At 63.3% G+C, this 53893-nt stretch carries 63 protein-coding genes and 2 pseudogenes; 35 read left to right on the forward strand and 30 right to left on the reverse strand.

Annotated features, from left to right (window positions below):
• Window positions 1-375: 375 nt before the first annotated feature.
• From ACFFNA_RS09655 to ACFFNA_RS09695, 9 genes are all read right to left on the reverse strand, one after another.
• A complete protein-coding gene (locus ACFFNA_RS09655; RefSeq protein ID WP_111543206.1) occupies window positions 376-639 on the reverse strand; it encodes an exopolysaccharide production repressor protein in 264 nt (87 codons plus the stop codon).
• A gap of 535 nt (window positions 640-1174) precedes the next feature.
• The gene (locus tag ACFFNA_RS09660) at window positions 1175-2470 is read right to left on the reverse strand and encodes a mechanosensitive ion channel family protein (RefSeq protein ID WP_378917720.1); all 1296 of its coding nucleotides are present in this window, start codon (window positions 2468-2470) and stop codon (window positions 1175-1177) included.
• Between the two features lie 88 nt (window positions 2471-2558).
• Window positions 2559-2747, reverse strand: coding sequence for a DUF2934 domain-containing protein (locus ACFFNA_RS09665; protein WP_111543208.1), 189 nt, complete (start codon window positions 2745-2747; stop codon window positions 2559-2561).
• A 653-nt stretch (window positions 2748-3400) separates the two neighbouring features.
• Window positions 3401-4471, reverse strand: coding sequence for an adenylate/guanylate cyclase domain-containing protein (locus ACFFNA_RS09670; RefSeq protein ID WP_111543352.1), 1071 nt, complete (start codon window positions 4469-4471; stop codon window positions 3401-3403).
• A 3-nt stretch (window positions 4472-4474) separates the two neighbouring features.
• Window positions 4475-4969, reverse strand: a complete 495-nt coding sequence (locus ACFFNA_RS09675) for a Rab family GTPase (protein ID WP_378917723.1) — start codon at window positions 4967-4969, stop codon at window positions 4475-4477.
• Between the two features lie 13 nt (window positions 4970-4982).
• On the reverse strand, window positions 4983-7640 hold the full coding sequence (locus ACFFNA_RS09680; RefSeq protein ID WP_378917725.1) for an OmpA family protein: 2658 nt from the start codon (window positions 7638-7640) through the stop codon (window positions 4983-4985).
• Between the two features lie 7 nt (window positions 7641-7647).
• Window positions 7648-8313, reverse strand: coding sequence for a DUF3450 domain-containing protein (locus tag ACFFNA_RS09685; RefSeq protein ID WP_111543349.1), 666 nt, complete (start codon window positions 8311-8313; stop codon window positions 7648-7650).
• 343 nt (window positions 8314-8656) lie between these two features.
• On the reverse strand, window positions 8657-8824 hold the full coding sequence (locus tag ACFFNA_RS09690) for a hypothetical protein (RefSeq protein WP_167458383.1): 168 nt from the start codon (window positions 8822-8824) through the stop codon (window positions 8657-8659).
• A 175-nt stretch (window positions 8825-8999) separates the two neighbouring features.
• Window positions 9000-9473, reverse strand: coding sequence for a helix-turn-helix domain-containing protein (locus ACFFNA_RS09695; protein ID WP_378917727.1), 474 nt, complete (start codon window positions 9471-9473; stop codon window positions 9000-9002).
• 226 nt (window positions 9474-9699) lie between these two features.
• Between ACFFNA_RS09695 and ACFFNA_RS09700 the strand changes: the two genes are divergently transcribed.
• The gene (locus ACFFNA_RS09700) at window positions 9700-9843 is read left to right on the forward strand and encodes a hypothetical protein (RefSeq protein WP_378917729.1); all 144 of its coding nucleotides are present in this window, start codon (window positions 9700-9702) and stop codon (window positions 9841-9843) included.
• A gap of 108 nt (window positions 9844-9951) precedes the next feature.
• On the opposite strand, the gene ACFFNA_RS09705 is transcribed toward ACFFNA_RS09700, so the two are convergent.
• Entirely contained in the window at window positions 9952-10644 is a 693-nt protein-coding gene (locus ACFFNA_RS09705; RefSeq protein ID WP_378917731.1) for a DUF2270 domain-containing protein, read from the reverse strand.
• 54 nt (window positions 10645-10698) lie between these two features.
• Window positions 10699-11916 (reverse strand): MFS transporter, encoded by a 1218-nt coding sequence (locus tag ACFFNA_RS09710; protein ID WP_378917733.1) that lies wholly within the window; start codon window positions 11914-11916, stop codon window positions 10699-10701.
• Between the two features lie 127 nt (window positions 11917-12043).
• Between ACFFNA_RS09710 and ACFFNA_RS09715 the strand changes: the two genes are divergently transcribed.
• The 7 genes from ACFFNA_RS09715 (at window position 12044) to ACFFNA_RS09745 (ending at window position 17102) form a co-directional block, all read left to right on the forward strand.
• Entirely contained in the window at window positions 12044-12952 is a 909-nt protein-coding gene (locus tag ACFFNA_RS09715; RefSeq protein WP_378917735.1) for a LysR family transcriptional regulator, read from the forward strand.
• A gap of 450 nt (window positions 12953-13402) precedes the next feature.
• Window positions 13403-13921, forward strand: coding sequence for an Hsp20/alpha crystallin family protein (locus tag ACFFNA_RS09720; protein WP_111543223.1), 519 nt, complete (start codon window positions 13403-13405; stop codon window positions 13919-13921).
• 120 nt (window positions 13922-14041) lie between these two features.
• On the forward strand, window positions 14042-14773 hold the full coding sequence (locus ACFFNA_RS09725) for a gamma-glutamylcyclotransferase (protein ID WP_378917737.1): 732 nt from the start codon (window positions 14042-14044) through the stop codon (window positions 14771-14773).
• A gap of 87 nt (window positions 14774-14860) precedes the next feature.
• On the forward strand, window positions 14861-15229 hold the full coding sequence (locus tag ACFFNA_RS09730) for an ArsR/SmtB family transcription factor (RefSeq protein WP_378917739.1): 369 nt from the start codon (window positions 14861-14863) through the stop codon (window positions 15227-15229).
• A complete protein-coding gene (locus ACFFNA_RS09735; protein WP_378917741.1) occupies window positions 15226-15759 on the forward strand; it encodes an SRPBCC family protein in 534 nt (177 codons plus the stop codon). The genes ACFFNA_RS09730 and ACFFNA_RS09735 overlap by 4 nt, the downstream gene beginning before the upstream one ends.
• A 198-nt stretch (window positions 15760-15957) precedes the next feature.
• Entirely contained in the window at window positions 15958-16443 is a 486-nt protein-coding gene (locus ACFFNA_RS09740) for an SRPBCC family protein (protein WP_378917743.1), read from the forward strand.
• Window positions 16444-16529: 86 nt separating this feature from the next.
• Window positions 16530-17102 (forward strand): dihydrofolate reductase family protein, encoded by a 573-nt coding sequence (locus ACFFNA_RS09745; protein ID WP_378917745.1) that lies wholly within the window; start codon window positions 16530-16532, stop codon window positions 17100-17102.
• A gap of 36 nt (window positions 17103-17138) precedes the next feature.
• On the opposite strand, the gene ACFFNA_RS09750 is transcribed toward ACFFNA_RS09745, so the two are convergent.
• From ACFFNA_RS09750 to ACFFNA_RS09770, 5 genes are all read right to left on the reverse strand, one after another.
• The gene (locus tag ACFFNA_RS09750; protein WP_378917747.1) at window positions 17139-19118 is read right to left on the reverse strand and encodes a glycoside hydrolase family 127 protein; all 1980 of its coding nucleotides are present in this window, start codon (window positions 19116-19118) and stop codon (window positions 17139-17141) included.
• 22 nt (window positions 19119-19140) lie between these two features.
• A complete protein-coding gene (locus tag ACFFNA_RS09755) occupies window positions 19141-19998 on the reverse strand; it encodes a carbohydrate ABC transporter permease (protein WP_111543228.1) in 858 nt (285 codons plus the stop codon).
• On the reverse strand, window positions 19998-20927 hold the full coding sequence (locus tag ACFFNA_RS09760) for a carbohydrate ABC transporter permease (protein ID WP_378917749.1): 930 nt from the start codon (window positions 20925-20927) through the stop codon (window positions 19998-20000). The genes ACFFNA_RS09755 and ACFFNA_RS09760 overlap by 1 nt, the downstream gene beginning before the upstream one ends.
• Before the next feature lie 209 nt (window positions 20928-21136).
• A complete protein-coding gene (locus tag ACFFNA_RS09765) occupies window positions 21137-22384 on the reverse strand; it encodes an ABC transporter substrate-binding protein (protein ID WP_378917751.1) in 1248 nt (415 codons plus the stop codon).
• A gap of 63 nt (window positions 22385-22447) precedes the next feature.
• On the reverse strand, window positions 22448-23485 hold the full coding sequence (locus ACFFNA_RS09770; RefSeq protein WP_378917753.1) for a LacI family DNA-binding transcriptional regulator: 1038 nt from the start codon (window positions 23483-23485) through the stop codon (window positions 22448-22450).
• A gap of 276 nt (window positions 23486-23761) precedes the next feature.
• On the opposite strand from ACFFNA_RS09770, the gene ACFFNA_RS09775 reads away from it, so the two are divergent.
• The 4 genes from ACFFNA_RS09775 (at window position 23762) to ACFFNA_RS09790 (ending at window position 25694) form a co-directional block, all read left to right on the forward strand.
• Complete coding sequence (locus ACFFNA_RS09775; protein ID WP_378918050.1) at window positions 23762-24829, forward strand: diguanylate cyclase domain-containing protein; 1068 nt, start codon at window positions 23762-23764, stop codon at window positions 24827-24829.
• A gap of 167 nt (window positions 24830-24996) precedes the next feature.
• Window positions 24997-25203 carry a hypothetical protein gene (locus ACFFNA_RS09780; RefSeq protein WP_111543232.1) on the forward strand — a complete coding sequence of 69 codons (207 nt, stop codon included), beginning with the start codon at window positions 24997-24999 and terminating at the stop codon, window positions 25201-25203.
• 5 nt (window positions 25204-25208) lie between these two features.
• Window positions 25209-25400, forward strand: a complete 192-nt coding sequence (locus ACFFNA_RS09785; RefSeq protein WP_111543233.1) for a hypothetical protein — start codon at window positions 25209-25211, stop codon at window positions 25398-25400.
• Between the two features lie 72 nt (window positions 25401-25472).
• Window positions 25473-25694, forward strand: a complete 222-nt coding sequence (locus tag ACFFNA_RS09790; RefSeq protein WP_111543234.1) for a DUF6500 family protein — start codon at window positions 25473-25475, stop codon at window positions 25692-25694.
• 67 nt (window positions 25695-25761) lie between these two features.
• Here ACFFNA_RS09790 and ACFFNA_RS09795 read toward each other — a convergent pair whose 3' ends face one another.
• Together ACFFNA_RS09795 and ACFFNA_RS09800 are read right to left on the reverse strand one after the other, a co-directional pair.
• Window positions 25762-26028 carry a DUF1488 family protein gene (locus tag ACFFNA_RS09795; RefSeq protein ID WP_111543235.1) on the reverse strand — a complete coding sequence of 89 codons (267 nt, stop codon included), beginning with the start codon at window positions 26026-26028 and terminating at the stop codon, window positions 25762-25764.
• The gene (locus tag ACFFNA_RS09800; protein WP_111543236.1) at window positions 26025-26279 is read right to left on the reverse strand and encodes a hypothetical protein; all 255 of its coding nucleotides are present in this window, start codon (window positions 26277-26279) and stop codon (window positions 26025-26027) included. The genes ACFFNA_RS09795 and ACFFNA_RS09800 overlap by 4 nt, the downstream gene beginning before the upstream one ends.
• 249 nt (window positions 26280-26528) lie before the next feature.
• On the opposite strand from ACFFNA_RS09800, the gene ACFFNA_RS09805 reads away from it, so the two are divergent.
• From ACFFNA_RS09805 to msrC, 5 genes are all read left to right on the forward strand, one after another.
• Window positions 26529-26867, forward strand: a complete 339-nt coding sequence (locus ACFFNA_RS09805) for a co-chaperone GroES (RefSeq protein WP_111543237.1) — start codon at window positions 26529-26531, stop codon at window positions 26865-26867.
• Between the two features lie 92 nt (window positions 26868-26959).
• Complete coding sequence (groL, locus tag ACFFNA_RS09810; RefSeq protein WP_378917756.1) at window positions 26960-28594, forward strand: chaperonin GroEL; 1635 nt, start codon at window positions 26960-26962, stop codon at window positions 28592-28594.
• A 149-nt stretch (window positions 28595-28743) separates the two neighbouring features.
• The gene (locus tag ACFFNA_RS09815; protein ID WP_167458376.1) at window positions 28744-28902 is read left to right on the forward strand and encodes a hypothetical protein; all 159 of its coding nucleotides are present in this window, start codon (window positions 28744-28746) and stop codon (window positions 28900-28902) included.
• A gap of 289 nt (window positions 28903-29191) precedes the next feature.
• Window positions 29192-29506 (forward strand): GYD domain-containing protein, encoded by a 315-nt coding sequence (locus ACFFNA_RS09820; protein WP_378917758.1) that lies wholly within the window; start codon window positions 29192-29194, stop codon window positions 29504-29506.
• Window positions 29507-29687: 181 nt separating this feature from the next.
• Window positions 29688-30185, forward strand: a complete 498-nt coding sequence (gene msrC, locus ACFFNA_RS09825; RefSeq protein ID WP_378917760.1) for a free L-methionine (R)-S-oxide reductase MsrC — start codon at window positions 29688-29690, stop codon at window positions 30183-30185.
• Between the two features lie 60 nt (window positions 30186-30245).
• Here msrC and ACFFNA_RS09830 read toward each other — a convergent pair whose 3' ends face one another.
• The 3 genes from ACFFNA_RS09830 to ACFFNA_RS09840 form a co-directional block, all read right to left on the reverse strand.
• Complete coding sequence (locus tag ACFFNA_RS09830) at window positions 30246-31307, reverse strand: YeiH family protein (protein WP_378917762.1); 1062 nt, start codon at window positions 31305-31307, stop codon at window positions 30246-30248.
• A 147-nt stretch (window positions 31308-31454) separates the two neighbouring features.
• Window positions 31455-31841: an ester cyclase gene (locus ACFFNA_RS09835; protein WP_378917764.1), complete on the reverse strand. Its 387-nt coding sequence runs from the start codon at window positions 31839-31841 to the stop codon at window positions 31455-31457.
• A gap of 85 nt (window positions 31842-31926) precedes the next feature.
• Entirely contained in the window at window positions 31927-32820 is an 894-nt protein-coding gene (locus ACFFNA_RS09840; RefSeq protein WP_378917766.1) for a LysR family transcriptional regulator, read from the reverse strand.
• A gap of 168 nt (window positions 32821-32988) precedes the next feature.
• On the opposite strand from ACFFNA_RS09840, the gene ACFFNA_RS09845 reads away from it, so the two are divergent.
• The 16 genes and pseudogenes from ACFFNA_RS09845 (at window position 32989) to arsK (ending at window position 46467) form a co-directional block, all read left to right on the forward strand.
• The gene (locus ACFFNA_RS09845; RefSeq protein ID WP_378917768.1) at window positions 32989-33384 is read left to right on the forward strand and encodes a (R)-mandelonitrile lyase; all 396 of its coding nucleotides are present in this window, start codon (window positions 32989-32991) and stop codon (window positions 33382-33384) included.
• Window positions 33385-33403: 19 nt separating this feature from the next.
• On the forward strand, window positions 33404-34822 hold the full coding sequence (locus ACFFNA_RS09850) for an MFS transporter (RefSeq protein ID WP_378917770.1): 1419 nt from the start codon (window positions 33404-33406) through the stop codon (window positions 34820-34822).
• A gap of 48 nt (window positions 34823-34870) precedes the next feature.
• Window positions 34871-35762 (forward strand): annotated as a pseudogene (locus ACFFNA_RS09855) (aldo/keto reductase).
• Window positions 35763-35781: 19 nt separating this feature from the next.
• The gene (locus tag ACFFNA_RS09860) at window positions 35782-36771 is read left to right on the forward strand and encodes an aldo/keto reductase (protein WP_378917772.1); all 990 of its coding nucleotides are present in this window, start codon (window positions 35782-35784) and stop codon (window positions 36769-36771) included.
• Between the two features lie 23 nt (window positions 36772-36794).
• Window positions 36795-37391 (forward strand): flavodoxin, encoded by a 597-nt coding sequence (locus ACFFNA_RS09865; RefSeq protein WP_378917774.1) that lies wholly within the window; start codon window positions 36795-36797, stop codon window positions 37389-37391.
• Window positions 37392-37454: 63 nt separating this feature from the next.
• Window positions 37455-38195 (forward strand): SDR family oxidoreductase, encoded by a 741-nt coding sequence (locus ACFFNA_RS09870; RefSeq protein WP_378917776.1) that lies wholly within the window; start codon window positions 37455-37457, stop codon window positions 38193-38195.
• A gap of 222 nt (window positions 38196-38417) precedes the next feature.
• Window positions 38418-38888, forward strand: coding sequence for a GNAT family N-acetyltransferase (locus ACFFNA_RS09875; RefSeq protein WP_378917778.1), 471 nt, complete (start codon window positions 38418-38420; stop codon window positions 38886-38888).
• 153 nt (window positions 38889-39041) lie between these two features.
• Window positions 39042-40475 (forward strand): aldehyde dehydrogenase family protein, encoded by a 1434-nt coding sequence (locus ACFFNA_RS09880; protein ID WP_378917780.1) that lies wholly within the window; start codon window positions 39042-39044, stop codon window positions 40473-40475.
• Window positions 40476-40586: 111 nt separating this feature from the next.
• Window positions 40587-40997, forward strand: coding sequence for an antitoxin Xre/MbcA/ParS toxin-binding domain-containing protein (locus tag ACFFNA_RS09885; protein WP_378917782.1), 411 nt, complete (start codon window positions 40587-40589; stop codon window positions 40995-40997).
• Window positions 40991-41689, forward strand: coding sequence for an RES family NAD+ phosphorylase (locus ACFFNA_RS09890; RefSeq protein WP_378917784.1), 699 nt, complete (start codon window positions 40991-40993; stop codon window positions 41687-41689). The genes ACFFNA_RS09885 and ACFFNA_RS09890 overlap by 7 nt, the downstream gene beginning before the upstream one ends.
• A 173-nt stretch (window positions 41690-41862) precedes the next feature.
• The gene (locus ACFFNA_RS09895; protein ID WP_378917786.1) at window positions 41863-42195 is read left to right on the forward strand and encodes an ArsR/SmtB family transcription factor; all 333 of its coding nucleotides are present in this window, start codon (window positions 41863-41865) and stop codon (window positions 42193-42195) included.
• A 73-nt stretch (window positions 42196-42268) separates the two neighbouring features.
• A complete protein-coding gene (locus tag ACFFNA_RS09900; protein ID WP_378918052.1) occupies window positions 42269-42958 on the forward strand; it encodes an aquaporin in 690 nt (229 codons plus the stop codon).
• Window positions 42955-43377: an arsenate reductase (glutaredoxin) gene (gene arsC, locus ACFFNA_RS09905; RefSeq protein WP_378917788.1), complete on the forward strand. Its 423-nt coding sequence runs from the start codon at window positions 42955-42957 to the stop codon at window positions 43375-43377. The genes ACFFNA_RS09900 and arsC overlap by 4 nt, the downstream gene beginning before the upstream one ends.
• 63 nt (window positions 43378-43440) lie before the next feature.
• Window positions 43441-43761 (forward strand): ArsR/SmtB family transcription factor, encoded by a 321-nt coding sequence (locus ACFFNA_RS09910; RefSeq protein WP_378917790.1) that lies wholly within the window; start codon window positions 43441-43443, stop codon window positions 43759-43761.
• Window positions 43762-43805: 44 nt separating this feature from the next.
• Entirely contained in the window at window positions 43806-45233 is a 1428-nt protein-coding gene (locus ACFFNA_RS09915; protein WP_378917792.1) for an NAD(P)-binding domain-containing protein, read from the forward strand.
• On the forward strand, window positions 45226-46467 hold the full coding sequence (gene arsK / locus ACFFNA_RS09920) for an arsenite efflux MFS transporter ArsK (RefSeq protein WP_378917794.1): 1242 nt from the start codon (window positions 45226-45228) through the stop codon (window positions 46465-46467). Before ACFFNA_RS09915 ends, arsK begins: the two co-directional genes overlap by 8 nt.
• A 110-nt stretch (window positions 46468-46577) precedes the next feature.
• Here arsK and ACFFNA_RS09925 read toward each other — a convergent pair whose 3' ends face one another.
• The 7 genes from ACFFNA_RS09925 to ACFFNA_RS09955 all read right to left on the reverse strand — a co-directional run bounded on the left by ACFFNA_RS09925 (window position 46578) and on the right by ACFFNA_RS09955 (window position 52023).
• Entirely contained in the window at window positions 46578-47321 is a 744-nt protein-coding gene (locus tag ACFFNA_RS09925) for an amino acid ABC transporter ATP-binding protein (RefSeq protein WP_378917796.1), read from the reverse strand.
• A gap of 26 nt (window positions 47322-47347) precedes the next feature.
• Window positions 47348-48022 carry an amino acid ABC transporter permease gene (locus tag ACFFNA_RS09930; RefSeq protein ID WP_378917798.1) on the reverse strand — a complete coding sequence of 225 codons (675 nt, stop codon included), beginning with the start codon at window positions 48020-48022 and terminating at the stop codon, window positions 47348-47350.
• The gene (locus tag ACFFNA_RS09935; protein WP_378917800.1) at window positions 48019-48690 is read right to left on the reverse strand and encodes an amino acid ABC transporter permease; all 672 of its coding nucleotides are present in this window, start codon (window positions 48688-48690) and stop codon (window positions 48019-48021) included. The genes ACFFNA_RS09930 and ACFFNA_RS09935 overlap by 4 nt, the downstream gene beginning before the upstream one ends.
• 156 nt (window positions 48691-48846) lie before the next feature.
• Complete coding sequence (locus tag ACFFNA_RS09940; protein WP_111543261.1) at window positions 48847-49635, reverse strand: ABC transporter substrate-binding protein; 789 nt, start codon at window positions 49633-49635, stop codon at window positions 48847-48849.
• Between the two features lie 105 nt (window positions 49636-49740).
• Window positions 49741-50901 (reverse strand): saccharopine dehydrogenase family protein, encoded by a 1161-nt coding sequence (locus ACFFNA_RS09945; RefSeq protein WP_378917802.1) that lies wholly within the window; start codon window positions 50899-50901, stop codon window positions 49741-49743.
• The gene (locus tag ACFFNA_RS09950) at window positions 50898-51404 is read right to left on the reverse strand and encodes an Lrp/AsnC family transcriptional regulator (protein WP_378917804.1); all 507 of its coding nucleotides are present in this window, start codon (window positions 51402-51404) and stop codon (window positions 50898-50900) included. The genes ACFFNA_RS09945 and ACFFNA_RS09950 overlap by 4 nt, the downstream gene beginning before the upstream one ends.
• Window positions 51405-51561: 157 nt before the next feature.
• Entirely contained in the window at window positions 51562-52023 is a 462-nt protein-coding gene (locus ACFFNA_RS09955) for a LysR substrate-binding domain-containing protein (protein ID WP_378917806.1), read from the reverse strand.
• Between the two features lie 122 nt (window positions 52024-52145).
• On the opposite strand from ACFFNA_RS09955, the gene ACFFNA_RS09960 reads away from it, so the two are divergent.
• Window positions 52146-52448 (forward strand): hypothetical protein, encoded by a 303-nt coding sequence (locus ACFFNA_RS09960; RefSeq protein ID WP_378917808.1) that lies wholly within the window; start codon window positions 52146-52148, stop codon window positions 52446-52448.
• An 88-nt stretch (window positions 52449-52536) separates the two neighbouring features.
• Here the strand turns inward: ACFFNA_RS09960 and ACFFNA_RS09965 are convergent, their stop codons facing one another.
• Window positions 52537-52806, reverse strand: a complete 270-nt coding sequence (locus ACFFNA_RS09965; RefSeq protein WP_378917810.1) for a type II toxin-antitoxin system TacA family antitoxin — start codon at window positions 52804-52806, stop codon at window positions 52537-52539.
• 163 nt (window positions 52807-52969) lie between these two features.
• A pseudogene (locus ACFFNA_RS09970) lies at window positions 52970-53131 on the reverse strand (universal stress protein); the annotation flags it as partial.
• A 99-nt stretch (window positions 53132-53230) separates the two neighbouring features.
• Between ACFFNA_RS09970 and ACFFNA_RS09975 the strand changes: the two are divergent.
• On the forward strand, window positions 53231-53812 hold the full coding sequence (locus ACFFNA_RS09975) for a histidine phosphatase family protein (RefSeq protein ID WP_378917812.1): 582 nt from the start codon (window positions 53231-53233) through the stop codon (window positions 53810-53812).
• The last annotated feature ends 81 nt before the right edge of the window (window positions 53813-53893 follow it).

A 53893-nucleotide genomic window follows, 5' to 3' on the forward strand; every position in this document is an offset into this window, starting at 1 on the left:
GACATCCGCCGCAAATCGAAATCTCCATAGCCATCGACTGTGGCCCGCGGGTTCCTTCCTCGGGGACTTTCGTACGCCTGCCGGCGCCCGAAACTCTTCACGGATGTTGACGGTCTGCTTTGGTACTGACTTGTCAGAAAGCAGCCGTTACGCTGCCGACCTCAACCTCATCGTAGCCACCGCTCCAACCTGTCGAACGAGTGGAAGTCTGCGCTACTCTTGGTCCTGTCGTTCGGACACATCCGCTTTCACGTCACTGCGACAACGGATAAACCTCTCGAAGGTGGGGTGGCCGAGGCTCAGACTTCCCTAGTCTCGAAGAGCAAAAGCTCCACGCCGCCGTTAGGCCCGACACCACCAGACCATCACCGGCTCCTATTGGGCGCCCGGGGATGAAACACCACCATCTCGACGAAGCGGCTGGACAGGATTGACAGGCTCCGGGTTTACGTCGGTGCTTTTCGTCGAGCGCTTATAGAAAAGCCCTAATATCAGCAGGAAATATCCAACCTGCAATACAATCAGCGTGAGGACAGCCCAAGCGAGTGCCGTCCGGATGGAACCGGTTTCTATGCCAGCCCAGATCGCCATGATGAGCGACGTCCCGAACATGCCCACCAGAAATTGGGGAAAATACATAGTTGCAGCACCCAAAGTTTTGGCGATTTTGGGGGGCTTTTGAATTAGCGGTTAAAGAGCCCACCGCTCCATTTGCGAAGCGGTGGGGCCCCCCAAAGTTTACCCCCCGAATGCCGGGGTCGTCGACCCCGGCATTGCTGAGAGTGCAATTGCGGTGCCAGACTTATTGACCCATTACGGGACATCTATGCCGATGGCGCAAGACTGGATTTCCGAATAATATTAACTGTGGCTAATGTATCGCACTTGGCCGGAAGCGACCAAAGTGGAGAGGTTTCTGGCAGGCCACAAGTCGGCTGCTAAGGAGGCCGCCGGACGAGCAAGAAAATCAATTAGATTGCCCGCTCGGCTTGGTACGCGAGCCAGTGCTCAAAGACGTGTCCCGTGCCTTCGCCACGCATCGTTGCAGGATTTCTGGGACGAAGATTAGCGCACCGATTGTCGCGGCGGCGTAAGGATTCCAAGAAACTCTGCGAGTGATGCTGGATCGACAGGGCGTTTCCTTTGGGTCGAGATGTTCTTGGTCCGACTGAGCCTAGCGCCCGCTCGATCCACCAGCATCCTTCATGATAATCTCGCGGTGCGGATAGGGGATGCTAATGCCGTTTGCCTTGAATGTGTCCCACAGCGCCAGCAGTACCTTGCCGCGCACGTTGGTCAGGCCTTGCTGGGGATCGCGGATCCAGAAGCGCAAGACGAAATTCAGCGAGGAGTCGCCGAAGCCAGTGAGCCAGCAGACCGGGCGCCGATCGGCTTCGACCCGGCCGACACTGATCGCGGCTTCTATCGCCAGCTCGCTGACCTTGTGCGGGTCGGCGTCATAGGAGACGCCGAAATTCACGTCGAGCCGCACGAGGTTGTCGCTGAACGACCAGTTGATGACCCTTTGGGTGATGAAGTCTTCGTTGGGGATCAGAAATTCGCGACCGTCGCGCGTCACCACCGAGACGAAGCGCCCCCGCAATTCGCGGATCCAGCCGAAGGTGCCTTCGAGCGATATGGTGTCACCCGGCTTGATCGACTTGTCGAGCAGGATGATCACGCCGGAGACGAAATTTGAAACCACCTTTTGCAGCCCGAAAGCGAGACCGACGCCGATCGCGCCGGAAAACACCGTCAGCGCCGTGAGGTCGACGCCGACGGCGGAAATAGCGAAGGCGCCGGCCACCAGCACGAGACCGATCTTTGCCATTTTACCAACAAGGACGCGGATCGAGGGTGTCAGTTCCTCGGAGATGCGGACGCGCTCATCGATATAGTTGCCAATGACCACCGCAAGCCAGACCGTGGCGATCAGCAGCAGCGCCGCTTTCAGTAGCACAAGAACCGAAAGGCGAATCGCGCCCAAAGGGATTGCCAGGCTATCCAGGAAGGACGCGGCCTCGTCACTGATACCCAGGATGACAAGTGCTGCATAGATCCAGATCAGCCAGCCGAGAAGGCGGGCGACGAGGCGGTTGCGGATGATGCGCGACAGCACCGACGCGACGAGCCAGGCGAGGGACAGCGAAAGCACGATATGGAGAAGATGGGTGCGGCTTGGCCAGGTGACGGCGCGCATCAGGTTGAGCGCGGCAAGCAGGAAGAGCGTGAAGAGGATCCAGTCAGTGCGCCGCAACAGGGCAATCACGACCCTCAGCAGTCCGGGATGGCCCTTGATCTGGCGTGCCCGGTCCTCCACGAGCGGCTCGATCCGCCGCGCCGCGAGCTTGGCCGCGAGGAACAGCGTGACGATGATGGCGGCCTGATAAAGTATCCACGGCGTGGCGGCATAGCCGAACCATCCGCTAGCCCAAGCCAGCGCTCGACCGATGGCATCGCGAACGTCCATTGCCACACGACCATTATGGACCGGCTAACGAACCTCAACTCGTCTCGAGGTCCATTTCGGAGCTACGCATTCATCGTTCTGCGGGCAGCTATGCGCCGGCCGAACCCGTGCCGGCAGGTTGCCGTTTGTCGGACGAATCCTTTTGTTGATCCTCTTCGTCGATCTCGTCCATCGCCTTTTCCCAAAAGCGCAAGTCGGCGCCGTCCGGCTTGCCTTCCTTTTCCCAAAGCTCATAGGCACGCTGGCGGATGCGATCTTCTCGACTCTGGTCGGCCATCGTTTCCTCCTGATCTCGATTTACCATAAGGAACGTTGGTGCTCTCAAAACGATCCATGCTGGCCTTGGCCGCGGCTGATTTTGTCGGAACCGCGTGGCGCTCCTCACCTTGATGCGACCAAAGTGGAGAGCTTTTTTGGCAGGCCACAAGTCGGCCAGAGGAGGCCGCCGGACGAGCAAGAAAATTAATGTAGTTGCCTCGAGCTATTGAAGGCTCGGCCCGCCGGATCGCTGGCGGTCGAAACCGTGCGAGAAGGGAGCGAATGACTACAGACGCAGGGGTCCGCTTTGCGCCGGGAGCGGTCATGTCAGCCTGTGCTCGGAAATGACCGCAATTGGGCCGCAAGCAGTAGAGTCCGCTTGCGGTGCAGGGAAGAACGATAGCAGACGTTAAATCTCAGGATCCGGCGTCCTGAGTTGACCCAGGACAGACCTTTGGCGGTCGCTCGGTGGTCGACTGCTTCGCGCACCTCTGCGGACATTCGAAACCATGATGTTTGACTAAAGCGCGTCGCGTCGAAACGGATTCATGCGACGCGCTTTAAGCCTTTGTTTCTATGCATGTCGTTGTCTCAAAACCAGGGCCACTTTTGAGCGACATGCATTAGCTTGAGATGCAATGCGCTCCAGGGTCGGCACTGCCAAGCGGCAAATCAGGCCGGGAGCCGCCACATTCGGACACGACCTGCACCACGCAATTCCGTTTCCCCGAGTGGGTCGCAAGCAAACTTTGGTCCAAGCAGTTGGTAAGTTGCATCCGAAATACGGATTTCATCGGGCTCCGCGGACGTTTGAATACGTGAGGCGAGATTAACGGTCTCACCCCACAGGTCATAAGCGAACCGCCTCTTGCCTATGACGCCCGCGACGATTGGCCCCGAGTGAATTCCAATTCTCAGTCTTATCGGTTCTCCTGCGAAGCGTTCGCGCTTGACCGCCTTCCGCAGTTCAACCGCATAATGCGCGAGGGCCTTTGCATGATCGGATCGCGCGGTGGGCAGGCCAGCGACCACCATCACACAATCGCCGATTGTCTTGATCTTTTCGCAGCCGTATCGTTCAGAGAGCCGATCCGCCGCCTTGAAGAAGTAATTTAAAATAGCGAGCGTCGTCACGGCTCCGACGCTGCGCGCTCTTTCCGTAAAACCGACGATGTCGGCAAAAAGCACACTCACCTCTGCGTGGTTGTCGGCAATTTTTTTGTGCGCTTTCAACCGCTCCGCGATCGACGCCGGAAGAATGTTGAGGAGCAGGGATTCGGCGCGCTGGTATTCACGCGACAATCCCTCTTGGCTCTTCCTCAACGCCTCGTTCGTCGATTGTAATTTCTCGTTGAGTTGACGCTCCCTCTCTTGCAGGAGCGTCATTTCATAAGCCTTCTGTTGAAGCCGCTGCTTGTTGTCGCGTTCGGCAGTGGCGTCAAGAAAGAGCAGCCACACGCAGTCGTCGTCAGCAAAAAGATGAAGGTCCGCGACGCGCCCGCTGGGCAGTTCGACCATGGCCATATGATATGGAAGCTCCGGGCAAGGCAGCAAACCCTCCATGAATTCAAGCTGATCGGTAACAGGCTTACCGATGCGCAGGGATGAGAGCCCGTAATGTTTAACGTTACCGCCCTTCGCCGCTATGCAAAGCTGGGCGTCAATTTTCACATATGCGATAGAGTGCTCGTTGTAGAAGAAATTGTAAATCCAACTTCCGACTTCTTTTGGCAATCTATGCATGGTCTATTTGGTGACCATCGAAGCAAGTTGACGAAACGCATCATCGACATGTTCACCCGAAAGCGCACTTGTTAGATAGATTTGCCATCCAAGTTGCCTCAGTTCGTTAATCTCACTATCCGATATTTCCCACCGATCGGCCAGATCGGATTTGTTGAACAGCAATACAAACGGCATAGCGCCGAATTCGGCCTCGACCCGCTCGCGCAGCGTGAGCGCAGCGGCAAGAGTAGCGGCGCGGGTTCCATCGACGACAAGCACGAGCCCGGTCGCACCTCGCACATGGCTGACGCGGAATGAGCCGATATCGTCTTCGCCGGCCAAATCCCACAAAATCAGATCCACGGTTTTGTCCGGGAGTGCGACACTCTTCTTGTCGATTTTCACTCCCACCGTGGTCAAGTAGGTTTCTGAAAAGATGCTTTGCACAAACCTGCGAACCAGACTCGTCTTTCCGACAGAGAACCCGCCCAACATGCAGATCTTTTTTTGCAACATCCTGGGCCCCGCCCTAGTCCAGGTTTACCGTAACCGAAACCCGGCGATTGGTGGAGCTACCAGTTTGACTATTTTCAGGCACCACCGGCTCAAAGGTGCCCGCACCCCGAACCAGCAGCAGCTCCGGAGCGACGCCGCGCCTGTTGAGAAGCGCACGAACTGCCTCGGCGCGGGCGGCGCTGATCGACACGTTGGCCGTCTCACGGCCCGTGCCGTCCGAATGGCCGGTCAACATGAACCGCGCTGTTACGCCTGACTTGCGGGCACTTTGGGCGAATTCCTTTAATTGATCCGCCAATCTGTCGAGAACCGGCGTCTGCTCTGGTCCCGGCACAGCTTTGCCGGAATAGAAGAAAATATCGGTCGCCTGGATGGCCTCTCTCAACTGATTGAGTTCTGCAAGGTTCAGCTCACGCAGCTGTGAGACATCCAGAACCACTCCGTCCGCCGAAAGTTGTTCGGCGGCGGCCCGCGCCCGGTTGATCCAGCCGGCAGGAGCCTCACCCACGACAACGATGCGACCCTGGACTATCGAAAGCAGAACCGATTTCGGCGGGGTCAGCGACGCCGTCAGCCGCTTCACCACGAACTTCGGATCAAGGCTCTGATAGAATTGCCACTGCGAATGAACGCGGGCAGGATCAACCTCCGTTCCGGACAGCAGAGCTTGCGGGTCGGCGGCAAGCGGGTCTCTCAGACCGGAAATGTAGAAATGTCCGCCCCTCGCCGTTTGTTGGGCGACGATGATTCCCGATTGGGCCTCAAGTCGCGACACATAATATTGCCAGTGCTCCGCCGCGCGTGCTTCGGGGCTCACATCACGAACCTTGGAGATGTCGAATTCCGGTCCGCCTGCCGAAAGCTGTCGGGCCGCTGCGCGCGCCCGATCTATCCAGGTGTCGGGAGCCTCACCCTCGGCAACGATGCGATCATTGACGATCGAAAGTCGTACTGTATCCGGCGGCGCCAGCGAGGCCATCAGTCGCTTCAGCACGAACGCCGGCTCCAGGCTCTGATAGGATTGCCACTGCGAATGAACGCGGGCGGGATCGATCTGAGTTCCGGACAACAGCGACTGCGGGTCGGCGCCAAGCGGGTCTCTCAGGCCGGCAATATAGAATTGGCCATCGCGTATCTTTTGTTCGGCAACGATGATGCCCGGCTGGGCCCCCAGTCGCGACACATAGGCCTGCCAGCGCTCCGCCTCGCGTTCTTCGGGGCTTACATCACGGACCCTGGAGATATCGAATACCGGGCCGCCTGCCGAAAGCTGCTGGGCGGCGGCCTGCGCCCGGTTGATCCACGTGGCAGGAGCCTCACCTTCGGCAACGATGCGATCATTGACGATCGAAAGTCGTACCGAATCCGGCGGAGCCAGCGACGCCGTCAGCCGCTTCAACACGAACTCCGGCTCAAGGCTCTGATAGAATTGCCACTGCGAATGAACGCGGGCGGGATCGACCTGCGTTCCGGACAACAGCGACTGCGGGTCGGCGGCAAGCGGGTCTCTCAGGCCGGCAATATAGAATTGACCGTAGCGTATCTTTTGTTCGGACACGATGATGCCCGGCTGGGTCCCCAGTCGCGACACATAGGCCTGCCAGCGCTGCCCGGATTGCCAGGAAAGAAAGAACCAACCGCCTGCCAGACTCAAAAACAGCACGGCCACAGCCACCACCAGCCATGGAAATCCCTGGTTTGATTCCTCCTGCTTCAGCTCGACGCATGTCTGCAACTGCGCCTCTACGCCGGCCAACTGCGAACCGTCGCCGTCAAACTCCCCTAAAGCCTCTGAGGATTCCTCATGGATACGAAGCAATACATCGCGAACTATTTCATGTAATTCCTCTGGCGGATTTCCCCGGATCACCGAAACCAAGGTCGCAAACTGGCCAACTTCCGACCAGAGACGAAGGTCGCCAAAACGGATAGTGTCCAGACTGCTCTGTTCTTTTTCGTTAAATGAATCTTTCACGAAATCTTGAATTGCACTAAGCATCGAAGAAATGAGTTGAGGATCCTCGCTCGTTGCATTATCGGCAGTTACATGCGCGATCAAAAGCCCGGAATTTCGGCTAATGAGAAAGACATGTTCTACGCGATAGACAAGAGAGTGCTTCAGAACAACTTCCGAGAAGCTGGCACCAGTTCTCCAAGATTCAAATCTCCACTTGAGCCCATGCCAGGTAAATATATGTCTTAAAGTTTCATTCAGCGACTGAAAGGTCTGGTCGATCTTTTCCCCGATCGACTTGCGAATTGCCGGCAGAAACACCGGGTACAATATATCCGTCAGCGTGCGCGGGCTCTTCTGGATCGACCGTTGCACAGCCCTCTCGACAGCTGGCGCAAGGGCCTCGCCGAGTTGCGCATGAGACGCCCGTGCGGCTGCACTGGGGAGAACGCCCCCCACTGCAGTCGCAAGCTGCTCCGGTTCGCCCAGCAGATGCGTAACTCGTGAAAGCTCCGAAATTTCGCGGCCGACCAGCAACTGGCGCAGCGTTTCCATGCGACGATCGGCGGTTGGAACTCCGTCGAAACGCGCATGATGGTCCGGATCGACGTTCCGGGCAATTTCGACCAAAAGCCTAGCCAGAGCCGCGCGATCGATCTCGGTATCGTTCGAGGCGGCTCTTTGAGGAAGGCTGATTGGGTCGACGGTCGACGTCAAGTTCCGATCAACTCACTTTCCAGCCACGTTCCGAGTTGCTCTTGCTCCCGCCGGAATCCTGATTTATGCATTTTGCAACCTCGACAAACAGGCCAGCCAAAAGATTTCTGTCGGTCTTGACGTTGCTGAGATCGGAAAACATCTTCTCCATTAGCATCTGAATGCTTTCATTCTTTTGCTTGATTTCCTCACGCAGCAAATGATCGCTTCGATTTATCCGGTCCGCAACGTCGCGCTCAAGCTCGCTCAATTGATCCGACAACGCGCGCACCTGCTTTTCAAGTGCCTGATTTTGCTCGCGAAGATTCCGGTCAATCTCCTTGTCGGCATCGGCTCGTGCATCTTTTTCGCTCCGCAATTGCGCCGCGAGCGATTCGACCTGCTTCTTTGCATTTGACTCGTACGTTTCAAGATTGCGCTTGGCCTCGGATTCGACATCCTTGAAGCGCTGCAAGAACCGTTCTTCAAGCTTGGAAAAACGGCGGTCATAGTCCTGCATCTGGTTGCCGAACAGCAGATCACGTATCTTGTCGACACCTACAGCCTCACCGGAGATCCCGGCCTCGCGAGCCTGGGCCGCCATGAAGTTCAGCCCGTTTCCCTCTGCATTACCTATCGGATTTCCCTCCGCCTTACCTGCTGAAGAAGCGTTACTCGAAGATTCCTTAGCCATCCTTATGCCCCTCTATTTGACGCCTGCCACAGTGCAGAATTCATAAACAGGCAAACATGTCAGCAAAATACCCGGCCCGCAAGCCGGAATCTTCTTGACTTAAGCCGATTCGCGGGGCAGCCGAGCGCGAGTCGCCGACGTAGCAATGGACGTTTGGGGCGATGCCATCCTAAAAGCGGGCGGCCGCGTCTAATCGGCAAGCGCGCGGTCGTCCAGGCAGCCACGATCCGCAATCTCTGCGCTCCCGGCGTTCAACCTCAAGGCGATCAACCGAACGGCGGCAGGGCGCAACATCGCGCTCAAGGAGGGCGATCCGATCAAGCTCGATAAGAAGCGTCACCAGTTACACGGCAACACTGCGCAGCGCAGCTGGAGCGGCCTCAGGATCCAAGTCGGTAGACGGGCTGTTGCGTTTGCCAATTTGGGCCATACCGACCTTGAAGTCGAGGCGATTGAACTCGCCGAACTGGCCCGGCAGCAGCCAGGCGACGAAAGTCATGCCGGCGAGCATGGTGGAGCCGAAAGGTGCGGGCGCAACTCGTGCGGCTACAATGTGCGAACGCCTGCTTTCGGGATCGAATAAGTCTGTGTCCAACGGCTGACATGCGGCGCAAAGCAGCCATTCAGGATTCGGTCTGCGAAGGTCGACTTCGGGCTCAAGCTCATTCAGAGCCGGTTTTTGCCCCCTAATGCACCACCGCCCGCAACCTCTCCCGCAACTCCCTTGGCGCCACATCATACCTGCTCTTGAACGCCCGCGAAAAATGCGCGCTCGAATTGAACCCGCAGGCAAACGCGATTTCGGAGATCGAGGCCGAGGCGCGGGCGGGGGACAGCAGTTCTTCCTTGCTGCGCTCCAGCCGGCGGTGCCAGACGAAACGTTCGAGCGTGGCGCCTTCGCCTTCGAAGGCGCGGTGCAAATAGCGGCGGGAGCAGCCCATGTGGCGGGCGATGTCCTCGGCCGACAGGCTGCTGCGCGCCAGATTGGCGTCGATATAGGCGACGATGCGCTCGCGCAGCGCTTCCAGCGGCGAGCGGCGGAATTCGGGCGCCATGGGCTTCGCCTGGATCAGGCCGTTGACCAGCTGGATCAGGCTTTCGCCGACGCGCCGGCTGCCGGCCTCGTCGAGCTTGTGCGCCTCGCCGATCGCCATCTGCATCAGGCCGGAGACGATGTGGGTGAGGTCGCCGGACGAGTTGCACCGCCTCTATCTCGGCGGATAGGGCCGAGCGGAGGCCGTCCCGGCGGGCGCCGATGTGCCTGCTGCCGCCGAGATCGGCGGCAGGCAATGGTCGGCTATTTGATCTAATTTCTTTCCAAGCCGTTAATGCGGCCATGCTGTTAATCAGCATTTGCTAATGAATCATCCGAACCTGAGGCAAGCAATGACCAAGAATCTCGGCAATGCGCGCCACACGCCGGCGAAGGACCAGCAAGTCTCCTCTCTCGGCAAGGTCGCGCCGGCGCTGTTTCCGCTGGTCGTGGCGGCGCTGGGCTACATGATCGGCAGGCAATTCTTCGGCATCTAGCGGGCTTGCCGCTGCCCGGCTTGGCGCCCTCAAACGCCTTCGCGGACTGACCAGGACAACGCGCGGGCCGCCATTTGCGTTGCAGCCGCCCGTCGCCAGACGTCGACGTCAGACGTGGACATCGCCGAAGGAAAGTTCGCCGTCGTCGTCGGCCGCGAAAATGACGAAGGCGAGCAGCCCGGCATAGAATGCCCCTACGATAACCACGATCGCCACACCGGGAATGGGGCCAAGGGCGGCGCTGTCGACGGCCTGGCGAAGCGAACCGACAAACCCGGTCCTGAGGCCCACGGTTTGAAGGCTGGGGGTCGATATCTTGACCACCCAGGCCAGCAGCAGGATCATGAATAGGTAGATGTAATTTCGCCGCAGGCGGCGCGCCAGCGCAGCGCGCTGCGATAGCAGAAACTTCGGCGCGCGCAGGCCTTCGCCGACGACGAGCAGCCAATCAGAGGCAAAGTCGGGCTGCGGGGAGAATATCTGCGCGAAATAGTGGCGTTCGAACTGCCGCACGCGAGCCCGGTAGAAGTCGAAGAAGCGATAGCGGCGCGCCTCGATCCACAGCAGCAGCAGGATCAGCAGCATGGCGAACAGCAGCACGCCGTGATGCGCACTGGCCGTGGACAGCGATACCGAAAGCAGCGCCGCCACCACCGTGATCGCCCAGTTCGTCGTCCGGTCGAGCCGGTCGCGCCATCCCGCCATGCGGGCGATCTCGGCTCGGTGAAAATGCGACAGCGTATTCACGCGCTCCGTCGATGAAAGGACGAGGCCCGCGGGTTTTGCCGACGCATCGTTCATGACATCCTCCGGCAAGGACTAGAACAGTTTGCCGGCAACATCGTTCCCTGGCGCTCACTCCGATTCGCCGATCCAGTCGACCAGAAGAGCAAAGAGGCCGAAGGCAGCGCCGGCCGTGCAGACTGCCCCCCATCCGCCCCAGGTCCAGGCGATGCCGGCCAGCATCGAGCCGATGGCGCCGCCAATGAAGAAGATGCCGACGAACAGGCCGTTGAGACGGCCGCGTGCCTTCGGCTGCAGCAGGTTGATGGCGCGACGGCCGAGCGTCTGGTCGCCGGTGACGCCGATGTCGAGCAACACGGCGCTGATACCCATCGGCACCAAGGGTCCCCATGAGGCTCCCATCTGGAAGGAGCCGGCCCAGGCCGAGAGCGCCATCGAGCCGATCAGCAAGAGATGGCAGGCGATGGTGGCGGAGCGCGTCCAGCCGCGATCGCCGGCCCGGCCGAACACCGGCGTCACCACCGCGCCGCCGGCGCCGACCAGCGCGAACAGCGCGATGCCGCGCTGGCCGAGATCGAAAGGCGGCAAGGCCAGGCGCAACGCCACCGCCGTCCAGAACAGGCTGAACGCCGCCATCACCAGGGCCGCTGTCAGCGCCCGCCGCCGTAGCACCGGCTCGTCGCGCAGCAGGTCGAGCAGCGAGGCGATCAGCGCGCCATAGGACGATTTCGCTGCCGGCCGCCGTCGCGGCAAGGTGAAGGCGAGCACGCATGTGAGCACGACAAGGGCTGCGGCGCTGAGGCCGTAGAAGGCGCGCCAACCCCAGGCATCGGCGATCAGGCTGGCCAGCGGACGCGCCAAGAGAATGCCAACCATCAACCCGCTCATGACGTCGCCGATGACGCGGCCATCCTGTCCGGGCGGAGCCATGGAGGCAGCGATTGGCACCAAGATCTGGATGGCCGAGCAGGCAGCACCCAGGATGAACAGGACGACCAGCAGCGCGGCGGCGGTGGGCGCCAGTGCGGCGACGCCGGCCGCCAGGGCCGCCGCGATCAGCATGCGCAGGATCAAGGCGCGGTTCTCGGAGAGGTCGGCGAGCGGCACCAGGAAGAACAGGCCGGCGGCGTAGCCGAGAAGGGTGGCCATCGCAACGAGGCCGACGCTTGCCGCATTGGCGCCGAGCGATGGCCCGATCAGGCCGACCAGCGTCTGCGGGGCGAACAGATTGGTGACGATGATGCCGGCCGCGGTGGCAAAGAGTAGCGTCTGCGGACCGGTGATGGTCGCGGCCGGCGCCGCCATCTGGCCGTCATTCGTATCAGGCATTGGCGTATCAGGCATTGGCGTATCGAGCATTGGGTCCTCAGTTGATTGCATATCGTGGGAGGACTTTATGCCGAAGCATTATCATGCTACAATTCAATCAATTCGATAATGATTATGCGAGAAGCGCATGAACATCCATGATCTCGAAGCCTTCATCGCCGTGGTCGAAACCGGCTCGATCGTCGGTGCCTCGGCCAGGCTCAACCTCACCCAGCCGGGCGTGACGCGCCGCATCCAGAATCTGGAGGATGGGCTGGCAACGGAGCTGCTCGACCGCCAGTCGAAGCCGCTGAAGCCGACCGCCACCGGCCGCGAGGCCTATGAGCATGGCCGCCGCGTGCTGCGCTCGCTCGAAGACCTGAAGGCCGGCGTGTCGCCGCAAGGCGAGGTCAAGGGCGAGTTCAGGCTGGGCATCATGCCCTATCTCTCCGATGCCGCGCTGGCGCTGCCGCTCGACAGCCTGCGCGCCGCGTTTCCGCAATTGACGCTACGCATCACCTCCGGCTGGTCGCCGAGGCTGGTGGAGCAAGTGGCGCGCAGCGAGCTCGACGCGGTGGCGGTGTGCCTCGCCGAAGGCGTGGCGCCGCCGGACGAACTGGTCCACGACGATCTCGGCGTGCAGTCGGTGCTGCTGGTTGCGTCACCCGGCCTTGGCGTGCCGAGGCCCGCCGACCTTGCCTCGCTGTCGCGCTACCCTTGGGTGATGAATGAAAACGGCTGCGGGTTTCGCGCCTTCATCCGCCAGAGTTTCGAGGCCGCCAGGCTGCCGTTCCAGGTCGGGGTGGAGGCGCTTAGCGTCGACCTCAGAATGTCGCTGGTGGCACGCGGCCACGGCATCGGCATCGTCACGCCGGGCGCCTTCGCCGACAGCCGGTGGCGCAATGCGGTCGAGGTCATCGACTGTCCGGACTTCAAGCCGCAGGTGCGCGCATGGCTGCTGCATCGCCCGCCGGCCGGCCGGCTCGGCCGCCCCATCGCACTGTTTCGCGACGCGCTGATCAAAGGGCTTGAGGTGCCGATGCCGCTGGTGTCCTAGTGAGGGCGAGCAACGGGCAATCCGGCTGGCGCCCCTTGAGACCCAAGGCATGCCCAATATGAGTGGTTCGCCAGTGTGTTAGACACGCTTTGCATTCAACGATCACATTGCATTACCAGGTCTTGACGTCATAGCCGCGAACCCCAGATCGATCATGCCGGCGCCGGATGGGGCCGGTGCAGACGCGGGCGCCGGCTTGATGGGCGGCGCCGCACTGATCGATGGCCTTGTGACCATCGAATTCGGGTATCACGCGCCGGAGGCGATGAAGCCGCGCGAGAGCCGCGACCGGTTCCCAAATGTGGAGCGGATCGGACCAGAAGCAGAGCGAAACAGCAAGCGCAAACGGGGCCGGCAGCGATGCCTGCGCCCGACGGCGCATTGTCCTCGAGCATGATTGCCAGAGCATACAAACGAACCAGAAACAGAATTAAGAAGGGAGCAAGTGCAATGACTATTCGTGATCTCATGCCGTGGAGCCGCGACACCAACCAGGCTCCGAGCCTCTTTCGCGAAGGCGACCGGGACCCGTTCACGGGTCTGCGTCGAGAGATGAGCCGCCTGGTCGACGACATGTTCCGCAGCTTCGATTCTCGGCTTCCGTCCTTGGGCAGGTTCTCTTCCGGTGGTGGCTGGCCCAGCGTGGAAATCTCCGAAACGGACAAGGAGATCCGCGTGACGGCCGAGATACCCGGCATGGAAGAGAAGGACATCGAGGTGTTGCTCGATGATGGCGTCCTGACGTTGCGCGGCGAAAAACACGCCGAAGCCGAGGACAGGGAACGTCAGTTCTCCGAGCGGTTCTACGGCCGCTTCGAACGTCGCATCCCGCTCGGTTTCGAAGTCGCAGAAGATAAGGTCGCGGCCGATTTCCGCAACGGTGTGCTGTCCGTCACCTTGCCGAAGTCGGAGAAGGCGCAGAGCAAGGCAAAGCGCATCCCAATTGGCGGCAAGAGCACCAAGCACTAGAACAGACTGGCCGGGCGGGCCTCTCGCGCACGCCCGGCATAGAGCGGCGGATTTCGCGCCGGTCGCCCTTGAGAATCTCCCAACCTTCGGCAACATGGCGGCGAGGCAGGGAGCGCAAGGATGAACAAGGCCATTTCCTCTGCATCGCCATGCAAGTCGGAGCCGCGCAAGGCGCCGATGGCACTGACCGAGGAACTCGTCGCTCTTACCATGCGCGCGGTCGAGGATGCCGGGCCGACGCCGGGCATGGTCTACATGACCGACGCCGATTATGCGCGCATCCGCGACGAGGTGCTGGCCGGCGCGCCGGCTGGGCCCGTAAAACTGTTCGCCTATGGCTCGCTGCTGTGGAAGCCGGTCGGCGAGGTGAGGGGTGGCGAGCGGGCAGTGGCGACCGGCTGGCACCGTTCGTTCTGTTTTACCGTCAAGCGGTTTCGCGGCACGGTCGAGAATCCTGGCCTGATGATGGCGCTGGATCGCGGCGGCCAGTGCCAGGGCATGGTGTTCGAGATCGCCGATCCGGTGGCGGCCAATCTCGAAGCGCTGCTGCGCCGCGAGATGACCATCCTGCCGGCCGTCAACGTGCCGCGCTGGCTGCAGGTCAGGACCGACGGCGGCATGTGCTCCGCGCTCGGTTTCGTCGTCGATCCGGCCAATCCGCGCTATGTTGGCAAGCTTGACAAGCAGGCGATCGCGGCGACGCTGGCCAATGCCGTCGGCCATTGGGGCTCGGGTGCCGAGTACCTCTTCGAGACCATTCGCCATCTTGAAGCCTGCGGCATTCGCGACCGCAATCTGTGGCAGTTGCAGGAACTGGTGGCCGAGGAGATCGGCCGCGCCCACGCCGGCTGAAGCGCAACAACCGCTCATTTTCAGCGTCTCAAATAATATTCAACCAAACGGTTGACAATCAAAAGCCGCGCATGCATATTCAACTACATGGTTGAATTACTCACATACGAGATGGATCAGGTCTTTCACGCCCTTGGCGATGCGACCCGCCGGCAGATGCTGCGCGAACTCGCTGGCGGCGGGCGCACGGTGAGCCAGTTGGCCGAACCGTTCGCGATGTCGCTTGCGGCTGCTTCCAAGCACATCAAGGTGCTGGAAAATGCCGGGCTGATCCGCCGCGAGGTGCTTGGCCGCACGCATGTCTGCCACCTCGAGCCCGGGCCGCTGGCCAGCGCGCATGAGTGGCTTGGAGCCTATTCGCGCTTCTGGACGGGGCGGCTCGACATATTGGAACGATTGCTGCGCGAGGACGACGCGCGCAAATCCGCGACGCAGAAGAAGGGAGATCAGACATGACCGACCGCAACGGCTTGCCCCCCTATGGCACGCTGACCGAGCCCGCCACCTTGACCATCGAACGGCTGCTGCCGGGTCCGGCTGAGCGCATCTGGGCCTACATCACCGACTCAGAGTTGCGCCGCCAGTGGTTGGCGGCTGGCCCGATGGGACACGAGGCCGGCTCGCCCTTCGAACTGACCTGGCGCAATGACGAGCTGACCGAACCGGCCGGCGAGCGCCCGCCAGGATTTCCAGCCGTGCACAGCATGCAAGGCGAGATCACCGAGATCGAACCGCCGCACCGGCTCGTCATCACCTGGGGCAGCACCGGCGGCGTCACCTTCGAACTGACCCCACAGGGCGAAGATGTGCTGCTCACCATCGTCCATCGCCGCCTGGGTGACCGTTCGCTGATGCTCAACATCGCCCCCGGCTGGCACATGCATCTCGACATTCTCGCCGCCCGCTTGCGCGGAGAACAGCCGGAGCCGTTCTGGGATGGCTGGGCGAGATTGAGGCTGGACTACGACCGGCGCCTGCCGGCCTGAACAGGAGAAATGCCAATCTACGAAAGGAGACTATAGCGAGAAAGCACTTCGAGACTTGCCTGAACGACGACTGACCAGCGGACGATTGCCCGCATGACCACCGCTGCCTGCAGCGGCCTTTCCAAACATTTCCCGAAAGTTTTGAACCGCCGGCCCGCGGGCCGCACAACCGCGCCTTTGTGCGCCAAGGAGACGATCATGGACAGCTTTACCACCACCTTCACCGTAGACCGCAACCCCGAGGCCGCCTTTGCCGCCATCACCAATGCCAGAGGCTGGTGGTCGCAGGAAATAGAAGGCCGCACCGACAAGACCGGCGCCGTTTTCGACTACCACTACCGGGACCTGCATCGCTGCCGCATCCAGGTGACGGAACTGATCCCCGGCAAGAAGGTCGCCTGGCACGTACTGGAGAACCACTTCTCCTTCACGCATGACAAGACCGAGTGGACGGACACGCGGATCGTGTTCGAGATCACCGCCAAGCGCGATGAAACGGGGGGCGGCGAGACGGAAGTCCGCTTCACCCATGTCGGCCTGGTGCCCGACTATGAATGCTATGAAGCCTGCTCCCAGGGATGGGGCACCTACATCAACGGCAGCCTTCGCGCGCTGATCCTGACCGGCAAGGGCCATCCCAATGTCGGTGAGGCGATGACCGAAAGCGAGCGCGCGCTCGCCTGATAGACCGCTGCCTTCCGGCAGCGCCCCAAACCACTCTGCGAAAATTTCAACCGGATATCGCGCCTCTGTGCGCCAAGGAGAATGCTATGCGTAAATTGATCGCCGCCATGAAGATTTCCGTCGACGGCAAGGCGGAGGGACCGGCCGGTTTCGCCGACTGGGTGCATGACTGGGCGGAGGATTATGGGCTGACGGATCAGGTCGATGCCTGCCTACTCGGCGGCCGCATGTATCCAGGCTACGAACAGTACTGGACCGCGATCCAGAACGCGCCCGACGAGCCGCTGCCGATGACCGGCAAGCCCGCCGCGCGGGAAGAGCTTCCATGGGCACGCTTTGCCGCCAAGACACCGCACTACGTGCTGTCGAACACGCTGAAGTCAGCCAACTGGCCGATGACGCGTTTTCTCAGGTCCAACGACGATGTCGCGGCACTGAAGCGCCAGCCCGGCAAGGACATCTACCTGATGGGAGGATCGACGATCGTCGACAGCTTGACCGAGGCAGGGCTGGTCGATGAGCTTCGCCTCGTCCTCTATCCGCTGATCGCCGGCGAAGGAAAGGTGCTGTTTTCGACCGCGCAGCGCCGCGACCTGGAACTTACCAAGGTCGAGCAGATGCCGGGCGGGCGGCTGAGCCTGATCTACAAGATCGGCTGAGCGCTCAGACCCTGTTTGGAAACTCCACAGGCTCTCTCACCCGTCCCTGAGCCACACCAGCATTTCGCCGGCCTCGCGGTTGTCCCAGGCGAAATAGGGAATGGCGGTCAGGCGCGTTTGAGTGGTGGCTGGCGGCGCGGGCCGGTAGAGCCCGCTTTGCCAGCCGTCGCCGGCATCGGCCTGCGCGGTGGTCGACAGCGTCACCACGCCGCCGAGAAGCTCCGGCCGCTGCTGCGCCTCGACGCGTGCCGTCCTCGGCAGCGTCAGGCGATGCAGCTGGCTTTTATTGTCGGTCGCCTCGACGCAGTAGATCAGCGGACCGCGCGACAGCGCGACCCGGCCGGCATCCTGCCGCACTTGCGGGTTGGCATAGAGCCGCTCGATCGGCATTTCGAGATCGAGCCGGACCTGATCGCCCTTTTTCCATGTGCGCCGGATCGCGGCATAGCCGTCGCTGGTGACATCGTTGAGATTGACCGGGTCGCCGTTCACCGTCAGCTCGGCGCCGGTGCTCCAGGCCGGGATGCGCAGGTGGAGCGTGAACTCCACCGGCGCCTGCGGCTCGAGCGCGATCTCGACGGCGCCGTCCCAGGGGTAGCGGCTCGCCTGCGTCAGGCTGACCGGGACGCCCGATATGTCGAAGCGGGCGGTCGAGTCGCCATAGAGATGCACGGCAACAGCATCGTCGGCCAGGCTGTAGAAATAGCTGCCGATCGAGGCGACCATGCGCCCGATATTGGGCGGGCAGCAGGGGCAGCGGTGCCATTTCCAGCGGTTGTGGGCGCCGCGGCTTTCGAGCGGGTTCTCATAGAAGAACAGCGAGCCGTCGAGCGACAGGCCCGAGATCGAGCCATTGTAGAGGGCGCGTTCCATCATGTCGGCGTAGCGGGCGTTCGGCCCCATGCCGAGCATGCGGCTGGCCCAGAACACCAGCCCGACCGCGGCACAGGTCTCGGCATAGGCGCTCTCGTTGGGCAGGTCGTAATCGCTGGTGAAGCCCTCATTGTCCGCCGACGGCCCCAGTCCGCCGGTGATGTAGAGGCTCTTGGTGGTGAGATCGTCCCACAGCCGGTCGAGTGCTGCCCGCAGCGTGTCGTCGCCATATTCGGTGGCGATGTCGGCCATGCCCGAATAGAGGTACATTGCCCGCACCGCGTGGCCGACGACCTTGTCCTGCTCGCGCACCGGAATGTGCGACTGGTTGTACTCATAGGTCTTGAAATGGAAATCCTTCGGATCGGCGCCGCGGGCGCGGGCCTCTTCGTCGAAATAATGCGGTTGCTGGCCGCGCTGGTCGATGAAGTATTTCGCCAGCTCCATGTACTTTTGCTCGCCCGTCACCCGCGCCAGCTTGACCAGCGCCAGCTCGATCTCCTCATGGCCGCAATAGCCATGTTTCTGGCCGGGCTGCGGCCCCAGCACCGTGGCGATATGGTCGACGAAGCGGCACATCACATCGAGCAGTTTGCGTTTTCCCGTGGCCTGGTAGTAGGCGACCGCGCCCTCGATCAGGTGGCCGGCGCAATAGAGCTCGTGGCAGTCGCGCAAATTGGTCCAGCGCAGGCCGGGCTGGATGCGCTGATACCAGCTCGAGAGATAGCCGTCCGGCTGCTGCAGCTTCTCATACATGTCGATGACGGCATCGATCTTGCGCTCCAGTTCGGGGTTCTTGCGCCGGTAGAGCGAATAGGCTGCGGTTTCGATGGTCTTGCCCCAGTCGGAATCCCAGAACATCTGCGTCGTCACCGTGCGGGCGGTGAAGCCGTCGCTGACATGGAACGGGATGACGACGCCGGGCGAGGGCCGGTCTGGGTCGATCTGCTCCAGCATGCGGGCCTCGACGCAGCGGTCGTAGAGGATGCCGGCGGTGGCGCTGGCGACCGCGTCCGCGCGGTCGCCCCAGAAGCCGTGCACGTCGACCTGCGGCACCGGCAACGGGCGGAAGGCGAGTTTCGGCTTGCCCGTCTTTTCCAACGTATTTGCCTTGAAGGGTTGGGCGGATGGCGATGCGGTCATGAACTTACTCCATTCGGTCGATTTACTTGACGGCCCCGGCCATCAGGCCGCGGATGTAGAAGCGCTGCAGAACCAGGAACAGGATGAGGCACGGCACCATCATCACGGTGACGCCCGCCTGCACCGCGCCCCAGTCGATGGCGCCGAAGCGGCCCGACTGCAGCGCCGTCATCATCACCGGCAGCGTGAATTTGGACTGGTCGGTCATCAGCACCAGCGCGGCGAGGAATTCGTTCCAGGCGCCGAGAAAGGCAAACAGCGCGATGGTGACGACGCCCGGCCAGACCAGCGGCAGCATCACCTTCCAAAGCATGGTGATATTGCCGGCGCCGTCCATGCGGGCGGCTTCCTCGATCTCGCGCGGCACCGCGTCGAAGGCGTTGCGCATCATGAAGATCGAGAACGGCAGTTGCAGCGTCACATAGACGCCGACCAGGCCGGTCAGCGTGTTGTGCAGGCCAAGCTTGGTCAGGACCAGGAAGATCGGCGTCAGGATCGACTGGAACGGGATCATGATCGTCGACAGGATGAGGACGAAGAACAGGTCCTTGAACGGAAACCGAAACCGCGAAAAGCCGTAGCCGGCCAGCACGCTGACGGCGACCGACAGCACGACGGTCATCGCCGAGACGTAGATGCTGTTCTGCGCCGAGACCCAGAGCCCGTCGCCGAAGGTGTCGAGCGTGGCATAGTTCTCCAGCGAAAAGCCTGTGGTTGGCCAGGGCGGCAGCGGCGGCAGGCGCGCTTCCTGCGCCGGCTTGAAGGCCGACAGCACCGCCCACACGATCGGCGCCGCAAACAGCAGCGAGGCGATAATGCCGGTCGAATGCTCCGCGATACGGGCGGCGAGCCGGCGGTTGCGGGAGGCGGCCTGCGCCATCAGTCGAGACCCTCCGGCTTGCGCAGCAGCCACAGCTGGACGAGGCTCAGCGCCACCAGGATCACCAGCAGCACCATGGAGAGTGCCGCGCCATAGCCGAGCTTGAACGACACGAAGGACTGGTTGAAGATCCAGTAGACCGCCGTCAGCGTCTGGTTGCGCGGGCCGCCGCGCAGGATGATGTAGAACTGGTCGAAGGCAAGGATCGAGCCGGCGACCGACAGGATCAGCGCCAGCGCCAGCGTGCGGCGCATCAGCGGCAGGGTGATTGCCCTGAACCTGGCGAACGGCCCGGCGCCGTCGATGACGGCGGCCTCCTGGAGGTCCTGAGGGATCGATTGCAGGCCGGCCATCAGGATGATCATGGTGAAGCCGGCGACCTTCCAGACGACCATGGCGATGATCGACCAGAAAGCCGGCTGGAAGGTGGCCAGCAGGTTGAACTTCCTGTCGATCAGGCCGAGGTCGTAGGCGGCCGGGCTGAACAGGCCGGAATCGACGTTCAAGAGCCACGACCAGAGCAGGCTCGCCGAAGCAAAGCCGACAACAGCCGGCATGAAGAACATGGTGCGGTAGAGATTGGTCAGCGGACGCGGCCGTTCGACGAACAGCGCCAGCGGAAACGCCACCACGAAGATCGCGATGGTGACAATCACGGTGTAGTAACCGGTGAATTTGAGCGCGTTCCAGAACCTGGTGTCGCGCAGGATGGCGGCATAGTTGCCAAGGCCGATAAAGCTGTGCTCGCCCATCAGCGGCCAGTTGTGCAGCGACATCCACGCCGTCATGCCAAGCGGGATGAGGAAGAAGACGACGACCAGCGCGACGGCCGGCGCGACATAGAGCAGGCCGATCCACTGCCAGCGGCCGGCACCGACCAGCTTTCGGGCGCGTGGCGGGGCAGGGGTTGCTGCTGCGATGGAGGTCATGGCTGTTCTTCCGTTAGCGGTGCGTCTCCCTCCCCCTCGAGGGGAGGGTCCGGCCGCAGGCCGGGGGTGGGTCTATGCAGCGTGCCGACAGAAAAAACGTCGAGCACGTCCGAGACGACCCCCGCCCGGACCTGCGGTCCGACCTCCCCTCGAGGGGAGGTGGGCGGCCACCCGCCCAGGGAGACGGACGGGCGGCCGGCAGGCGTCCGCTACTTCTGCGGCGCCTGGTCGATGATCGACTGCATCGTCTCCTGCGCATTGGCTATCGCGCCATCGACGTCGTCGCCGAAGAAGACCTCGTTGATCATCTGCGTCCACGGGCCGTTGGCGGAGTTGATCAAATCGTTGAACACCACCGAATAGGGCGTGCGGCCCTTGGCCATCGCCTCGGCGGCGATCTGGTAGCGCGGATCGAGATCCTTCAGCGCCTCCTTGGCGATGTCGCCGCGCACCGGCAGGCTGCCGTACTTGGCCAGGATGGTCTGGCCCTCGAGCGAATAGGCGAAATCGAGGAACTCCTTCACCACGGCGAGTTTCGTGGTGCCCTTGGTGACGACGAAATTGTCGCCACCGGCAAAGGACGACCAGCCGCTGTCCTTGCCCGGCAGGAAGGTGACGCCATAGTCGATATCGGGATACTGGGTGTTGAGCGCGCCGATGGCGAAGGCGCCGGATGGCGAGATGCCGATATTGCCTGCGGCAAAGGCGGCAAAGAAGTTGGCGCCGGTGTCGGTCTGCGCGCCTGCCGGTACCAGATCCTTCTTGACCATCGAGCGGTAGAGATCGATGGCGCCGCGCAGCTGCGGGCTGTCCAGCGTCGCCTTCGAGCCATCCTCGCTGAGGATGTCGCCGCCTGACGCCCAGATCAGCGGCGTGAAGGTGAAGATGTTGCAGCCGCCGCAATTGCCGGAGAAGTAGAAGCCCTTGACGTTGCCGCCGAGCGCGTTGACCTTCTCGGCGTCGGCGGCGATCTCGGCCCAGTTGGTCGGGCCTTTTTCAGGATCGAGGCCGGCCTGCTTGAATAGCTTCTTGTTCCAGATCAGCACCGAGGCGTCGGCCGAGAACGGCAGGCCGTAGATGTGGTCCTTGTAGGTGCCGGTCTTCACATGCGCTGGCGACAGGCTCGAGAAATAGGGCAGGGACTTCGCCCAGTCGGTGATGTCTTCCAGCTGGCTGGCGGCGGCGAAGGACGGCGTGTAGATCAGGTCGAGCGACAGTGCGTCGGGCGCCGTGCCGCCGGCTGCCGCCGCACCATATTTCGGGATGATCTCGGCGTTGGGGATGATGTCCAGCTTGATCTGGTTGGTGTGCGCCTTGTTGTAGGCATCGACGATCCTCGGCATGAAATTCGAGCCGTCGGCGCGCACCCAGATGTTGGCTGTCTCGGCGGCCGCGGCACTGACGCCGCCACCCAGAACGGCAGCGGCCAGGGCCAGTTTGGCAATCAGGTTCCTCATGTTCTCCTCCTCCAGGGTTGGCCGCGATGCGCGGCTTGGCGCCGATTGCGCGGCGCTTGGTTTTCAGCCATCCAGCGGATGGCCGCATGACTGCCGCACCACCAGCCGGCACGGCAGTTTTCGAATGCCCGGCGCGGCGGGCTGGCCGCCGACCAGCGACAGCAGGGTCAGCCCCGCCTCGCGCCCGAGGGCGACCAGGTTCATGTCGACCGAAGTCAGCGGCGGGCGCGTCGCCTCGGCCACGATCTCCCAATTGTCGAAACCGATGACGCCGACATCGCCGGGAACGTTCAGGCCGCGCTCGCGCAAGGCATCGATGACGCCGCGCGCGATCTGGTCGTTGCCGCAAAAGACGGCGTCCGGCCGTTCATTCCTGCTGTCGAACAGCTGCGCCACCGCCTCGTGACCCCAGGCTTCCGACCAGGAGCCGAGCAGCGGCTCGGTCACCGGCAAGCCGTTTTCGACCAGCACGTCGCGATAAGCCTGCGCCCGCGCATGCACCACGGCGAAGCTCGCTGGCCCCGTCACATGGGCGATGCGCCGGCGGCCGAGCCGGCACAGATGCTCGACAGCCAGCCGTGCACCGCCGGCATCGTCCGAGACGAAGGCGATGGCGTCGGGATCGGGCTGGGTGAAGGCATAGATCACCGGGACGCGCAGATTGGACAGGTCGACCGGCAAATGGCGGTCGATGCGCTTGCCGGTGGCGATGATGCCGTCGACACGCTTGTCGAGCATGGCGTCGACATGCATCTGGCCGAGGCGTGGATCCTCCTCGACATTGCACAGGAACACCGAGACGCCATTGTCGACCAGCGCGTCTGAAATGCCCGACATCAGCGGCAGCGAGAAACGGCCATAGGTATCGTTGGTGAGCAGGCCGACGGTGAAGCTGCGCCGCCTGAGCAGGCTCTGCGCCAGGCTGTTTGGCCTGAAGCCGAGACGCCGGGCCGTCTCGCGAATGCGCTCGCGCGTTTCGGCGGTCATGCGCCCCTGATCGTTGAGCGCCTTCGAGGCGGTGGCTACGCTGACACCGGCCTGCGCCGCCACGTCACGCAAGGTGACTGGCTTGGAAAAGATCGGGACCGGTTCCGATGCCATCGCGGCAAAAATCCTTAGCTGGGAAAAGGTTTTCTCTTGCAGTTCGTAGAAACGGCTAGCCTTGCGGCCAACCCAGTCAAAACTGTTGGAAAAACCTTTTCTCAAACCAAGGCTAGGCTACATCCAGGGCTTGTTCAAGGGAAAAGTTGCAGGCGCCTGCGGGGTGGGATTTTCGCGGCAATTGCGGCCGAGCCGGGCCACCCGTCAGCGAAGTGTTAATCGCTTGCACGCCATGGTGGTCGCCCGCCAGGACAGCAGAGCCTCGACATGCCCGACATGCCCGACACGCCCTACACCCCGAAAGGCCCGGCGCGGGCCTCGCAGCCCGGCAGGCTGGCGGGGCACGACAGCTCCGACGAACGCCGACGCGAAGCCGCTACCATCGCCCGGCTCAAGGCGGAACTCGCGGCACAGGCGGCGCTGATCGCCAGGCAGGAGCTTTCACTGGCCCATAGCCGCAAGATCTTCGATCGCGCCTCGGCTGCAGCGCGCCTCGGCGTGTGGGAATGCAGCCTGCCCGACGAGCGGCTTACCTGGACCGATGTGGTCTATGACCTGTTCGACCTGCCACGCGGCTCGGTGCTCGATCGCTCAGAGATCATCAAGTGCTATCCGACGGAGTCGCGCAAGGCGCTGGACAGCTTGCGCGGCCGCGCGATTGCCGAGCGCAACGGCTTCCATCTCGACGCCGAGATCACCACCTTTGCCGGGCGCAGCCGCTGGATCCGCATCAGCGCCACCGTCGAGTGCGAGGACGGCATTCCGGTGCGCATCTTCGGCATGAAGCAGGACATCACCGAGGAGAAGATCCTGTCGGACCGGATGCGCTATCTGGCCGAATATGACGTCATGACGGGGCTGGCCAACCGCGGCCGGTTCCAGGCGCGGCTTGCGCATGCGGACGAGGGGCGCCCGCTCGGCGTGCTGCTGCTGGTCGATCTCGACGGCTTCAAGGCCGTCAACGACACGTTCGGCCATGTCGTCGGCGACGAATGCCTGAAGGAGGCTGCGAAGCGCCTAGCGGACGGCTGCGGCGAGGCGGATCTGGTGGCGCGCGTCGGCGGCGACGAGTTCGCGGTGCTGCTCGGCCCGCATCTCGACCGCGGCGTGGTCTCCGGCCTGGCGCGCGGCATCATCGAGGCGATGGGCAAGCCGGTCGCGGCATGCGGCCAGTCGCTCAGGCTTGGCGCCTCGGTCGGCATCGCCTTCGCCGCGGCGGGCGCGCCATGCGACCTGTTCATGCAGGCCGATACCGCGCTCTATGCCGCCAAGGCGGCAGGGCGCAACACGTTCCGCATCTTCAAGCCTAGCGCCGCCGCGAAAGGCCGCAGCGCCGCGGCCTGAGGACCAGGCTGCGGCTTGTTGCATGGCCTCGCCGACTGGGCCCGCGCATCTTTCACCAATGCAGTCCCTATCTGCATTTGGCATGCAGGGCGCTCGCGAAAAGAGTGCTATGAAAGGCAAGCGAGCATCCTTGCTCCGGCTCCTTCCCAATATCTGAGGTCATTTCCGTGCGTGAACCGTCGCTGCTGCCCGTGTTTGGAAAACTTGGCGCCAAGTCGCCTGTCGCCACCGTCACGGCGCCGGTCTCGTCGGCAAGTGTCGCGTTGCGGCTGCGGGAGTTTCTGGCCGCGCATGGCGGCATGGTGCTGAAGCTGTCGGTCGTCGCCTGGACAGTGCTGATCCTGGCCGCGGTGTTCTTCATGATGCAGGGCTGACCGGCATGGCCAGTCGCTACACGCTGCGCATGGAGCTGCCCCAGAGCTGGACCATCATCGATGTCTTCACCGGCCAGCCTGCCGTGATCCGGCAAAAGGTGATGGTCGGGATGGGCCCGCGCGAGGCCGAGGACATGGTCGTGCAGATGAATGTCCGTGACGTCAAGCGCCGCGAGAGGGCGGAGCGCAAGTCCTGACCTGTCCAGCCACTGCCGAGGGCGACGTTTGGCCGCCGGCAGAGCTGCCGCACCGCAAATCAGAGGTCCCCCGTGAGAGCCAGCCTGAAGCAGAAGATACTGGAGGTCTGCGACCGCAAGATTTCCGAAAAGGGGCCTGGCGTCGGCTTGTCGTTCTACGCGTTCTTCGCCAACCGGAACGACGACCCCGACCTGTTGATGGAAGCCGCCGAATGGTGGATCAGAACCCACCGCCTCGACCATTTTGAAAAGGCTGAAAAGATACGCACCATGGTCGAGAAGATGGACTTTTAATCTTCGTTTCCATGCATGTCTTTGTCTCAAAACCGAGGCCGCTTTCGAGCGACATGCATTGGGCTGATCAGCCGAAATCGGCGGCCGTCAGCACATACATGCTCTTTCGGGTGCGGTCGTAGGCCCTCGACGCCACGTCGCGGATGGCGCTGCTCTCGGTGTCGAATGTGGCGAGGTAGCCGGCTTCATTGCTCACGGTCGCCGGCTGCATCTTGGCCATGGCATCGGCGGCGACGGAGAACGAAATCTGGAACATGCCGTCATGGCCGACGAAGCGAATGCGCTTGCCGGCTTCGTCATAGCTGCGGCTGCGGTTGGGAAAGGTCAGGCTCATGTCTTCACCTCCGTCGCGGCGGCCTTCTTGACCACCCGCTTCTTCTTCGGCGTCGGGTTCAGGGCTTCGGCAACGCGGTCTGCCTCTTCCTTGGCCAGTCGCAACTCCCGCAGCCTTGCCGTCTTGATCTCCCTGGCCCGTGCCTCGGACATGTACTCGGCGGTCGCCTTGTTGCGCTCCGCCGTTTTCTTCTGCTTGTCGACAAAGCGGGCTTCAGCTTTTTCCATGATCGTCTGATTGCCTTCGGCCATCGAAGAAATCTCCCTTGTCCCTGAAATCGTGAAAACGAACTTGTCCGATAAATAGGCACTCAATCGGCAAAATTCAAATTTTTGAATTATTTGACCAACCGGCGATATCACGAAACCAGGTGGCGAAATAATACTTTTGAATATTTAATTCCGGCGGCGAATAATTTTTGGCACTCCTATCTATCGAGTGCCAACGCGTCTATATAGGACGGGCGTGGCCGCCTGTGCCGGCCCCAGAAAGAAGTTCCCATGAAATTTCGGCCACTCCATGATCGCGTTGTCATCCGGCGCGCCGAAGGCGACACCAAATCCAAGGGCGGTATCATCATTCCCGACAATGCAAAGGAAAAGCCGCAGGAAGGCGAAGTCATCGCCGTCGGCCCCGGTGCACGCGACGAAAACGGCGCGCTTGTTCCACTTGACGTCAAGGCCGGCGACTTCATCCTGTTCGGCAAATGGTCGGGCACCGAGGTCAAGATCGACGGTGAAGACCTGCTGATCATGAAGGAAGCCGACATCATGGGCGTCATCGACAAGAGCGAGACGGACGTCATCGAGAAGGCCACCAAGGCCAAGAAGGCCGCCTGACTGGAGCGAAGCGCATCCTTCGGGATGCGCTCCGAGCATTGATCTATGGAGGGCAGGGCTCTGCCTTCCTCAACCGAACTGGATGAAAAATCATGTCTGCCAAGGAAATCAAATTCTCCACCGATGCGCGCGACCGCATGCTGCGCGGCGTCGAGATCCTCACCAATGCGGTGAAGGTCACGCTCGGCCCCAAGGGCCGCAACGTCATCATCGACAAGGCCTATGGCGCGCCGCGCATCACCAAGGACGGCGTCACCGTCGCCAAGGAAATCGAGCTTGCCGACAAGTTCGAGAACATGGGCGCGCAGATGGTGCGCGAAGTGGCCTCGAAGACCAACGACCTCGCCGGTGACGGCACCACCACCGCCACGGTGCTGGCCGCCTCGATCCTGCGCGAAGGCGCCAAGCTGGTCGCCGCCGGCATGAACCCGATGGACTTGAAGCGCGGCATCGACCAGGCGGTCACCGCCGTGGTTGGGGAAATCAAGGCGCGGGCCAAGAAGGTCAAGTCGTCGGCCGAGATCGCGCAGGTCGGCACCATCGCCGCCAATGGCGACGCCAGCGTCGGCGAGATGATCGCCAAGGCGATGGACAAGGTCGGCAATGACGGCGTCATCACCGTCGAGGAAGCCAAGACCGCCGACACCGAGCTCGATGTCGTCGAAGGCATGCAGTTCGACCGCGGCTATCTCTCACCCTATTTCGTCACCAATGCCGACAAGATGCGCGTCGAGCTGGAAGAGCCCTATGTGCTCATCCACGAGAAGAAGCTCGGCAATCTGCAGGCGATGCTGCCGATCCTCGAAGCGGTGGTGCAGAGCGGCAGGCCGCTGCTGATCATCTCCGAGGACGTCGAAGGCGAAGCGCTCGCTACGCTGGTCGTCAACAAGCTGCGCGGCGGCCTCAAGGTCGCGGCCGTCAAGGCGCCGGGCTTCGGCGATCGCCGCAAGGCGATGCTGGAAGACATCGCCGTGCTCACCGCCGGCCAGATGATTTCCGAGGATCTCGGCATCAAGCTCGAAAACGTCACCATTGAGATGCTCGGCCGCGCCAAGCGCGTGCTGATCGAGAAGGACACCACCACGATCATCGACGGCGCCGGCACCAAGGCGACCATCCAGGCGCGCGTCGCCCAGATCAAGGGCCAGATCGAGGAGACCACCTCGGACTACGACAAGGAAAAGCTGCAGGAGCGGCTGGCCAAGCTCTCCGGCGGCGTTGCCGTCATCCGCGTCGGCGGTGCCACCGAGTCGGAAGTCAAGGAAAAGAAGGACCGCATCGACGACGCGCTGAATGCGACGCGCGCGGCGGTTGAAGAAGGCATCGTGCCCGGCGGCGGCGTGGCTTTGCTGCGCGCAAGGTCGGCGCTTGCCGGCCTGACCGGCACCAATGCCGATGTCACCGCGGGCATCTCGATCGTGCTTCGCGCACTCGAAGCGCCGATCCGCCAGATCGCCGAGAATTCCGGCGTCGAAGGCTCGATCGTCGTCGGCAAGCTCACCGACAGCAAGGACCACAATCAGGGCTTTGACGCCCAGAACGAGGTCTATGTCGACATGATCAAGGCAGGCATCGTCGACCCGGCGAAAGTGGTGCGCACCGCACTGCAGGATGCCGGCTCGATTGCGGCGCTTTTGATCACGGCTGAGGCCATGATCACCGACATCCCGGCCAAGGACGCGGCACCTGCGGGTGGCGGCGGCGGTGGCGGCATGGGCGGCTACTAAGATTCAGCCGGCTGCGAAGGTGGTTTCATAAAAGCCACCTTCGCGGGCCTGACCTGAATCTGCCGCGCCGGCTCATCACTGAAGTCAGATAATTACCGCCGGGGGCAGTCTCTCCCGGCGCGCAGGCCTCTAGCCCAGGAGACGGATCCATGATCACGTTCGTGCAGAAGCCAGAGACGGTCGTCACGACCGAAATCACCGAGGAAAGCCGCTTCGACCGCATCCGCAGGATTGCCGCCGACAAGCACAAGAAATCCGATTCCGACACGGCAGCGCCATCAAAGAGCGAACCCAAACGCCCGATGTGAATCTGCGGCGCCGCCGCTGCCTTCCACGCAACGCCAGCACCACATCGCGCGTCAGCGGCGCGAGACGATCGCGCCGACCGAGCGTGGTCCAGCCGGACACCTTCCTGTCGGCGGTATCGGCGAGTCTGGTATTGTTATTATATTAGCTTCAGCGCATATTTATCCGGCAGTGGGTCCTTTGGCTGCCAAGGCGTCCAAGGACGCCTGCGGTCGTTACCGAAAAATAGGTCAGTCCGTGCCGCTCGAATTACTGAGCAGCCACGAGACAGTAACATTCGGAGGAACACCCATGAAAGTGACCATATTGGCAAACTATGCGCCTCATGCCGCCAAAGGATTGATGCAAGGCTCAGACAGGCAAGCTGCGGTCAAGGCACTTTTTGAAAGCGTTGGCGGCAAGGTGAGCAGCGTGATGTTCACGCGCGGCATCTATGACGTCGTCGTCAATGGCGAGGTGCCGGACCAGGCCGCGGGGATGGGCTTATCCCTTGCGGTGCGAGCGAGCGGCTCGCTGACCGAGATGGTTGTACTGGAAGAACTCGACATGAAGGCAGTGCTCGCGGCTGCCAACAAGGCTGCTGGCGTGTACAAACCCGCCGGCTAATGAACTTGCCTTGTTGATCAAGGCAGCACGGTTCGATGGACGTGCCGTGCTGCCGAGTGTCGGACAGGGCATCTTCTCCCGACTTTCGCTGCCACCGGAATTCACGCTAGTATCGTCCGGTGGTCGTTTGGTGCAGAGCTTGCGGAAACGGAAACCGCGATCCTCGATACGGAGACAAGTGATGTTTGCGGCCAAGGCCATCGACACGTCAGACAAGGCCGCGTTCTATCGCGACCTCGCCACCCAGCTTAAGGCGCTGCTCGAGGACGAACGCGATTCGATCGCCAACGCCGCCAACACCGCCGCGTTGATCTTCCAGATGGTACCGGACCTCAACTGGGCCGGCTTCTATTTCCTGCAATCCGACGAGGAAATGGTGCTCGGGCCGTTCCAGGGCAAACCGGCCTGCGTGCGCATCGCGGTCGGCAAGGGCGTGTGCGGAACGGCGGTCGAACTCGGCACCTCGATGCTGATCAAGGACGTGCATGAGTTTCCCGGCCACATCGCCTGCGACGCCGACTCGCGCTCGGAACTGGTTGTGCTGCTCGAAGACGATGACGGCGTCTTCGGCGTGCTCGATCTCGACAGCCCGTTGCCCGGCCGCTTCGACAAGGCCGACCAGGCCGGCATCGAGACGCTGGCGGCGATCTATGCCGCCGCGAGCTCCTTCGAGGACTAGGGCATATTGATATCTAGGTGAGGCCGGCCTGACCTGAATCTCAACATGCCCTGGCCTGGTCTAGACGAGTTTCACCAGCATCAGGCTGAAGCAGCCGATGAACAGGAAGGCCGAGAAGGCGAGCGCCAGTGGCCGCAGGCCGCGCGAGCGCAGCTGCGAGATGTCGGCCTGCAGCCCCATGGCGGCCAGCCCCATGGTGAGCATGATGGTGGTGGCGAGCGCCATCGCCGACTTCACTTCGGGCGGCACGGTGACCAAGCTGTTCAGCGCCACGACAGCGACGAAGGCGGCGACGAACCACGGCATGGGCGGCCGTGCTGCCGTCTGGTCGCTGCTCTTGCGGCGCGCCATCAGGCCGAGCGCGATCACCATCGGCGCCAGCATGGCGACGCGCGTGAGCTTGGCGACGGTCGCGATCTCGCCGGACTGGGTGCCGTTCTGGAAGCCGGCGCCGATGACTTGCGCCACCTCGTGGATGGAGGCGCCGGCCCACAGGCCGAAGGCGTGCTGGTCGAGGCCGAGCACGGGCGCCAGCAGCGGGAAGCCAAGCATGGCGACGGTGCCGAACAGCGTGATCGAGGCGACAGCGTAGGTGACGTCCTCGTCGCGCGCGTCGGTGACGATGTTGGTGGCGACGATGGCCGATGCGCCGCAGATCGAAGTGCCGGCGGCGATCAGCTGTGCCAGCTTGGCGTCGACGCCGATCAGCCGGCCGAGCGTGATGGTGAAGACGAAGGTGGCGCCAAGCGTCAGCGCCACGATGCCGACGCCGCCGGCGCCGATCGACACCACCTGGCCAAGCGTCAGCTGGAAGCCGAGCAGCACGATAGCGAAACGCAGCAGCCGGCGCTGCGAAAACGCGATGCCTGCCTTGGCGTGGGCGGGGGTGCCGAGCACGTTGGAATAGATCATGCCGGCGACGACGGCGAGGATCATCGGGCTGAACAGAGCGAAGCCCGAGACATTGCGGGCCGAGAAGGCGACGCCTGATATCATCGCGACCAGCACGATGCCGGGCACAACGCCGTTCCACACCGAATTGAGGGACTTTCGCCCTTGGGCGAGTTCGGCGGAAATCAGGCTTTTCGGAATATCGTTCGCGATGTGGGTAAGGGAAGACAATGCAATGCTCCAGGCGGGTACGCTGGAGGAATGCCATTCCTTAACCGATCTTTCCAACGAATTATTTTCGTCAGAATGATCGATTTTTACGAACGATTGCCGTTCGCCTCAATGCAGGAATCAGCAGGTACTTTTGGGCGACGTGCATTAAAGCTGGGCTTCGATCGCCGCCTTGTCGATGACCGACCAGACATGCCTGATCCTGCCGTCGAGAAACTCATAGAAGACATTCTCGCTGAAGGAAACCTTCCTGCCGTTGACCGGCAGGCCAAGGAAGTTTCCCGTTGGCGCGCAGTTGAATTGAAGCCGGCTCGCTATGAAAGGTGTGTCGGAGATCAGCAGCTGGATGTCGAAATAGAGGTCCGGAATCTCGGAAAAATCCCGCTCCAGCATCTTGCGATAGCCTGACAGCCCGATCCGGTCACCGTTGTAGTGCACCTCGTCATGGACGAACCGGTGCAGGTTCCGCCAGTCCTGATTGTTGAGGCAAGCGATATAGCCGCGATAGGTGTCGGCAAGGTCGGTATCGGTCACGGCAATGGCTCCGGTGCTTTTCAGAAAGGATCACGCTGGCGCAGGAAGATAGAACGGCCTTGGATGCAATCCAGATCGTTCGCATCTAGCCGCGATAGCGCAAGGCCTCGACCAGCAGCGAGAAGGCCGGCGTCGCCTGCCGGCGGCTGGGGTAATAGAGGTGGTAGCCGGGGAAGGGCGGGCACCAGTCGGCCAGCACCCGCACCAGCCGGCCGTCGGCAAGGTGCGCATGCACCTGGTCTTCGGGCAGATAGGCAAGACCCAAGCCGGCGAGCACGGCATTCAACCGTAGCGCGGCTGTGTTGAACACCATCTGGCCTTCGACGCGCACCTTCAGTTCGCGGCCCGCCTTCTCGAACTCCCAGGCATAGAGCCCGCCATAGGTCGGCAGGCGCAAATTGATGCAATTGTGGGTGGTCAGGTCCTGCGGCGTGCGCGGCTTTGGCCGGGCAGCGAAGTAGGCCGGTGCGCCGACCACCGCCATGCGCATGTCGGGGCCGATGCGCACCGCGATCATGTCGCGCGCCACCTGTTCGCCAAGCCGCACGCCGGCGTCGTAGCGTTCGGCGACGATGTCGGTCAGGCCGTAGTCGACGATGATCTCTATCCTGATGTCGGGATAGTCGGGCAGCAGCCCGGCGATCGCCGGCCACAGGACCGCATCGGCGGCATGTTCGCCGGCGGTGATGCGGATGGTGCCGGCGGGTTTTTCGCGCAACGCGCTCAAGGCGGCGAGTTCCATCTCGATCTCGTCGAGCCTCGGCCCAATGCTGCGAGCCAGGCGCTCGCCCGCCTCGGTCGGCGAGACGCTGCGCGTGGTGCGGGTCAGAAGCCGTACACCCAGCCGCTCCTCCAGCGCCCGCAATGTGTGGCTGAGTGCCGATTGCGAGACGCCGAGCTTGGCCGCCGCCCTGGTGAAGCTCTGTTCACGCGCGACGGCGAGGAAGGCGGTCAGTTCGTTCAGATTGTCTCGCGGCATTCATGAATCCTTCTCATAAGTACATGCCGGATATAGCAGCTAATCGCGATCAATCGCAGGCCCTAAATAGGCACCATCACAATCGGGCGCCAAATCAGGCGGCCCTGAAAATGGCGGCAGCGACTTGCCTCGTTTGAGGGCGGACCCCGCGTGAAAAGGGACAAAACCATGGACATCAAGCGAAGCGGCTCTCAAGCCTCCGGCAAGGGTCCGGGCGACTGGTTCACCGGCACGGTGCGCATCGATCCGCTGTTTCAAGCCATCGCACCGGCGCGCGCGGCCGGCAATGCCGTCACCTTCGAGCCCGGCGCGCGCACCGCATGGCACACCCATCCGCTCGGCCAGCTGCTGATCGTCACCGCCGGCTGCGGCCGCGTGCAGCGCGAGGGCGGCCCGGTCGAGGAGATCCGGCCCGGCGACGTGGTTCGCTTCGAGCCGGGCGAGAAGCACTGGCATGGCGCGGCACCGACCACAGCCATGACCCACATCGCCATCCAGGAAGCGCTGGACGGCAAGTCCGTCGACTGGATGGAGCATGTCAGCGACGCGCAGTACCAGGCCTGATCGCCGGAGCCAGCAAAAAATGTCCATGCCCGCGACCGCACCGCACAAAACGGCCATCCTGGCGATCATCCTCGTCAGCTATGTCATGATCGTGCTCGATACCTCGATCGTGCTCACCGGCCTGCCCAGGATCCATCAAGGCCTCGGCTTCACGGATGCCGGGCTGGCATGGGTGCAGAGCGCCTATACCTTGACCTTCGGCGGCTTCCTGCTCCTCGGCGCGCGGGCGGGAGACATTCTGGGCCGCCGGCGCATGCTCATCGTTGGTCTCGCCCTGTTCACCGTTGCCTCGCTGGCGATCGGTGCGGCGCAATCGGCGGCCTGGATGATCAGTGCGCGGGCAATCCAGGGCCTTGGCGCCGCCATCCTGGCGCCCTCGACGCTCGCTTTGCTGCAGACCACCTTTGCCGAAGGCTCCGAGCGCACCCGTGCCGTGTCCTATTACAGCGCCGTGGCCGGTGTCGCGGCCAGCGTCGGCCTGGTGCTGGGCGGCGTGCTTGCCGACTGGATCTCGTGGCGCGTCGGCTTCTTCATCAATCTCCCCATCGGCATCGCCATGATCATCGCCGCGCGCCGATACATCGTGGAAACCGAGCGGCGCGCCGGTGCGCTCGACATCGTCGGCGCACTCACCTCAACCGTCGGCATGACGGCGCTTGTCTACGGCTTCATCCGTTCGGCCGACACCGGCTGGACGAATGCCGGCACGATCGCGTCGCTGGCCGGTGCTGTGCTGCTGCTTGGCGTCTTCGTTGTCAACGAGTGGAAGGCAAGGCAGCCGATCATGCCGCTGCGGCTGTTCGCCAGCCGCGAGCGCGCCGGCGCATACGCAGCCCGCATCCTGTTCCTGGGTGCCATGATCGGCTTCTTTTTCTTCACCACGCAATATCTGCAAGGCGTCCTCAACTACAGGGCATCGCTGACCGGCATGGCCTTCCTGCCGATGACAATGGTGAATTTCGCCGTGGCGATGGTGGTGCCGCAGCTGACGCGCCGGTTCGGCAATGGCCGCCTGCTGGCCGGCGGCCTCACGCTCTGCCTGCTGGGGATGGCCTGGCTGAGCCGCGCCTCGTTCGACACGGCCTACCTGACCGGGGTGGCACTGCCGATGGTGCTGATCGGCGCCGGGCAAGGCATGGCGCTCAGCCCGCTGACCACGTCGGGCATTGCCGGCGTGGTGCCTGCCGATGCCGGCGCAGCCTCGGGCGTCGTCAACGTCGCCCATCAGCTCGGCAACTCGCTCGGCCTCGGCGTACTTGTTGCCGTGGCGGCCGTCGGCGCCGGCGCGCTCGATGGAAGAGAGCTGCTCGCCTACCGCTTCGGCATGGCGGTCACCGCCGGCTCCGCCATGCTGGCGCTGGCGCTGCTGATCGTCTGCGCGCTGATCGTGCGGCCCCGCAAGGCGGCGCAGGCGGTTGCGACCGGCGCGAATGCCTGAGCTCCAGATAGGCCAGCGGCCTTCAACAGGAATTGAGAGAGAACCACGATGCAAAAACGCACACTCGGAACAAGCGGCCTGGAGGTTTCGGCCATCGGCCTCGGCTGCATGGGGCTGAGCTTCGGTCTCGGGCCTGCCACGGATCGGCGAGGCGCTTGAACCGGTTCGCGATCGTGTTCTGATCTGCACGAAGTTCGGCTTCAAGATCAACGAGAAGCGCGAGATGGTGGGGCTCGACAGCCGGCCGGCGCATATCCGCGAGGTTGTCGACGCTTCGCTGAAGCGTCTGCGCACCGACCGCATCGACGTTCTCTACCAGCACCGCGTTGACCCGGCCGTGCCCATGGAGGATGTCGCCGGAGCGGTGAAGGCGCTCATCGGAGAAGGCAAGGTCAAACATTTCGGACTGTCCGAGGCGAGTACCGCGAACATCCGCAAGGCTCATGCCGTGCAGCCCGTGGCGGCGGTCCAGGATCACTATTCCTTGTGGATGCGCGAACCCGAGCAGACGAAGTTTTCGGTCTGCGAAGAGCTTGGCATCGGCCTCGTCGCCTGGGGGCCGCTTGGCCAAGGGTTCCTCACCGGCGCGATCACCAGGGACATGAGGTTCGACGACCCCAACGACCTGCGGAAGGATTTCCCGCGCTTCACCCCGGATGCACTGGAGGCCAACTTCAAGGTGGTCGATTTCCTGAAAGGGCTTGCCGGCCGCAAGGGCATCACGCCGGCCCGGATCGCGCTTGCCTGGCTGCTGGCCCAGAAGCCATGGATCGTGCCGATACCGGGCGGCACGAAGGTGGCGCATCTCGATGACAATCTGGCGGCGGTTGACGTCGAACTGACGGCCAAAGACCTGGCCGAAATCGACGCCGCCTTTGCCACCATCGACATCATGGGCGCTCCGCTGTCGGCGGGGCTGGACGCGGCGATTGATCGTTAGGCAAGCAAGGAGAACAACAATGCAAAAGCGCACACTTGGAACAAACGGTCTCGAAGTCTCGGCCATCGGGCTGGGCTGCATGGGGATGAGCCAATCCTACGGGGCACCGATGGAGACGGCGGATGCAGTCCGCCTGATCCGGGCGGCGTTCGAGCGCGGCGTCACCTTCTTCGACACCGCGGAGGTCTACGGCCCGTTCAAGAATGAGGAGGTCGTCGGTGAGGCGCTGCAGCCAATCCGCGACCAGGTGGTGATCGCCACCAAGTTCGGCATCGACATCACTGGTACAGCCGGACACGACGGCATGGACAGCCGGCCCGAGCATATCCGCGACGTCGTCGAGGCCTCGCTCAAACGGCTGAGGACCGACCACATCGATCTCCTCTACCAGCACCGCGTCGATCCGGTCGTACCCATCGAAGAGGTGGCCGGCGCGGTTAAAGACTTGATCCAACAGGGTAAAGTGAAGCATTTCGGCCTCTCCGAGGCGGGCGTGCGTACGATCAGGCGCGCGCATGCGGTGCAGCCGGTCGCCGCGCTTCAAAGCGAATACTCGCTGTGGTGGCGTGAGCCCGAGGAGGCGATCCTGCCGGTCCTCGAAGAACTGGGGATCGGCTTCGTCCCCTTCAGTCCATTGGGCAAGGGCTTCCTCACTGGCGCCATCAACGCCAACACGACGTTCGACAGCAGCGACTTCCGCAACACCGTCCCGCGTTTTGCAGAGGAGGCCCGCAAGGCGAACCAGGCTCTGGTCGATGCGATCGTTGCGATCGCGGCCGAGAAGAAGGAGACCCCAGCTCAGGTCGCGCTCGCCTGGCTGCTGGCACGGAAGCCCTGGATCGTGCCGATCCCCGGCACCACGAAGCTCAATCGCCTCGAGGAGAACATCGGATCGGCCGCCGTTGCGCTGACGGCCGACGATCTTCGCGACATTGAGAACGCGGTCTCGGCGATTGCCGTGCAGGGAGAGCGCTATTCGCCGCAACAAGCGGCAAGGATCGATCGCTAGGGGCACGCGCCAAGGAGGCCGAGATGAGCAAACCGAGCCTGTTCTCAAGACGGGGTGCACTGATGACCGCGCTTGCATTGCCATTGGGCACTGGATTGAGCCTGCCTGCCAGCGCGTCGAAGGCGCGGCCGGCAGGCGGCGCCAAAATTCTGGTGGCGTACTACACCCGCACCGGCAATACGCGTGTCATCGCGCGCCAGATTGGTCGGGCTCGCGGAGCTGACATCTTCGAGATCCAGACCGCCAATCCCTATCCCGAAGACTACGCGGAACAGGTCGCCGTGGCGCAACAGCAGCGAGACTCCGGCTTCGAACCGCCGCTCGCCGCCACGGTGCCGGGCGTCAAATCCTATGAAACGGTCTTCTTGGGGTTTCCGATCTGGGGCATGACCGCGCCTTCGGTGATCCGCTCCTTCCTGTCGCGGCACGATCTGTCCGGCAAGACCTTGGTGCCGTTCATCACCCATGGCGGCTACGGCCTCGGGCAGAGCCTGAAAGTCCTCGCCGACCATGCGCCAGGGGCGCGGCTCATCGAGGGATTTTCCAAGCAGTGCGACCAGGAACGCGAGACGCTCGAGCAGGTCACAGGCTGGCTTGGCCGGGTCGACGTGCCCGGCTGAGCCGCCAACTCGAACGCCCAAGCTGCGGCCGGCAGCAATGCCAAAAATCAAAAGGAAGAGATCATGAGCGAGAACATCAGGGACAAGGTCGTTGTCATCACTGGCGCCAGCAGCGGGCTGGGCGAAGCCGCCGCGCGGCTTCTCGCCAAAGAGGGCGCGAAGCTGGTGCTGGGCGCGCGGCGTCTCGACCGGCTGCAGGCGCTCGCCGAACAGCTGTCGCTCCGCAAGGACGCCATTCTGGCGACCGACGTGACCGATGTCGGCCAGGTCCGGCGTCTCGTCGATCATGCGGTCAAGATGCATGGCCGGGTCGACGTCATCATCAACAATGCCGGGCTGATGCCGCATTCGCCGCTCGAGCGCGGCAAGGTCGAGGATTGGGACCGGATGATCGACGTCAACATCAAGGGCGTGCTCTACGGCATCGCCGCCGCGCTGCCGCATATGAAGGCGCAGAAGAGCGGCCATATCATCAACGTGTCGTCGGTGGCCGGCCACAAGGTGGGGCCGGGCGGCGCCGTCTATGCCGCGACCAAGCACGCGGTGCGCATCATCTCGGAGGGCCTGCGCCAGGAAGTAAAACCCTACAACATCCGCACCACCATCATCTCGCCGGGCGCGGTGGCGACAGAACTGCCCGACAGCGTCACCGAGCCCGATGTCGCCGAAGGCGTGCGTGCACTGTACGACCGGGTGGCGATCCCCGCCGATTCCTTCGCCAGGACGGTGGTGTTCGCCATGAGCCAGCCCGACGAGGTCGACATCAACGAGATCCTGTTCCGGCCGACGGCCCAGGAGTATTGAGGGTTGCTCCGACCGCCGCCTTGACAGCGTAGCGGTTCCTGCTCCAGCTTGACGCCATGTTCGTCTTTGCGCCTGCCAACACCAAGCGACGCCGCTTCTGCACAATGCGGAGCGGCAAGCTGATTGCGCGACGACAAAGACCGGCACGATAGGCCCGGTTCGTTCGTTTCCAGCCCCGCCCGCGACATCCGCCGGCGGGGTTTTCATGCCTGGAGCATCTTGATGACTAAGGATTCTTCTTCCATCCGGCTTCGTCCGGCCGAGCCGGCGGATGCCCCCGCGATCAGGGATATCGTGCGCGCCGCCTATGCCAAATGGGTGCCGGTTATCGGCCGCGAGCCGCTGCCGATGCGCACCGACTACGACAAGGCCGTTGCCGAGCATCCGTTCGAGCTCGCCGTCGAGGATGGCGGTATTGTCGGGATGATCGAAACCATGGTGGCGGAGGATCACCTCTGGATCGAGAATGTCTGCGTCGCACCGCTGGCGCAGGGCAGGGGCATCGGCCGGCTTTTGCTGGAACGGGCCGAGCACAAGGCGATCGAAGCGGGACGCCGCGAGCTTCGCCTGCTGACCAATGGCGCCTTCGAGGCCAATGTGTCGCTCTACAAAAGATGCGGCTATATCGTGGACCGGGAAGAGCCGTTCATGAATGGTGTGACGGTCTATATGAGCAAGAGGCTGGCAGGCTGATGTGGAGCGGTCCGCCCCAGGACGACGAAGGCATATTGCACAGGCTGGCTCAATCACTTGGCTCTTGCGTTTGACAGCGGCGTTTGTGCATCGTTATCTCCAGCCACATATGACGGCCGGCAGGGCCATGCGGTGCATCTCAGGGAGAAAACCATGTCACACAATCTGCAGTTCTATATCGATGGCGCGTGGGTCGATCCGGTTGTGCCCAACACATTCGACGTCATCGACCCGTCGAACGAGGATGCCTTCGCGCAGATTTCGCTCGGCTCCAAGGCCGATGTCGACAAGGCGGTGGCCGCTGCCAAGCGCGCCTTCAACACGTTTGGCTTTACCGAGGTCGGCGAGCGGCTCGAACTGTTGAACCGCATCATCGCGGTCTACAAGAAGCGCAGCGCCGATCTGGCGCTGGCCGTGTCGCGCGAGATGGGTGCGCCGCGCCAGTTCGCGCTCGACAGCCAGGTCGGCGTTGGCCTCGCGCATCTGCAGAAGATGGCCGACGTGCTGAAGAGCTTCGAGTTCCGCCATGTGAAGGGCAGCTCGCTGGTGGTCAAGGAGCCGATCGGCGTCGTCGGCCTGATCACGCCGTGGAACTGGCCGCTGAACCAGATCACCTGCAAGGTCGGTCCCGCCCTTGCCGCCGGCTGCACCATGGTGCTCAAGCCCTCCGAAATCGCGCCGCTCGACGCCATCATCTTCGCCGAAATCCTGGACGAAGCCGGCGTGCCGAAGGGCGTCTTCAACCTCGTCAACGGTGACGGACCGGGCGTCGGCCAGGCGCTGTCCAGCCATCCCGACATCGACATGATGTCGTTTACCGGTTCGACCCGCGCCGGCATCCTGGTGGCCAAGGCCGCCGCCGACACGGTCAAGCGCGTGCATCAGGAGCTCGGCGGCAAGTCGGCCAACATCCTGTTCCCCGATGTCGACCTCGCAAACGCCGTCACCAAGGGCGTCGGCGGCTGCTTCGGCAACAGCGGCCAGTCCTGCAACGCGCCGACGCGCATGTTCGTGCCGCGCGATCGCCACGACGAGGCTGCCGGCTATGCCAAGGCGGCGGCGGAGAAGTTCACCGTCGGTCCGGCGGACGCTGCCGGCACCAGGCTCGGCCCGGTCGTCAGCCAGATCCAGTTCGACAAGATCCAGGACCTGATCCAGAGCGGCATCGACGAAGGCGCGACACTGGTCGCCGGCGGCCCCGGCCGCCCGGCCGAACTCAACCGCGGCTATTATATCAGGCCGACCGTGTTCGCCGACGTCACCCACGACATGCGCATTGCGCGCGAAGAAATCTTCGGGCCGGTGCTGGCGATCATGCCCTATGACAGCGTCGACGAGGTGATCGACACCGCCAACGACACCGTCTACGGCCTGGCCTCCTACATCCAGACCAAGGACATGAAGAAGGCGCGCGAAGTGGCGGCGCGCATGCGCACCGGCAATGTCTACATCAACTATCCGACCTGGGACGCCGGCCTGCCGTTCGGCGGCTACAAGCAGTCGGGCAACGGCCGCGAATATGCCGAATACGGGCTCGAGGATTTTCTCGAAATCAAGGGCATCGCCGGTTACGAGGCGGCGGAGTAGGCACACGACCCGGTTTCGCCAAGGGCCGCCCTGATGATGTGCGGCCCGCGATCCCCATCCTTGCCATTTGGCATATACGTGCTATATATATGCCAATTGTGAGGAGCAAAAATGCAGCTTCAGCCCATAGTCACCACACCGGCCACGGTGGGAAGCGTCATCACCGACGACGAGGCGGGCGCGCTGGCGCGCACCACCATCAACCTGTTCAAGGCCTGGAATCTCACCGACCTGGAGGCCTGCATCCTGCTCGGCGGCATGTCGGCGCGCACTTGGGCACGCTGGAAGGAAGGCGGCGTCGGCAGGATCGACCGCGACCTGCGCACCCGCATGGCGCACCTGATGGGCATCCACAAAGGCCTGCGCTACCTCTTTACGGAGCCGGCGCGCGGTTATGCCTGGATCCGCAAGCCCAATGCCATCTTCGGCGGCCAATCGGCGCTCGACCTGATGCTGCGCGGAGAGATCGCCGACCTTGCCGCGATGCGCGAATGGCTTGATGCGGAGCGTGGTGCATGGTGAGTGGGCTAGCGGTCCGTCGCCGCGTCCACTGGCACCAGACCTTCCGCATCATCCGCTCCATCCATCCGCCGATCGACCTGTTCGAGGATATTGCCGACCCGCGCGACTGGGAGGCACTGGCCGCCGTCGAGGAGAAGACGAACCCGCGCATCCGGCTCGAAATCGGCGATCTCGGCAAGGTGTCGGCCGCCCGGAGGATTTCAGGCCCCGGCGCCAGCTTCGTGATGGCGCCCTTCGTGCATTGTTCGACCCTGCGGCCGGGCCGGTTCTCGGATGGCAGTTACGGACTCTATTATGCCGGCGACAGCGAAGAGGTGGCGCTCGCCGAGACCATCCACCACCATCAGAAATTCATGCGCGCCACCAATGAGGATCCGGGCTGGACGGCGGATTTCCGCGTGCTGGTCGGCAGCGTCGACCGCGACCTCGACGACGTGAACGCGGTGCCCGGCGTGCTCGATCCCGACGACTACACCGCCTCGCAAGCGGAAGGGCGGGCGCTGCGGGCGACCGGCAGCGACGGGCTGGTGTGGAACAGCGTGCGCATGCCGGGCGGGGGCTGCATCGGCATCTTCTGGCCGGACGCCATCACCATTCCGGTCCAGGGCCGGCATTACAGCTATCACTGGGACGGCGCCCGCGTGGATTTCGTGCGCGAGCACGATACGGGCAAGGTGCTGGCCGTCACCTGACAGCAAGGCACGGGGGCGGAAAGCCGGTCACGGTCAGCCGTCCGTCACTCAGGATTCCTGCCGACAAAAACTCGCTTGCCGCCGGCTCGGCATCCGATCTGCAAGGCGGCTGCTCGGGATCACTTTACAGGTCGCGAGAAAGCCGATATCCATAAATCCAAGGATTCGGATATATGGATAAAAAAGGAACTTTGAATGCGCTGGCGGCGCTTGGCCAGGAGACGCGGCTGGATGTCTTCCGGCTGCTCGTGCGCGCCGGTCCGGAAGGCATTCCGGCGGGCGAGATCGCTGCAAGGCTTGAGACGGTCCAGAACACCATGTCGGCGCATCTTAAGGTGCTGGCCCATGCCGGGCTGATCCATCCCGAACGCGACGGCCGGATCGTGCGCTACGTCGCCGACATGACCGGCTTTCGTGACCTCCTGGCCTATCTGATGGAAGATTGCTGCAACGGCGCGCCGGAGCTCTGCCGTCCCGTCATCAACGCCGTGACCTGTGATTGCTAGGAGCCCGCCGATGAGCGATCCGGAAGCGTCTGGACGAGATCGGCCGCAATCTGCCGAAGGCTGGCTGAAGGCTATGGCGGCCGATCTGCCGCGCCGCATCGTCGCGGAAGCCTTGGGAACCGCGCTGCTGGTCGCGACCGTGGTCGGCTCCGGCATCATGGCCGCCCGGCTGACGCACGACGTCGCCGTTTCATTGCTGGGCAATACTTTGCCGACGGGGGCGATCCTCGTCGTGCTGATCACGATCCTGGGACCGATCTCGGGGGCGCACTTCAATCCCGTCGTCACGCTGGTATTCGCGCTCCGTCGCGAGATCGAGGCGAACGCGGCGCTTGCCTATGTCATCGCCCAGGTCGCGGGCGGCATTGCCGGGACGTTTCTGGCCCACGCCATGTTCGAACTGCCGATCCTGCAAGCCTCCGCGACGGTGCGGACCGGAACCGGGCAGTGGCTCGCGGAGGCAGTCGCCGCCTTCGGCCTTGTCTTCACCATCCTGGCAGGCCTGCGCTTCCGCTCCGACGCGATCCCCTGGCTGGTCGGGCTCTACATCACGGCGGCCTACTGGTTCACCGCTTCGACCTCCTTCGCCAATCCGGCCGTCGCTATCGCCCGCGCTTTTTCCAACACGTTTTCTGGCATCCGCCCGATCGACCTGCCGGGCTTCGTAGCCGCCGAATTGCTGGGAGCGCTGCTGGCCATGGCCCTGGCGGGCTGGCTGCTTGCCGAACCGAAACCAACCAGACAGATGAAAGCCGCGAAATGACCATCACCATCTATCACAATCCGGCCTGCGCCACCTCGCGCAACACGCTGGCCATTATCCGGCAGTCGGGCGAGGAGCCGGAGGTGATCGAATATCTGAAGACGCCGCCGGCGCGCGAAAGGCTGGTCGAGTTGATCGCAGCCATGGGCATGACACCGCGTGAGTTACTGCGCGAGAAGGGCACGCCCTATGCCGAACTCGGCCTCGCCGACCCGAAATGGTCCGACGACGAGATCCTCGATTTCATGCTGGCGCATCCGATCCTGATCAACCGGCCGATCGTGGTGAGCCCGCTCGGCGTCGTGCTGGCAAGGCCGTCGGAAAAGGTGCTGGATATCCTGCCCAACCCGGACATCGGCGCGTTTACCAAGGAGGATGGCGAGGTGGTCTTCGACGCCTCGGGCAAGCGGGCCGGCTGACAGTATTTCCATATTTTTCGAAATTGGGTTGACGACTCGACAGGCGCCGCGTAGCTTACTTCCATGAAACTCGAAAAAGCAGCCGCCCAGCTTGAAGCGCTCGGCAACCCGACGCGGCTTCAGCTCTACCGCATCCTCGTGCGCGCCGGTGACGGTGGGCTTCCCGTCGGCAGCGTCCAGGGCAAGCTCGACATCCCGTCCTCGACGCTGTCGCATCACCTCAAACGGCTGGTCGACACCGGCCTTGTCACGCAGGAGCGGCAAGCGACGACGCTGATCTGCCGCGCCAACTATCCCGGCATGAATGCCCTGATCGGCTATCTCGCCGACGAGTGCTGCGCCGATGCCACCTGCGCGCCTGCCGTCGGCAAGGCGCTGGCCTGATTTTTTTTGCTCTGTAATTCGAAGATACCGGAAGGATCGAACATATGGACATGATGGCAAATCTTCCCGTCGCGGTGATCGGCGCAGGCCCGGTCGGCCTCGCCGCCGCCGCGCATCTCGTCGAACGCGGCATCCGTCCGCTCATCCTGGAACGCGGCGAAAGCGTGGGCGCTGCACTGCTCGATTGGGGCCATGTGCGGGTGTTCTCGCCGTGGCAATACAATATCGACGCGGCGGCACGGGCGCTGCTCGACCGCTCCGGCTGGACGGCGCCGGACATGCGCGGCCTGCCGACCGGTGGTGAGATCGTGCGCGACTATCTGGCGCCGCTTGCCGCACTTCCCGGGATCGCCGGCAACCTGAAGCTCGGCGCCGAGGTCACCGCGATCACCCGTCAGGGACATGACAAGGTCGCCAATGACGGCCGCAAGGACGCTCCCTTCGTCATCCGCTATCGCGATACCGGCGGCGAGCACCGCGTTCTCGCGCGCGCCGTCATCGATGCCTCCGGAACGTGGTCGCGGCCAAACCCCATCGGTGTCGACGGGCTGCCGGTTGCCGGCGAAGGCGGGGCCTGCGGGCGCATCGCCTACGGCATTCCCGACGTGGTCGGCAAAGCCAGGGACAGCTATGCGGACAAGCGTGTCCTCGTCATCGGCGGCGGGCACTCGGCCATCAATGTCGCCCTGGCGCTCATGGAGCTGCAGGACGCAGCACCGGGCACCGAGATCTTCTGGGCGCTGCGTCATGCCAGCGTCGACCGGCTGCTTGGCGGCGGCTTGAACGACCAGTTGCCGGAACGTGGCGCGCTTGGCCTCGCCGCCAAGCAGGCGATGGCGGATGGACGGCTGAACATGCTGGCAGCCTTCGCCGTCAACCGCATCGAGAGGCAGGGCGAGGGGCTCGCCGTCGACGCGACCCTGGCCGGCAAGCCGTTCAGCCTTGCCGTCGACCGGATCGTCGTCACCACCGGCTTCCGGCCCGACCTGTCGTTCCTCGGCGAAATCCGCATCGCGCTCGATCCCGCCGTCGAAGCGCCGCCGGCGCTGGCGCCGCTGATCGATCCGAATTTCCACTCCTGCGGCACGGTTCCCGCGCATGGCATAAGGGAACTGGCGCACCCCGAACCCGGCTTCACCATCGTCGGCTCGAAATCCTACGGCCGCGCCCCGACGTTCCTGATGGCGACCGGCTACGAGCAGGTCTGCTCGGTGGTCGCCGACATTGCCGGAGACCATGTCGCGGCCCGCGAGGTGCGGCTGGTGCTGCCGGAGACCGGCGTGTGCAGCGCCGACGTCGTGACGGGATCGGACAGCGAAGGCTGCTGCGGCGGGCCTGCGCCCGCCAACGTCGATGCCTGCTGCATCGAGGACGCGAACGCCAAGGCAAAGGGCGCGTCGGGCTGCGGTTGCGCGACAGGCCGCCCCTCGGTTGGCGCCAAGGCGACGGAGGCCGTACGCGCCGATGCCTGACCGGTCTGTCCTGCGCAAGGCGATCTGGGGACTAGGGCTGACCCAGATCATCGGCTACGGCACGCTCTATTACAGCTTCTCGATCCTGGCGCCGGCGATGGCCAGGGAATTCGGCCTCGCGGAAGGGTGGGTGTTCGGCGCCTTGTCCGCCTCGCTGTTTGCCGGCAGCCTGTTCGCGCCCACGGCCGGGCGCTGGGCCGACCGGTTTGGCGCCGGGCGCATCATGACCATCGGCTCGGTCGCGGCAGCCGTCGCGCTGGCGCTGTGCGCCGTCTCGCCCGGCCGCGTGACCTTCGTTCTGGCATTGCTGGCGATGGAGCTGGCCTCCAGCTTCGTCCTCTACAGCGCCGCCTTCGTGGCGATCGTGCAGATCGGGGTGCCCCGACCGCAACGCTCCATCACCCACCTCACGCTCATCGCCGGGTTTGCCTCGACCCTGTTTTGGCCGCTGACCTCGGCGCTGCATGCGGATTTGACATGGCGCGAGGTGTATCTGCTGTTCGCCGCGCTCAATCTCGGGCTCTGCCTGCCGATCCACGCCTGGCTGATGCGGCTGTCGCGCCGTCACGCGACGGCCACGCCGCAAGAGCGCGGGCCGGCCCATGAAGCGGCCGCGCCGCTCGATCCGCGGCGCGGCCGGGCGGCGTTCCTGTTGATGCTGGCGGGGTTCGCCACCGAGGGCTTCGTGCTGTCGGCGATCCTCATCCACATGGTGCCGCTGACGGCGGCACTGGGGCTCGGTGCGGCCGGTCTCTTCGTTTCGACCCTGTTCGGGCCGGCGCAGGTCGCCAGCCGGTTGATCAACATGCTGTTTGGCGGGCGCCTTCAGCAAACACATCTCGCCGTCATTGCCGCGTTGCTGCTCACGGCCGGGCTGTGCACGCTGCTGCTGACCACGCCATGGCTGCCCGGCGCCTTCCTGTTCGTGCTGCTGTTCGGCCTCGGTTCCGGTCTCACCAGCATTGTCGGCGGCACCTTGCCGCTCGAGCTCTTCGGCCGCGAAGGCTATGGCGCGCGGCTGGGATGGGCAAGCGCTGCCCGCCAGTTCACCTCGGCCTTCGCGCCGTTCGCGCTCGCCTTCATGATGGCGCGGACATCCGTCGCCAATTCGCTGTGGGTGCTGGTGGTCGTCGCCGCGAGCGGCGTCATCGCTTTTTTCGCCATCGCGTTGCTCAGGCGGCGCGACGGCCGGGTGGCATTTGCGATTGGCGGCAGTCCGGAAGAGGCGAGCTAGAGCCTGTTCCATCCCGATGGTATCGGGATGGGGCTCTATCTTCTTGTTTGAGCATGATTTTTTCCGAAAACCGGATTCCACTTTTCGGGATCATGCTCCAGCCTGGACGCTCAATGCCGCAGGATCTTGCTCAGGAAGGCCCGGCTGCGGTCGGTCTTGGGGTGCGAGAAGAACTCGTCCGGCGTGCCGCTTTCGACAATGGCGCCGGCGTCCATGAACACCACGCGCTGGGCGACCTTGCGGGCAAAGCCCATCTCATGCGTCACCACCATCATGGTCATGCCTTCCTCGGCGACCGCCACCATGACGTCGAGCACTTCCGAAATCATCTCGGGGTCGAGTGCCGAGGTCGGCTCGTCGAACAGCATGATCTTGGGCCGCATGCCGAGGCAACGCGCAATCGCCACGCGCTGCTGCTGTCCGCCGGAGAGCTGCGCCGGATAGGCGTTGACCTTGTCGGCCAGGCCGACCTTGGCCAGCAATTCGCGCCCGGCCTTTTCGGCTTCAGTGCGCGGGATCTTGCGGACATGGATGGGCGCCAGCGTCACATTCTCGAGCGCGGTCTTGTGCGGATAGAGGTTGAACGACTGGAAGACGAAGCCGATCTCGGTGCGCAGCTGCGTCATGTTGGTGGCGGCATCGCCGAGGCGCTGGCCGTCGACGACGAGATCGCCGTCCTTGATCGCCTCCAGCCCGTTGACGCAGCGGATCAGCGTGCTCTTGCCGGAGCCGCTCGGACCGCAGACGACCACCACTTCGCGCGGCTCGACGCTGAGCGTGATGTCCTTCAGCACGTTGAGCGCGCCGAACCATTTGTTGACGCCGCGAAAGTCGATCATACCGGTTTTGGTCATATTTGCCGGACCTTTGGGGTTCGATGTCACAGCTGCACCTCGCCATGCGCCGCGCCCATGCGGCGCTCGAGCCGGCGGGCGAGCATGATCAGGGGATAGCAGACGATGAAATAGCCGACGCCGACGAGGAAGAAGACCAGCAGGCCGTTGGGCACACGCTGCACCACCAGCCAGCCGACGCGGGTGAGGTCGGTCAACCCGATCGCCGAGACGACCGAAGAATCCTTGATCAGCAGCACATATTGCCCGACCAGTGGCGGCAGCACGATGCGCATCGCCTGCGGCAGCACCACCTGGCGCATGCGCTGCCAGCGCGACAGGCCGGATGCAAGCGCCGCCTCGACCTGGCCGGTCGGCACCGAACGAATGCCGGCGGCGACGATCTCGCAGATGAAGCAGGCGGCAAGGTTGGTCAGTGCGATGATGCCGGCGGTGAAGGCATCGAGCTCGATGCCGAACTCCGGCAGGATGAAGAAGATCAGGAAGATCTGCACCAGGAACGGCGTGCCGCGGATGAGGTCGACCCAAGCGCCGATGACGCTGGCGATCAGCCGGTTGCTGCCGGTGCGCAAGATGCCGAGGCCGAAGCCGAGCAGCGTGCCCAGCACCAGGCTGATCAGCGACAGCACCACCGTCATGCCGAGGCCGCGCAGCGCCAAGGGATAGCTGCCGGCGAGGCTGAGGAACTGTTGCCAGATCATGTCCGCGCCCCCGCTGTGCCGAGCCAGCGACCGGACAGAGCAGCCAGCCCCTTGAGGCAGTAATAGAGCAGCAGGTAGAAGGCGGCGATGGTGAGAAAACCTTCCGCCGGCATGAAGCGGTCGGAGGCGAGCAGCTGGCCGGCGCGGGTCAGCTCGGCAACCGAGATCAGCGACAGAAGTGCGGAATCCTTGACCAGCACGATCGCCTGGCCGAGCAGCGGCGGGATCGTCACCTTGAAGGCTTGCGGCAGGACGACCAGGCGCATGCGCTGGACATAAGTCATGCCCGAGGCGACGCTGGCTTCGACCTGGCCGCGCGGGATCGACAGGATGCCGGCGCGAATGATCTCGGCGACATAGGCGCCGCTGTTCAGCGACAGCGCCAGGATGCCGACGACCAACTCGGGCAGCACGAAGCCGAGCCGTGGCAGGCCGAAATAAAGGAAATAGAGCTGCGCCAGCAAGGGCGTGGCGCGCACGGCGTCGATATAGGCCTTGGCCGGCGTGCGAAACAGCCAGCCGCGCTGCAGGTTCATGGCGCACAGCACGATGCCGACGGCGAGCGCGCCGACAAAGGACAGCGCCGACAGCCACACGGTCGTGACCAGGCCCTGCCCGAACAGAGGCAGGTATTCGACGATGGTGCGGAAACTGAAATTTTCGAGCATCGCTGGGCGGTTCCCCAAAGCGGGCGAAGCGAAAGTCCAGGCGGCTTCGCGGCGCTCAAGACGCGCGCGAAACCGCCCGGGTTCTATGGCTGCTTACTCTTTGTTTTCATGCATGTCGTTGTCCCAAAACCGCTACGCACTTTTGGGCGACATGCATTAGTGATCCTTCTTCCAGGCGTCGGAATTGACCCAGTAGTCGAGGTTCTTCTGCAGGCGGCCGTCGATGCTGACCTGGTCGAGGAACAGGTTCATCCAGACCAGCAGGTCCGGCTCGTCATAGCGGGTGGCGAAGGCAAGCGGCTCCTTCGACAAAAGCTCCGGCATGATGGTGAAGGTGCCGGCCGGATAGGCGGTCGACTGGCCTGTCACCGCCGAGACGTCGTTGACGCCGCAATCGGCCTGGCCATTGTTGACGGCGTCGAGCAGCAGCGGACCGCCGCCCTTGTAGCTCTTGATGTCGGCATCGGTGAAGACGGCCTTGGCCTCCTTCTCGCCGGTGGCGCCGAGCAGTACGGCGATCTTGGTGCCCTTGGCCTTGCAGTCCTCGGTGGTCTTGAACTTGCTGTCGGCCTTGGTGAAGACGGTGCTGCCCGTATACATGTAAGGTTTGGTGAAGGCGACTTTCATGCCGCGCGCCAGCGTCGGCGTCATGTCGGCAACCAGAAGGTCGGCCTTGCCCGACAGCAGCGCCGGGATCAGGCCGTCCCAGTCGAAGTCGAGGAAGGTGATCTTGACGCCCATTTCCTTGGCCATCAGTTCGGCCAGTTCAACCGAGCTGCCGGTGCGTTCGCCATTGGCGCCGACCAGCGAGAAGGGCGGTCCCTGTGTCTGCACGGCGACGCGCAGTTCGCCGCGCTTGGTGATGTCGTCGAGCGTTCCGGCGCTGGCAGCGGTGGTGAGCCCGGCGAGTGCAAGTCCGGCGATGAAAAGTCTGGCAATCTTCATTTTGGCATTCCTCCTTGTTTTATTGTTCCACGTTGTTGTTTCACCCTTCGGGGTGCTTTTTGAGCGGCAGCGCCGTTGCCGGCGGCGGCCACCGTTCGAAAATTCTCAGTCCCAGGTCACAGTCTCGGCAACCGTGATGCCGCGCCGGGCCAGTTCGTCGAAGAAGCGGTCCTCGGGCACATCGAGCAGCGGGTTGAGCAGGCCAGGTTTGGTTATGTCGCCGCGCGCGAGCATCTGCGCCACGATGCTGGCGGGGTAGCCGACGCCGAGGCTCATGCCGAACAGGCCGGAGGCCAGGTCGCGCTCGATGATCAGGTCCGACGTCACCGTCTTGCGGCGGCCGCCTTCGAGGCCGGAAAAGACATTGCGCATCACGCACAGGTCCTTTTCGCCGGGGCCGTATTGCAATTGCGGCCCGAGCAGCCGGCCGAGGAATTCGCGTGGGCTGGAGCCGGTGCCGGGCACCTTGTCTTCGGAGAGGAAGCCGAGCTCCTTCAGCGGCGCCCAGAAGGCCGACCATCCCGGCCAGCGCAGCGTATAGCGGCCCGAGCGGCGCAGCCCTTTTGCCGCGTCCAGCATCTCGACATAGTGCAGCGCATCGCCATTGGGGAAGGCTTCAAGCCGGCCCAGGCCCGCGACCTCGATCTCATGGATGAAGGGATTGTCATGCTGCTGGCCGGCCGGCACCGCGACGCGTTCGCCGTCATCGATCATCACGCTGTCGCGGTTCTGGCTGACCAGAACCATGTCGAAGTTCCAACTCACCTTGTAGCAGAGGGGCTTGGCCATCGCCTTCGGTTCGGGGATGCCGCCGCAATAGGAATCGATCGCGGCGATGCTATCGAACTGCCTTGCGGCGCGCGCGTAGAGCACAAGGTCGATGCCGGGGTCGAGCCCGCATTCGGTCATGATCGAGACGCCGGCCTGTTCGGCGGCCGGCGCCAGGTCGGCGATGGCCTTGCCGTAATTGGTGGTGACCAGCGGCGTGCGCGTTGCGATCGCGGCCTGGATCGCCTCGCGCATCAGCGGCTGCGGCAACAGGTCGATGACGGCGTCGACATCCGCCAGCACGCCGGCCAGGGCGGGGCCGATCGCGCCTTGCGGTACCACGAAGCGCACGCGGGCAAGGTCGGTCAGGCCGTCAAGCCGAGCCGCACCATCCGCTGCCGTGTCGACGCAAACCACGTCCTCGACACCGCTGGCGACGAGATCGGCGATCGCCGCCCGGCCTTGCAGGCCGAGACCGCCGAGAACCGCGATCTTCATGCCGGCTCCTTGCGGACGCTGTCGTCCGACCAGCAGCCTTCCGGCAGGCTGACCCATTTGTTGCAGGAGGCCATGACGACGAAGGTCTCGCTGCGCACGACTTCGCCCGGCTCGCCGGCACCCGGGATCAGCTCGCTGGTGACGCGGTAGAGATCGGCGACGTCACCGGCCACCGTCACGTCGACGATGATGTCGAAGCGCCCGGTGACCACCGAGGCCGAGTTGACGAAGGGCAGTTCGGAAATGCGCTGGGCCAGTTCGCGGGCCCGGCCGCGTCCTTGCGCATTGATGCCGACAATGGCCGAGATCAGCTCGGGGCGCTCGGTCAGGTTCAAAAGCCCGACGACCTTGAGCAGGTTGCGGTCGAGCAGGTTGCGCAGGCGCGTGCGCACCGTCGGCACCGAAATCGCCAATATCTCGGCGAGGCGGTTGATGCCCGGCTGCGCGTCCTGCGACAGCTGTTTGACCAGCCGCCGATCGGTCAGATCGAGATGTTCCCGCAAAGGCCTTGTCTTTCATAAAAAGAAAAAATTCAGGCATTTTTTTTGCCAATGTGCAAACAAGCTACGTCACGAATTTTTGAAATGCAAGGCAATGATTCCACGCTGATGGGGATATGTCGGCGCCGGCCGGCGCGGGGTTGCGGCCGCTGGCGTGGCTTCAGACCAGTGCGGCGGCCAGCAATTTCGCTTGTGGCGTCAGCTCGTCGAAGCGGCGGGCGCAGAGATTGAGCTGGCGCGTCGCCCAGTCGTCGGTCAGCCGCAGGCTGCGCAGCGTGCGTGCCGACCCGCGCGCCGCACTTTCCGGCACGATGCCGATGCCCGCGCCTTGCGCGACCAGCCGGCAGACATTGTCGAGGCCAGGCACGCGGATGCGGATATGCAGATGGCCGCCAAGGCGGGCGGCCTGGCGCGTGATGTGCTCCTGCAGCGCATGACCGGTGCTGAGCCCGACGAAGGATTCACCGAGAATGTCGGCGAGGCTTGCTGTACGGCCTTCGAGGCCGGGCCAGTTCCGCGCTGCGATCACCACCAGGCGGTCGATGAAGAACGGTTTCTGCTCGAGATGCGAAAGGCCAGCCCAGGTGCTGCGCCAGCGGATGAGCGTCGAAACCTTTCGCACAGTGTTCTTTATCGGGCTGCTGGCGCTGGGGTCTATCTCGCGGGGGAGGTGGTGCTGTAGACTTATCCGTTGGATCAGCTACAGCCCCCGCCGGCCGTACAAGAAAATGGCAGACTGACAAAATGAGCCTTCATGTGCTGAAATTGGTAGCCTGCGCAGACGGGCATCAACAATTTATCGATGGGGAGCGCCGCGCGCTTTTGGTTTTTGCCAACACCGATAGTCTGGAGTCGGCGTTATGCTCAACGCCAACGCATCTTGTCACCTGTGGCTGGCAGCATATCGAGGTGCGGGACGCAAAGACGTTGGCAGTTGAAGTTTCTTCAATAGGCGATGACGTTTTGCGACATGCCGCAGAGGCAGCCCTTCAAGACGGATACGCGATCGTCGTCTATGCGACGCCTGTCACGGACTTTAACTCATAGATTCAAACAGACCCACCACCACGCATAGAGGTGACTGCGGCTGAGGTGCACGACCGGGCCTCGGCGAGTGAAACCGGATCCGACAGCGTCACGCAGCGTCCCACGGGGCCTTTGTCGTCATGGTACGGCGCAATCGCTCGTTCGGTTGCGGCGGCGCGTCGAGACGTGCCAGAAACGGAGCGTGGATATCCGGCTCGACGGTAAACACGGGACGGTCAAGCAACGCTTCCTCGGTGGCCCGTTGCGACGCTTCAAGCATGAAGTCCGTCCGATTCTTGCCGAGCAACTCTGCTGCCCGGTCAATCAGGGTGCGAACTTCCGGCTTGACGCGGATATTAAGCGGAACGCTCTTCGGCAACGGTTAATGTGACGTTGGCATGGATAGACAGCTCCTTTCATCGTCCAGACACAGCAGATCGCGATGACAATGTCACTGCGGGCAAGCGAGCATGGCGCAACGGCTCAATAGAGCCCGTCATCTGCGGCTGACCCTAGCGAACCACCAGAACCGGGATCTCGGTCTAGGACAGCACCTCGGCGGTCTGGCTGCCCAACGGCAGCCTGCCCAGTCCCCGGCGGCCATGCGAGGCCATCACAATCAGGTCGCAGCCTTCGGCCTGCGACAGTTCCAGGATCGCTTCGGAGGGCTTTTTGTCCTCGATATGCACCACCACAGCGCGCACGTTGCCGACCAGGCCAGGCGACCACACACTTTCGCGTCAGCCGGATTCCCCTTCGACAGATCGTCATCTAAGGTGCCGGCAACTTTGAGGGGCACCCGTATGAGCAGCACGTTTCCGCAGATCCATCTGGTCCGGCATGGCGAGACGGCGTGGAGCCTTTCGGGGCAGCACACCGGCCGCACCGACATGCCGCTGACGCCGGCCGGCGAGGCCGCCGCGCGCGGCGTGGCGGACCGCCTGAGGGGCCTGTCGTTCTCGGCCGTATGGTCGAGCCCGTCGCAGCGTGCCTACAACACCAGCGTGCTGGCCGGCTTTGGTGCCGAGAGCGTCAAGAAGGACGATTTGCAGGAGTGGGACTACGGCGCCTATGAGGGTCTGACGACAAAACAGATCCTGGCCGAGCGGCCCGGCTGGAACGTGTTTCGCGATGGTTGCCCGAAGGGCGAGATGGCGGCCGATGTCGGCGCACGGGCCGATACAATCGTCGCCGCGCTGCGCAAGGCCAATGCCAGCATCCTGGTGTTTTCCAGCGCGCATTTCCTGCGCGTGCTGGCGGCCCGCTGGATCGGCCTGCCGCCGGAAGGCGGCGCGCTGTTTGTGCTGGACACCGCAAGCATCAGCGCGCTCGGCTATGAGCACGATCTGACCGAGCCGGTCATCCGCAAATGGAACCAGAAGTAGGGGGCGCAGGCGCCAACTGCCAAAGCTGTCCCGCGACCAAATGGTTCGACGTGGCCTAATGCATGTCGCTCAAAAGTGGCC

Origin of the sequence: Mesorhizobium kowhaii, from assembly GCF_042431665.1 — a bacterium.
Classification (GTDB): Bacteria; Pseudomonadota; Alphaproteobacteria; order Rhizobiales; family Rhizobiaceae; genus Mesorhizobium; species Mesorhizobium kowhaii.

Coding starts and splice junctions, on each gene's coding strand:
- ACFFNA_RS09690 (WP_167458383.1), bottom strand. CDS start 8,824: ATGCTCGCCGGCATGACTTTCGTCGCCTGGCTGCTGCCGGGCCAGTTC.
- arsK (WP_378917794.1), top strand. CDS start 45,226: ATGCCTGACCGGTCTGTCCTGCGCAAGGCGATCTGGGGACTAGGGCTG.
- ACFFNA_RS09890 (WP_378917784.1), top strand. CDS start 40,991: ATGGTGAGTGGGCTAGCGGTCCGTCGCCGCGTCCACTGGCACCAGACC.
- ACFFNA_RS09960 (WP_378917808.1), top strand. CDS start 52,146: ATGAGCCTTCATGTGCTGAAATTGGTAGCCTGCGCAGACGGGCATCAA.
- ACFFNA_RS09805 (WP_111543237.1), top strand. CDS start 26,529: ATGAAATTTCGGCCACTCCATGATCGCGTTGTCATCCGGCGCGCCGAA.
- ACFFNA_RS09655 (WP_111543206.1), bottom strand. CDS start 639: ATGTATTTTCCCCAATTTCTGGTGGGCATGTTCGGGACGTCGCTCATC.
- ACFFNA_RS09850 (WP_378917770.1), top strand. CDS start 33,404: ATGTCCATGCCCGCGACCGCACCGCACAAAACGGCCATCCTGGCGATC.
- ACFFNA_RS09765 (WP_378917751.1), bottom strand. CDS start 22,384: ATGAGGAACCTGATTGCCAAACTGGCCCTGGCCGCTGCCGTTCTGGGT.
- ACFFNA_RS09910 (WP_378917790.1), top strand. CDS start 43,441: ATGAAACTCGAAAAAGCAGCCGCCCAGCTTGAAGCGCTCGGCAACCCG.
- ACFFNA_RS09700 (WP_378917729.1), top strand. CDS start 9,700: ATGACCAAGAATCTCGGCAATGCGCGCCACACGCCGGCGAAGGACCAG.
- ACFFNA_RS09925 (WP_378917796.1), bottom strand. CDS start 47,321: ATGACCAAAACCGGTATGATCGACTTTCGCGGCGTCAACAAATGGTTC.
- ACFFNA_RS09945 (WP_378917802.1), bottom strand. CDS start 50,901: ATGAAGATCGCGGTTCTCGGCGGTCTCGGCCTGCAAGGCCGGGCGGCG.
- ACFFNA_RS09860 (WP_378917772.1), top strand. CDS start 35,782: ATGCAAAAGCGCACACTTGGAACAAACGGTCTCGAAGTCTCGGCCATC.
- ACFFNA_RS09895 (WP_378917786.1), top strand. CDS start 41,863: ATGGATAAAAAAGGAACTTTGAATGCGCTGGCGGCGCTTGGCCAGGAG.
- ACFFNA_RS09865 (WP_378917774.1), top strand. CDS start 36,795: ATGAGCAAACCGAGCCTGTTCTCAAGACGGGGTGCACTGATGACCGCG.
- ACFFNA_RS09720 (WP_111543223.1), top strand. CDS start 13,403: ATGACTATTCGTGATCTCATGCCGTGGAGCCGCGACACCAACCAGGCT.
- ACFFNA_RS09660 (WP_378917720.1), bottom strand. CDS start 2,470: ATGGACGTTCGCGATGCCATCGGTCGAGCGCTGGCTTGGGCTAGCGGA.
- ACFFNA_RS09705 (WP_378917731.1), bottom strand. CDS start 10,644: ATGAACGATGCGTCGGCAAAACCCGCGGGCCTCGTCCTTTCATCGACG.
- ACFFNA_RS09770 (WP_378917753.1), bottom strand. CDS start 23,485: ATGGCATCGGAACCGGTCCCGATCTTTTCCAAGCCAGTCACCTTGCGT.
- ACFFNA_RS09745 (WP_378917745.1), top strand. CDS start 16,530: ATGCGTAAATTGATCGCCGCCATGAAGATTTCCGTCGACGGCAAGGCG.
- ACFFNA_RS09735 (WP_378917741.1), top strand. CDS start 15,226: ATGACCGACCGCAACGGCTTGCCCCCCTATGGCACGCTGACCGAGCCC.
- ACFFNA_RS09870 (WP_378917776.1), top strand. CDS start 37,455: ATGAGCGAGAACATCAGGGACAAGGTCGTTGTCATCACTGGCGCCAGC.
- ACFFNA_RS09785 (WP_111543233.1), top strand. CDS start 25,209: ATGGCCAGTCGCTACACGCTGCGCATGGAGCTGCCCCAGAGCTGGACC.
- ACFFNA_RS09725 (WP_378917737.1), top strand. CDS start 14,042: ATGAACAAGGCCATTTCCTCTGCATCGCCATGCAAGTCGGAGCCGCGC.
- ACFFNA_RS09815 (WP_167458376.1), top strand. CDS start 28,744: ATGATCACGTTCGTGCAGAAGCCAGAGACGGTCGTCACGACCGAAATC.
- ACFFNA_RS09760 (WP_378917749.1), bottom strand. CDS start 20,927: ATGACCTCCATCGCAGCAGCAACCCCTGCCCCGCCACGCGCCCGAAAG.
- ACFFNA_RS09940 (WP_111543261.1), bottom strand. CDS start 49,635: ATGAAGATTGCCAGACTTTTCATCGCCGGACTTGCACTCGCCGGGCTC.
- ACFFNA_RS09710 (WP_378917733.1), bottom strand. CDS start 11,916: ATGCCTGATACGAATGACGGCCAGATGGCGGCGCCGGCCGCGACCATC.
- ACFFNA_RS09915 (WP_378917792.1), top strand. CDS start 43,806: ATGGACATGATGGCAAATCTTCCCGTCGCGGTGATCGGCGCAGGCCCG.
- ACFFNA_RS09730 (WP_378917739.1), top strand. CDS start 14,861: ATGGTTGAATTACTCACATACGAGATGGATCAGGTCTTTCACGCCCTT.
- ACFFNA_RS09975 (WP_378917812.1), top strand. CDS start 53,231: ATGAGCAGCACGTTTCCGCAGATCCATCTGGTCCGGCATGGCGAGACG.
- ACFFNA_RS09715 (WP_378917735.1), top strand. CDS start 12,044: ATGAACATCCATGATCTCGAAGCCTTCATCGCCGTGGTCGAAACCGGC.
- ACFFNA_RS09820 (WP_378917758.1), top strand. CDS start 29,192: ATGAAAGTGACCATATTGGCAAACTATGCGCCTCATGCCGCCAAAGGA.
- ACFFNA_RS09935 (WP_378917800.1), bottom strand. CDS start 48,690: ATGCTCGAAAATTTCAGTTTCCGCACCATCGTCGAATACCTGCCTCTG.
- ACFFNA_RS09875 (WP_378917778.1), top strand. CDS start 38,418: ATGACTAAGGATTCTTCTTCCATCCGGCTTCGTCCGGCCGAGCCGGCG.
- ACFFNA_RS09800 (WP_111543236.1), bottom strand. CDS start 26,279: ATGGCCGAAGGCAATCAGACGATCATGGAAAAAGCTGAAGCCCGCTTT.
- groL (WP_378917756.1), top strand. CDS start 26,960: ATGTCTGCCAAGGAAATCAAATTCTCCACCGATGCGCGCGACCGCATG.
- ACFFNA_RS09880 (WP_378917780.1), top strand. CDS start 39,042: ATGTCACACAATCTGCAGTTCTATATCGATGGCGCGTGGGTCGATCCG.
- ACFFNA_RS09685 (WP_111543349.1), bottom strand. CDS start 8,313: ATGGCTAAGGAATCTTCGAGTAACGCTTCTTCAGCAGGTAAGGCGGAG.
- ACFFNA_RS09750 (WP_378917747.1), bottom strand. CDS start 19,118: ATGACCGCATCGCCATCCGCCCAACCCTTCAAGGCAAATACGTTGGAA.
- ACFFNA_RS09675 (WP_378917723.1), bottom strand. CDS start 4,969: ATGTTGCAAAAAAAGATCTGCATGTTGGGCGGGTTCTCTGTCGGAAAG.
- ACFFNA_RS09900 (WP_378918052.1), top strand. CDS start 42,269: ATGGCGGCCGATCTGCCGCGCCGCATCGTCGCGGAAGCCTTGGGAACC.
- ACFFNA_RS09840 (WP_378917766.1), bottom strand. CDS start 32,820: ATGCCGCGAGACAATCTGAACGAACTGACCGCCTTCCTCGCCGTCGCG.
- ACFFNA_RS09670 (WP_111543352.1), bottom strand. CDS start 4,471: ATGCATAGATTGCCAAAAGAAGTCGGAAGTTGGATTTACAATTTCTTC.
- ACFFNA_RS09665 (WP_111543208.1), bottom strand. CDS start 2,747: ATGGCCGACCAGAGTCGAGAAGATCGCATCCGCCAGCGTGCCTATGAG.
- ACFFNA_RS09740 (WP_378917743.1), top strand. CDS start 15,958: ATGGACAGCTTTACCACCACCTTCACCGTAGACCGCAACCCCGAGGCC.
- arsC (WP_378917788.1), top strand. CDS start 42,955: ATGACCATCACCATCTATCACAATCCGGCCTGCGCCACCTCGCGCAAC.
- ACFFNA_RS09775 (WP_378918050.1), top strand. CDS start 23,762: ATGCCCGACACGCCCTACACCCCGAAAGGCCCGGCGCGGGCCTCGCAG.
- msrC (WP_378917760.1), top strand. CDS start 29,688: ATGTTTGCGGCCAAGGCCATCGACACGTCAGACAAGGCCGCGTTCTAT.
- ACFFNA_RS09755 (WP_111543228.1), bottom strand. CDS start 19,998: ATGGCGCAGGCCGCCTCCCGCAACCGCCGGCTCGCCGCCCGTATCGCG.
- ACFFNA_RS09885 (WP_378917782.1), top strand. CDS start 40,587: ATGCAGCTTCAGCCCATAGTCACCACACCGGCCACGGTGGGAAGCGTC.
- ACFFNA_RS09845 (WP_378917768.1), top strand. CDS start 32,989: ATGGACATCAAGCGAAGCGGCTCTCAAGCCTCCGGCAAGGGTCCGGGC.
- ACFFNA_RS09930 (WP_378917798.1), bottom strand. CDS start 48,022: ATGATCTGGCAACAGTTCCTCAGCCTCGCCGGCAGCTATCCCTTGGCG.
- ACFFNA_RS09795 (WP_111543235.1), bottom strand. CDS start 26,028: ATGAGCCTGACCTTTCCCAACCGCAGCCGCAGCTATGACGAAGCCGGC.
- ACFFNA_RS09695 (WP_378917727.1), bottom strand. CDS start 9,473: ATGCAGATGGCGATCGGCGAGGCGCACAAGCTCGACGAGGCCGGCAGC.